52 protein-coding genes and 1 tRNA gene (1 of these 53 cut by a window edge) are annotated in these 57,088 nt (G+C 64.4%); 12 read left to right on the top strand and 41 right to left on the bottom strand.

The genetic code is table 11. The features are described 5' to 3' along the window. The 3 genes from EB835_RS09110 to EB835_RS09100 all read left to right on the top strand — a co-directional run. On the top strand, positions 1-779 hold the 3' portion of the coding sequence (locus EB835_RS09110) for a beta-keto acid cleavage family enzyme (RefSeq protein ID WP_135809155.1). Its footprint begins 133 nt before the window's first position; 779 of the gene's 912 nt are visible here — the last part of the coding sequence; its start codon lies beyond the left edge, outside the window; its stop codon occupies positions 777-779. Next, positions 776-2,251 carry a 3-hydroxyacyl-CoA dehydrogenase NAD-binding domain-containing protein gene (locus tag EB835_RS09105; RefSeq protein WP_135809154.1) on the top strand — a complete coding sequence of 492 codons (1,476 nt, stop codon included), beginning with the start codon at positions 776-778 and terminating at the stop codon, positions 2,249-2,251. The genes EB835_RS09110 and EB835_RS09105 overlap by 4 nt, the downstream gene beginning before the upstream one ends. Positions 2,252-2,422: 171 nt before the next feature. Continuing rightward, complete coding sequence (locus EB835_RS09100) at positions 2,423-2,974, top strand: YdeI/OmpD-associated family protein (RefSeq protein WP_135809153.1); 552 nt, start codon at positions 2,423-2,425, stop codon at positions 2,972-2,974. Between the two features lie 47 nt (positions 2,975-3,021). Here EB835_RS09100 and EB835_RS09095 read toward each other — a convergent pair whose 3' ends face one another. Genes EB835_RS09095 through EB835_RS09080 form a run of 4 tightly spaced genes read right to left on the bottom strand, consistent with a single transcriptional unit; the run spans position 3,022 to position 7,479 of the window. Then, entirely contained in the window at positions 3,022-4,281 is a 1,260-nt protein-coding gene (locus EB835_RS09095; protein WP_240688649.1) for an MFS transporter, read from the bottom strand. Next, entirely contained in the window at positions 4,278-5,630 is a 1,353-nt protein-coding gene (locus EB835_RS09090) for a glycoside hydrolase family 1 protein (RefSeq protein WP_135809152.1), read from the bottom strand. Before EB835_RS09090 ends, EB835_RS09095 begins: the two co-directional genes overlap by 4 nt. Before the next feature lie 39 nt (positions 5,631-5,669). After that, on the bottom strand, positions 5,670-6,272 hold the full coding sequence (locus EB835_RS09085) for a histidine phosphatase family protein (protein WP_135809151.1): 603 nt from the start codon (positions 6,270-6,272) through the stop codon (positions 5,670-5,672). Then, on the bottom strand, positions 6,229-7,479 hold the full coding sequence (locus tag EB835_RS09080; protein ID WP_135809150.1) for a PEP/pyruvate-binding domain-containing protein: 1,251 nt from the start codon (positions 7,477-7,479) through the stop codon (positions 6,229-6,231). The genes EB835_RS09085 and EB835_RS09080 overlap by 44 nt, the downstream gene beginning before the upstream one ends. 59 nt (positions 7,480-7,538) lie before the next feature. Between EB835_RS09080 and EB835_RS09075 the strand changes: the two genes are divergently transcribed. Beyond that, complete coding sequence (locus EB835_RS09075; protein ID WP_135809149.1) at positions 7,539-7,937, top strand: DNA-binding protein; 399 nt, start codon at positions 7,539-7,541, stop codon at positions 7,935-7,937. After that, entirely contained in the window at positions 7,934-8,584 is a 651-nt protein-coding gene (locus tag EB835_RS09070) for a transcriptional regulator (protein WP_135809148.1), read from the top strand. The genes EB835_RS09075 and EB835_RS09070 overlap by 4 nt, the downstream gene beginning before the upstream one ends. A gap of 59 nt (positions 8,585-8,643) precedes the next feature. Here the strand turns inward: EB835_RS09070 and EB835_RS09065 are convergent, their stop codons facing one another. Both EB835_RS09065 and EB835_RS09060 read right to left on the bottom strand, forming a co-directional pair. Beyond that, entirely contained in the window at positions 8,644-8,997 is a 354-nt protein-coding gene (locus EB835_RS09065; protein ID WP_168216680.1) for a DoxX family protein, read from the bottom strand. A 97-nt stretch (positions 8,998-9,094) separates the two neighbouring features. Further along, positions 9,095-9,167: transfer RNA gene (locus EB835_RS09060), tRNA-Ala, on the bottom strand. Positions 9,168-9,331: 164 nt separating this feature from the next. Here EB835_RS09060 and EB835_RS09055 point away from each other — a divergent pair. Both EB835_RS09055 and EB835_RS09050 read left to right on the top strand, forming a co-directional pair. After that, positions 9,332-10,543: an NAD(P)/FAD-dependent oxidoreductase gene (locus EB835_RS09055; RefSeq protein ID WP_135809147.1), complete on the top strand. Its 1,212-nt coding sequence runs from the start codon at positions 9,332-9,334 to the stop codon at positions 10,541-10,543. A 53-nt stretch (positions 10,544-10,596) separates the two neighbouring features. Then, complete coding sequence (locus EB835_RS09050) at positions 10,597-11,319, top strand: alpha-ketoglutarate-dependent dioxygenase AlkB family protein (RefSeq protein ID WP_135809146.1); 723 nt, start codon at positions 10,597-10,599, stop codon at positions 11,317-11,319. Between the two features lie 9 nt (positions 11,320-11,328). Here EB835_RS09050 and EB835_RS09045 read toward each other — a convergent pair whose 3' ends face one another. Genes EB835_RS09045 through EB835_RS09020 form a run of 6 tightly spaced genes read right to left on the bottom strand, consistent with a single transcriptional unit; the run spans position 11,329 to position 17,230 of the window. Next, positions 11,329-11,718 carry a cation:proton antiporter gene (locus tag EB835_RS09045; protein WP_135809145.1) on the bottom strand — a complete coding sequence of 130 codons (390 nt, stop codon included), beginning with the start codon at positions 11,716-11,718 and terminating at the stop codon, positions 11,329-11,331. Next, positions 11,718-11,978, bottom strand: coding sequence for a monovalent cation/H+ antiporter complex subunit F (locus EB835_RS09040; RefSeq protein ID WP_135809144.1), 261 nt, complete (start codon positions 11,976-11,978; stop codon positions 11,718-11,720). Before EB835_RS09040 ends, EB835_RS09045 begins: the two co-directional genes overlap by 1 nt. Next, a complete protein-coding gene (locus EB835_RS09035; protein WP_135809143.1) occupies positions 11,975-12,349 on the bottom strand; it encodes a Na+/H+ antiporter subunit E in 375 nt (124 codons plus the stop codon). The genes EB835_RS09040 and EB835_RS09035 overlap by 4 nt, the downstream gene beginning before the upstream one ends. Continuing rightward, positions 12,349-13,866: a monovalent cation/H+ antiporter subunit D family protein gene (locus tag EB835_RS09030; protein ID WP_135809142.1), complete on the bottom strand. Its 1,518-nt coding sequence runs from the start codon at positions 13,864-13,866 to the stop codon at positions 12,349-12,351. Before EB835_RS09030 ends, EB835_RS09035 begins: the two co-directional genes overlap by 1 nt. Beyond that, positions 13,863-14,195 carry a sodium:proton antiporter gene (locus tag EB835_RS09025; protein ID WP_135809141.1) on the bottom strand — a complete coding sequence of 111 codons (333 nt, stop codon included), beginning with the start codon at positions 14,193-14,195 and terminating at the stop codon, positions 13,863-13,865. Before EB835_RS09025 ends, EB835_RS09030 begins: the two co-directional genes overlap by 4 nt. Next, positions 14,192-17,230 (bottom strand): DUF4040 family protein, encoded by a 3,039-nt coding sequence (locus tag EB835_RS09020; protein WP_135809140.1) that lies wholly within the window; start codon positions 17,228-17,230, stop codon positions 14,192-14,194. Before EB835_RS09020 ends, EB835_RS09025 begins: the two co-directional genes overlap by 4 nt. Before the next feature lie 122 nt (positions 17,231-17,352). Between EB835_RS09020 and EB835_RS09015 the strand changes: the two genes are divergently transcribed. Continuing rightward, the gene (locus tag EB835_RS09015) at positions 17,353-18,492 is read left to right on the top strand and encodes a glycosyltransferase family 4 protein (protein WP_205749902.1); all 1,140 of its coding nucleotides are present in this window, start codon (positions 17,353-17,355) and stop codon (positions 18,490-18,492) included. Position 18,493: 1 nt separating this feature from the next. Here the strand turns inward: EB835_RS09015 and EB835_RS09010 are convergent, their stop codons facing one another. The 12 genes from EB835_RS09010 to EB835_RS08960 form a co-directional block, all read right to left on the bottom strand. Further along, a complete protein-coding gene (locus EB835_RS09010; RefSeq protein ID WP_135809139.1) occupies positions 18,494-19,090 on the bottom strand; it encodes a histidine phosphatase family protein in 597 nt (198 codons plus the stop codon). Continuing rightward, positions 19,087-19,464: a ribosome silencing factor gene (rsfS, locus tag EB835_RS09005; protein WP_240688648.1), complete on the bottom strand. Its 378-nt coding sequence runs from the start codon at positions 19,462-19,464 to the stop codon at positions 19,087-19,089. Before rsfS ends, EB835_RS09010 begins: the two co-directional genes overlap by 4 nt. Before the next feature lie 52 nt (positions 19,465-19,516). Further along, positions 19,517-21,007, bottom strand: a complete 1,491-nt coding sequence (locus EB835_RS09000) for a hypothetical protein (RefSeq protein WP_135809137.1) — start codon at positions 21,005-21,007, stop codon at positions 19,517-19,519. Next, positions 21,000-21,605, bottom strand: coding sequence for a nicotinate-nucleotide adenylyltransferase (gene nadD, locus EB835_RS08995; RefSeq protein WP_135809136.1), 606 nt, complete (start codon positions 21,603-21,605; stop codon positions 21,000-21,002). Before nadD ends, EB835_RS09000 begins: the two co-directional genes overlap by 8 nt. Position 21,606: 1 nt before the next feature. Then, positions 21,607-21,765, bottom strand: coding sequence for a hypothetical protein (locus EB835_RS20270; protein ID WP_166820670.1), 159 nt, complete (start codon positions 21,763-21,765; stop codon positions 21,607-21,609). 175 nt (positions 21,766-21,940) lie between these two features. Beyond that, positions 21,941-23,230, bottom strand: a complete 1,290-nt coding sequence (locus tag EB835_RS08990) for a glutamate-5-semialdehyde dehydrogenase (RefSeq protein WP_135809135.1) — start codon at positions 23,228-23,230, stop codon at positions 21,941-21,943. 3 nt (positions 23,231-23,233) lie between these two features. After that, complete coding sequence (gene proB / locus EB835_RS08985; RefSeq protein ID WP_135809134.1) at positions 23,234-24,400, bottom strand: glutamate 5-kinase; 1,167 nt, start codon at positions 24,398-24,400, stop codon at positions 23,234-23,236. Continuing rightward, the gene (obgE, locus tag EB835_RS08980) at positions 24,397-25,962 is read right to left on the bottom strand and encodes a GTPase ObgE (RefSeq protein ID WP_135809133.1); all 1,566 of its coding nucleotides are present in this window, start codon (positions 25,960-25,962) and stop codon (positions 24,397-24,399) included. Before obgE ends, proB begins: the two co-directional genes overlap by 4 nt. A 101-nt stretch (positions 25,963-26,063) precedes the next feature. Next, positions 26,064-26,315, bottom strand: a complete 252-nt coding sequence (gene rpmA / locus EB835_RS08975; protein ID WP_025776788.1) for a 50S ribosomal protein L27 — start codon at positions 26,313-26,315, stop codon at positions 26,064-26,066. A 13-nt stretch (positions 26,316-26,328) separates the two neighbouring features. After that, complete coding sequence (gene rplU, locus EB835_RS08970; protein ID WP_025776790.1) at positions 26,329-26,637, bottom strand: 50S ribosomal protein L21; 309 nt, start codon at positions 26,635-26,637, stop codon at positions 26,329-26,331. 207 nt (positions 26,638-26,844) lie between these two features. Beyond that, the gene (locus tag EB835_RS08965) at positions 26,845-27,159 is read right to left on the bottom strand and encodes a chorismate mutase (RefSeq protein ID WP_205749901.1); all 315 of its coding nucleotides are present in this window, start codon (positions 27,157-27,159) and stop codon (positions 26,845-26,847) included. Between the two features lie 127 nt (positions 27,160-27,286). Continuing rightward, positions 27,287-28,816: an alanine/glycine:cation symporter family protein gene (locus tag EB835_RS08960; RefSeq protein WP_135809131.1), complete on the bottom strand. Its 1,530-nt coding sequence runs from the start codon at positions 28,814-28,816 to the stop codon at positions 27,287-27,289. A 140-nt stretch (positions 28,817-28,956) separates the two neighbouring features. Here EB835_RS08960 and EB835_RS20615 point away from each other — a divergent pair, with 140 nt between their 5' ends. After that, entirely contained in the window at positions 28,957-30,366 is a 1,410-nt protein-coding gene (locus EB835_RS20615; protein ID WP_240688647.1) for an SPFH domain-containing protein, read from the top strand. 78 nt (positions 30,367-30,444) lie between these two features. Here EB835_RS20615 and EB835_RS08950 read toward each other — a convergent pair whose 3' ends face one another. Further along, a complete protein-coding gene (locus EB835_RS08950) occupies positions 30,445-33,471 on the bottom strand; it encodes an Rne/Rng family ribonuclease (protein ID WP_240688646.1) in 3,027 nt (1,008 codons plus the stop codon). Positions 33,472-33,716: 245 nt separating this feature from the next. On the opposite strand from EB835_RS08950, the gene EB835_RS08945 reads away from it, so the two are divergent. Further along, positions 33,717-34,364: a vitamin K epoxide reductase family protein gene (locus EB835_RS08945; RefSeq protein ID WP_135809130.1), complete on the top strand. Its 648-nt coding sequence runs from the start codon at positions 33,717-33,719 to the stop codon at positions 34,362-34,364. A 416-nt stretch (positions 34,365-34,780) separates the two neighbouring features. Here EB835_RS08945 and ndk read toward each other — a convergent pair whose 3' ends face one another. The 6 genes from ndk to EB835_RS08915 all read right to left on the bottom strand — a co-directional run bounded on the left by ndk (position 34,781) and on the right by EB835_RS08915 (position 42,708). After that, positions 34,781-35,200, bottom strand: a complete 420-nt coding sequence (gene ndk / locus EB835_RS08940; RefSeq protein WP_135809129.1) for a nucleoside-diphosphate kinase — start codon at positions 35,198-35,200, stop codon at positions 34,781-34,783. An 82-nt stretch (positions 35,201-35,282) separates the two neighbouring features. Then, complete coding sequence (locus tag EB835_RS08935; RefSeq protein WP_135809128.1) at positions 35,283-35,648, bottom strand: DUF4233 domain-containing protein; 366 nt, start codon at positions 35,646-35,648, stop codon at positions 35,283-35,285. Next, on the bottom strand, positions 35,645-37,090 hold the full coding sequence (locus tag EB835_RS08930; RefSeq protein WP_135809127.1) for a bifunctional folylpolyglutamate synthase/dihydrofolate synthase: 1,446 nt from the start codon (positions 37,088-37,090) through the stop codon (positions 35,645-35,647). The genes EB835_RS08935 and EB835_RS08930 overlap by 4 nt, the downstream gene beginning before the upstream one ends. Continuing rightward, a complete protein-coding gene (gene ileS, locus EB835_RS08925; protein ID WP_135809126.1) occupies positions 37,087-40,350 on the bottom strand; it encodes an isoleucine--tRNA ligase in 3,264 nt (1,087 codons plus the stop codon). The genes EB835_RS08930 and ileS overlap by 4 nt, the downstream gene beginning before the upstream one ends. A 303-nt stretch (positions 40,351-40,653) precedes the next feature. Continuing rightward, entirely contained in the window at positions 40,654-41,409 is a 756-nt protein-coding gene (locus tag EB835_RS08920; RefSeq protein ID WP_135809125.1) for an SDR family oxidoreductase, read from the bottom strand. Between the two features lie 81 nt (positions 41,410-41,490). Then, positions 41,491-42,708 (bottom strand): acyltransferase, encoded by a 1,218-nt coding sequence (locus EB835_RS08915; protein WP_135809124.1) that lies wholly within the window; start codon positions 42,706-42,708, stop codon positions 41,491-41,493. Between the two features lie 228 nt (positions 42,709-42,936). On the opposite strand from EB835_RS08915, the gene valS reads away from it, so the two are divergent. Both valS and EB835_RS08905 read left to right on the top strand, forming a co-directional pair. Then, positions 42,937-45,582, top strand: a complete 2,646-nt coding sequence (gene valS, locus EB835_RS08910) for a valine--tRNA ligase (RefSeq protein WP_135809123.1) — start codon at positions 42,937-42,939, stop codon at positions 45,580-45,582. A gap of 271 nt (positions 45,583-45,853) precedes the next feature. After that, a complete protein-coding gene (locus EB835_RS08905) occupies positions 45,854-46,546 on the top strand; it encodes an AIM24 family protein (protein WP_135809122.1) in 693 nt (230 codons plus the stop codon). A 543-nt stretch (positions 46,547-47,089) separates the two neighbouring features. Here EB835_RS08905 and EB835_RS08900 read toward each other — a convergent pair. The 10 genes from EB835_RS08900 to EB835_RS08855 form a co-directional block, all read right to left on the bottom strand. Continuing rightward, positions 47,090-48,376, bottom strand: coding sequence for an MFS transporter (locus EB835_RS08900; protein WP_135809121.1), 1,287 nt, complete (start codon positions 48,374-48,376; stop codon positions 47,090-47,092). Between the two features lie 12 nt (positions 48,377-48,388). Further along, the gene (gene clpX / locus EB835_RS08895; protein ID WP_135809120.1) at positions 48,389-49,672 is read right to left on the bottom strand and encodes an ATP-dependent Clp protease ATP-binding subunit ClpX; all 1,284 of its coding nucleotides are present in this window, start codon (positions 49,670-49,672) and stop codon (positions 48,389-48,391) included. A 195-nt stretch (positions 49,673-49,867) separates the two neighbouring features. Further along, on the bottom strand, positions 49,868-50,512 hold the full coding sequence (locus EB835_RS08890; protein ID WP_135809119.1) for an ATP-dependent Clp protease proteolytic subunit: 645 nt from the start codon (positions 50,510-50,512) through the stop codon (positions 49,868-49,870). 23 nt (positions 50,513-50,535) lie between these two features. After that, positions 50,536-51,096, bottom strand: coding sequence for an ATP-dependent Clp protease proteolytic subunit (locus tag EB835_RS08885; RefSeq protein WP_135809224.1), 561 nt, complete (start codon positions 51,094-51,096; stop codon positions 50,536-50,538). A 240-nt stretch (positions 51,097-51,336) separates the two neighbouring features. Continuing rightward, positions 51,337-52,701: a trigger factor gene (gene tig / locus EB835_RS08880; RefSeq protein ID WP_135809118.1), complete on the bottom strand. Its 1,365-nt coding sequence runs from the start codon at positions 52,699-52,701 to the stop codon at positions 51,337-51,339. A 212-nt stretch (positions 52,702-52,913) separates the two neighbouring features. After that, positions 52,914-54,311 carry a glycoside hydrolase family 15 protein gene (locus EB835_RS08875; protein ID WP_135809117.1) on the bottom strand — a complete coding sequence of 466 codons (1,398 nt, stop codon included), beginning with the start codon at positions 54,309-54,311 and terminating at the stop codon, positions 52,914-52,916. Positions 54,312-54,560: 249 nt separating this feature from the next. Continuing rightward, positions 54,561-54,878 carry a hypothetical protein gene (locus tag EB835_RS08870; RefSeq protein ID WP_135809116.1) on the bottom strand — a complete coding sequence of 106 codons (318 nt, stop codon included), beginning with the start codon at positions 54,876-54,878 and terminating at the stop codon, positions 54,561-54,563. 29 nt (positions 54,879-54,907) lie between these two features. Next, a complete protein-coding gene (locus EB835_RS08865; protein ID WP_135809115.1) occupies positions 54,908-55,207 on the bottom strand; it encodes a hypothetical protein in 300 nt (99 codons plus the stop codon). A 25-nt stretch (positions 55,208-55,232) separates the two neighbouring features. Continuing rightward, positions 55,233-56,714, bottom strand: coding sequence for a tyrosine-type recombinase/integrase (locus EB835_RS08860; protein WP_135809114.1), 1,482 nt, complete (start codon positions 56,712-56,714; stop codon positions 55,233-55,235). After that, positions 56,711-56,959, bottom strand: a complete 249-nt coding sequence (locus EB835_RS08855; protein ID WP_135809113.1) for a hypothetical protein — start codon at positions 56,957-56,959, stop codon at positions 56,711-56,713. Before EB835_RS08855 ends, EB835_RS08860 begins: the two co-directional genes overlap by 4 nt. Positions 56,960-57,088 lie beyond the last annotated feature (129 nt).

Raw genomic sequence — 57,088 nt, 5'->3', positions numbered from 1 at the left:
TCGTCCACATCCACGTGCGCGACCCCGAGACCAAACAGGGTTCACGCGAGGTCGCCTACTATCGGGAAGTCGTCCGCCGTATCCGCGCCTCCGACGTCGACCCTGTCATCAACCTCACTGCCGGAATGGGCGGCGACCTCGTCATAGACCCGCAGGACCCGCTGACCACGATGCCGGGCACCGATCTCATCAATGCCCTCGACCGCCTCCCACACGTCGAGGAGCTGCTGCCCGAGATCTGCACGATCGACTGCGGCAGCCTCAACTTCGGGGAAGGTTCGAACCTCTACGTCTCGACACCGGACATGCTCCGCGAAGGGTCGAAGCGGATCCAGACCCTCGGCGTGCGGCCGGAACTCGAGATCTTCGACACCGGCAATCTGTGGTTCGCCAACGTCCTCGTCGAGGAGGGCCTCATCGACGCCCCGCCGCTGTACCAGCTGTGTATGGGTATCCCCTACGGCGCACCCGCCGACCCCGGTCTGCTGTCAGCGATGGTGAATATGCTGCCGACGGGCGCCCAATTCACCTCCTTCGCCATCGGCGCCAACCAGCTGCCGTGGGTCGCTCAGTCCGTACTCGCCGGCGGTCACGCACGCGTCGGACTCGAGGACAACCTCTACCTGTCCAAGGGGGTCAAGGCCACGAACGCCGATCTGACCGCTCGCGCCGTCGACATCATCACCAGTCTCGGTTCGTCGGTGGCCACCCCGGATGAGGCCCGCGAAATCCTGGACCTGCGCGTACAGACCCCGTCCATCACCGGAGGCGATCTGTGACCGAAACCACCGCGCCCGAGTCCTCCGTCTTCCCCGACTTCGCCGCGATCGACACCGTCACCTGCATCGGCGCGGGAACCATCGGAGGCGGATGGGCCGCCTATCTCCTCGCCCAGGGGTATCGGGTGAAGATCTGGGATCCCGCGCCCGACGCCGGGAAGAAGTTCTCCCGCCTGCTCGACGCCGCCTGGCCGGCGTTGGCGGAGCTCGACATGGTCGACGAGGCCGATCGCACCGCTTGGTCTGTGCACACCGACCTCGCCGAGGCAGTCGCGGGCACCGGCTTCGTCCAGGAGTCGGCACCGGAGGACCTGGCACTCAAACGCGGGCTGCTGGCCCAGATCGACGCCGCATGCGAACCGAACGTCGTCATCGGCTCCTCCACCTCCGGCTACAGCATGACCGAGATGGCCACCGAGGCGATCCACCCCGAGAGACTCGTCGTCGGACACCCATTCAATCCTCCCTACCTCATCCCCCTCGTCGAAGTCGTCGGCGGAGCGCAGAGTTCGGCCGCTGCAGTCGACTGGGCAGCCGGGTTCTATTCCCACATCGGCAAGTCCGTGATCCGCATGGATCGGGAGGTCCCCGGCTTCATCGCCAACCGCCTCCAAGAGGCGCAGTGGCGAGAGGCGCTGCACATGGTCGAGCAGGGAGAGGCCACAGTCGAACAGATCGACCGCTCGATCACCGACGGCCCCGGTCTGCGCTGGCCGTTTCAGGGACCGATGCTCACCTTCCACCTCGCCGGAGGCGAAGGCGGGATGGCGCATATGCTCGACCATTTCGGCCCCTCACTGAAGTCACCGTGGACGCGGCTGACGGCACCTGAGCTCAGCCAGTCGCTGCGTGACGACGTCGTGGCCGGATGTGAAGTCGAAGCCGGACCGCGGACGATTCCCGACCTCGTCGCTCATCGTGATGCCGGGATCATCGCCCTGCGCCGACTCACCGCCCAGCTCGCCGAGCCTCGGGACACAGAGTCCGCTTCGGAGGCATCTGTCTCCGTCCGCGCTGCGACCATGGGTGTGACCGGCCGCCTCGATGATTACGTCACCGAGGTGGTTCCGGAGTGGATCGACTACAACGGGCACATGTCCGAGGCCTTCTACGTCCTCGTCTTCGGGTTCGCCACCGATCAGGTGATGGATCAGCTCGGCCTCGATGCCGCCTATCGGGAGTCGGCGAAGGCGTCCCTGTACACCGTCGAATCCCATATCCGCTACCTCGACGAGGCGGCCCTCGGTGACCGACTCGCCGTCGTACCGCATCTCGTGAGTGTCGGTGAGAAGAAGCTGCACCTGGCCTATGAGATGTACGTCGGTGATCGGCTCGTGTCCACAGAGGAGATCATGGCTCTGCACGTCGACCAAGCCGAGGACCGCGTCGTGCCTTTCCTCGCGCCTGTGACCGAGCGGATCACGCAGATCGAGACTAACCGCCCGGACTGGGTCGGTCGCGCGATCGGCTGATCGATGACCCCTCTGCTGCGGACCGGTTCCGTCGGTCCGCAGCAGCCGGACGTCCGTCACCTCATCAGGATTCGAGAAGCCAGAGACGGACGGGGGCGCTATTCTGAAAGTCACTGCTGCATCCGAACTCGCCAGACACTTCGCCTGGCATCGATCATTCGAGGAGCTGCTATGTCCACACCCGAAGCCACGGCCTCAGACGTCACCTTCACTGCTGTCACCGAGGTGCTGAGCGACCGCCCCATTCTGCGGCTGCCGCAGGAGGCCAGCGATCGGCTGCCCTCCCGCGGGCAGGTCGCAGTCACCGGCACCCTCGACGGCATCGAGTTCACCACCGTCATCGAGCCCGATGGTCGACGCGGACATTGGATCAGCCTCGATGAGGACCAATGGAGGAAACTCGGTGCGAGAGAAGATGCCGTGGTCGAAGTCGGCCTGACTCCGACGAAGAACTGGCCGGAGGTGACTGTTCCCGCCGATCTCCGAGAAGCTCTCGACGCGGCCGGTGATCTGAACGATGTGTGGACCGGTCTGACCCCGATGGCCCGATGGGAATGGGTTCGCTGGATCAAGTCGACGAAGAACGCCGATACGCGTGCACGTCGTGTGGAAGTGGCGATCTCGAAACTCGAATCAGGCAAACGTCGTCCCTGCTGCTTCGACCTGTCCTCGTGCACGGATCCCGAGCTGTCCAAGAGCGGCAGACTCCTCGGCCTGTCCTGACCGTCCGCCGAATCTGACCAGGGGCCCGGAGTCCGTCATTCCGGCTCTCAGACACGCGGCGCAGGGTGCACCGACAGTGTGAGTCCTGCGCCGAGCACGGAGACCACTGCGGCCGCAGCGAAGAGGAGCCAGAACCCGCCGACCAGCGCAACGAGCCCGGCTCCCAGGAGCGGACCGACCAGCTGCCCGAGATTTGCTGAGCTGTTGACGAGGCTGAGGTCGCGGGCGTGGTCATCCGGGTCGAGCAGCAGATCAGTGGCCAGTGCAAGGCTGACTGCCATATACGCCCCGTATCCGGCGCCCATCACTGCCGCAGCCACAACTGTGGTGGTGAAGGACGGGCTGATGAGGATGATGACTCCGGAACATGCTTGGACGAGCGCTGCCACGATTGTCCAGAGTCGTCGGCTGCCTCGCCTGTCGGTGATCATGCCGACGACGATCGAGGCACCGACGACGAAGACCGTGTAGATGACGATGAGGAAGAGCAGTCTGTCCTCCGCCTCGGCGGCGGGGATCATTATCCCGTAGAGCAGGAAGAACAGGAGCAGGGACGTGCCGAAGGCATTGCCGACATTGACGATGAACCTGCTGATCAGCAGCCGCGTGAAGCTGGGATCGACGAGCGAGGAGATCCGTGCTCGGGGCAGTTCCCGTCGCGTGTGGAAGGCAAGCACCGCCTCGTGTGGCGGGCGAGGATCCGGCAGCAGGACGGCGGTCACGGTCCCGACGACGAAGATGAAGCCGGCCAGCACCGCATACGATGCCCCGGTGGTCAGCCCGAGCAGCACGATCGCTGCGACGCCGACGACGATGCCGATGGCCTGTGCCGAGCTCGCTGCTGCCGATGCCGCTCCGCGTTGGCCATCGAGCTGATCAGCGATGAGGGCGGTCAGTGCCGCCGAGGCCACGGACACTCCCACCGAGGTGACCACCCAGGCCGCCCCGACGAGCGCGGGACCGTCTGCGCTGCCCGTGAGCAGCAGGCCGATCGCGGCGAGGACCGAGCCGCCGATCGCCCAGGGTCGGCGCCTGCCGAACCGTGAGCGTGTCCGGTCCGAGAATCGGCCGGCCAGCGGGGCGGCGACGATTCCGGCCAGTCCGCCGACAGAGAGCACCAGCCCTGACCACACGACTCCGTCGATCCAGTGACCGCTCTGGGTGTCGAGCTGCAGCGGAAGCAGCAGCTGCACCGGGGTGAGCTGCACCGTCCAGATGGCCAGCCAGGCGAGGGTGAACCACACCATCCACATCGGGGACACGCGCACGTTTGCTGCGGTGCCGCCTCGGCGCAGGTGATCGCTCATGCCTTGGCCGCGGAGATGAGATCCCGATACCAGCGATAGGAGGACTTCGGGGTGCGGGTCCCGGTGTCCATGTCGACGTGGACGAGACCGAAGCGCTGGGTCCAGCCATTAGCCCATTCGAAGTTGTCCAGCAGCGACCACACTGTGTATCCGTCGATGCGCACTCCGGCGGCCTTGGCTTCGAGGACGGCGCCGAGGTGGGAGGACAGGTAGTCGATGCGTTCGGAATCGACGATTTCGGTCGTGGTGGTCGCCGGTTCGGGGAACGATGCCCCGTTCTCACTGATGATGATCGGCGGCAGCTGTGCCCCGTAGCGGTCGTCCATGTCGATGAGGAAGTCGCGCATCGTATCGGGGCGGATCGGCCACATCGGACCGAACCCGGTGGTCGCAGCGCCGGGCGTCGGAATCATCTCGAAGGGCAGATCCCCGTCCGCGGTGCGCACGGTGATCGGGTTGTAGTAGTTGAACCCATAGACCTCGTTCGGGGCGGCGATGAGGTCCAGATCGTCGCCTGCGACCGGCATCTCGACACCGAAGGCGCTGAGGTCGGGATACTCCCCCAGCAGCAGCGGGTCGGTGAAGAGCCGGTTCATGATCACGTCGAGCAGACCGGCCGCGGCGAGGTCGGCATCCGTGTCTGCCGCGGGGAGGATGAGGCTGTGGTTGAGTGTCGGTGCGGCCTGGAGGGCACCGTGTTCGCGCAGCATGGGAGCGACGAGGCCGTGGGCCAGGAGCTGATGGTGGACGGTGGGCAGAGCCTCGAAGAGCAACGTCCGGCCCGGGGCCAACTCCCCCAGCGCGTATCCCTGCAGGGAGGTCGAGGCCGGTTCGTTGATCGTGTACCAGTGCCGGACCCGATCGCCGAGGCGGCCGGCCACGGTCGCCGCATAGTCGGCGAAGTGGTGGGCTGTGTCCCGGGCCAGCCATCCGCCGGCGGCTTCGAGAGCGACCGGAAGATCCCAGTGGTAGAGGGTCGGTTCCGGTGTGATGCCGGCGGTCAGGAGCCCGTCGACGAGGCGGTCGTAGTAGTCGAGGCCGGCAGCATGGACCGTTCCGTTCGTCCCGGCGTCGGGGATGACGCGGGTCCAGGAGATCGAGAATCGGTAACGGTCGACGCTGAGGCCGGACAGCAATGCGATGTCCTCATCGACGCGGTGATAGCTGTCGGGACCCGGTTCGGCGGTGCTGCCGTCGCTGACATTGCCGGGGGTGTCGACGAAGTCATCCCAGATGCTGCGGCCCCGACCGTCGGCGGCGCGAGCTCCTTCGATCTGGAAGGCGGCAGTCGCCGCTGAGTAGTGAAGACCCGACAGTGCCCGGGAGTCGTGCGGAGAAGTCCCGTCCATTGCACGAATATGTCACGGAACGATTCCGGGTGCAATAGGTCAGGGACGCAGCGTCGGAGCGAAGCCTGTCCATTGCAGATCGGGTGGCAGATGGCTCATGTCGTTGAACAGCACAAGGCTCGGCGGCAGTCCCGGACGATATTCGATCACGGTCAGAGCGGCATTGGCGCTGTTGAGTCCGAGCCACCTCGCCTCGGGTGCGTCCAAAGCGTGGCGGACGAGCCAAGCAATCGGATAGGCATGAGTGATCAGCACCTCGTGAAGGTCAGCATCCGTTTCGGATTCCTTCGCAAACCTTGTCGTCAGTCTCTGCGCGAGGGCTCGCCCCGCCTCGGCGGACTCCCTGTCGAAGCCATCGAAGAAGGGTTCCCACGGTTGCGGGGTCTCTTCAGGTTTCGGCACGGAGGGGATATTGTCGATCAGCTCCTCGGCTGCACGCACAGGAGCGGCTCCGGCGAGGAAGATGTTCAGCTGCTCGGCGCTGTCGCCTGCGCGTGGCAGGGGTGAGTGCCAAATCGCCCCGATCGGCAGATGCGCCAAACGCTGCCCCAAGAGACGCGCTTGTTCACGCCCGGTGTCAGTGAGATCTCCGAACGCGTCAGCGTCGCCGTGACGGGCGATGTAGAGGTACCTGGTGGCCATGAGTCCGTCCTGAGTCTCGTCCCTGTTCGCGGTCTGAGGGTGCGTCTCCGGTGACGATGACGGTTCCGACTGATCCGTTCATCGTGATCCGATCACCGCTGGCTATGCGCCTGGTCGCATCGGTGATGCCGAGAACGGCCGGTAGTCCGTATTCTCGCGAGACGATCGCAGCATGGGACAGCGCCCCGCCGGTCTCCGTGATGACGCCGGCTGCGATGCCGAACAGCGGGGTCCAGGCCGGATCGGTAAAGGGGCACACCAGGATCTCGCCACGGCGCACGGAGGTGAAGTCAGACGGACCGTGGACGACCCGTGCCTCGGCGGTGACTGTTCCGTGGGATCCGGGAGTGCCACTCAGGCTGCCTGCCTGTTCGGATGCGGTGTGATGCCTTGCTGCAGGAAGTGCTGCGGTGATCGGGCGAGATTGAAGGATCCAGACCGTGCCGTCGGCGATGGCCCACTCGACGTCCTGCGGCTCTCCGACTACCTCGGCGATCTGTTCTCCGAGTTCAGCCAAGGCGGCTGCCGTGGCATCGTCGAGGGTCCGCGACGCTTGCCTATCGGCGTCGACCGCACTCGTGACGGTTCTCCCCCACTCGTGGTCCAGATCGATTCGCGTCCGTTTGCTTCCGACCGAACAGGCAATCGATCCGTCCGACTTGACCTCATATGCATCAGGGGTGACCTCTCCGGCTACGACGGACAGCCCGAGTCCCCACGAAGCTTCGAACCGGGTCGGTTCTCCGGGCGCTCGCGGAGTGAACAGCACTCCGGACACGTCCGCCTCGATGACCGGCTGAAGGATGACCGCCATCTCTGCTGAACGAGATTTCAGGTGCCCGGTGCGAGATCGATACTCGACTGCTCGCATGGAGTGCGCAGAGGCTCTGCAGGTTGCGATCGCCCGGCAGACCTCGTCTGGTCCCTTCACGCCGATGACGCTTTCGTACTGTCCTGCAGCCGAAGCCGCCACAGTGTCTTCGTCCAGTGCCGAGGACCGGACTGCCACCACCGGATCTCCCGATCCCTCCAGTGCACGCACAACTGATTCGCGCAGCGCGGTCTCTGCCGCTGGACCGGTCGACTGCCCGCTGCCAGAGACGACGAATCCGTCGGGCACAGAGAATCCTGCTCGCAGGAGAGCTCCGAGCGCGGCTGCTTTGGCGCCTGATTCCTTCCGCGTCGCCTCAGCGAGAACGGTCAACATAGCTACACCCATCAATCAACTGTTGACAACAATATGTTGATAGTATGAGGATGTCTGTCATGGATAGCAAACACGACCCCAAGCCGGCTGGAAGCAGAGACCGTCGTCCGCCTTCACCTGAGCAGGACGCTCGCCGCCTTCTCCTCGACAAAGGAGCCGACCAGCTCGAGGCACGCTCGTGGCAGCAATGCCCAGGTGGCTCGCCGACTGCGATCGATCTAACGCAGTACGCTCTCTGGCGTTCGTCCGAACTGACGCAGGATGAGCTGCTCGGCGCCTTGACTCTCCTCCCGAGTGCACGCGCCGAGGTCGAGAGCGTGGAGATCGGCCTGCTGTTCGCCGCCCGCGCCGACGGGCTGACTTGGGCGCAGATCGCCGATGCCATGGGGTTCCGGTCTCCGCAGGCCTGCCAACAATACGTGAGCCGGCTCAGCGCCAAGCAGGAAAGCCGACCGTGACTCGACAATCGCCTCCCGATCTCATGATCCTTCACGCCGTCCGCCTCTTGGGATTCGCCGGCTTCGACGCTGTCGCACAGCGCGCGGCAACGCGGGACTCCGAGGTCATCCGTGTGCTCAGCGCGGCAGAACGCGAGGGCTGGGTGCAGCACGCCGAGTTCGCCGGCCTCGCCGGATGGTCGCTCACGGATGCGGGCAGAATCGAAAACGAACGACTGCTCTCAGCTGAACGTCAGGACGCAGACCCGGGAGGCATCGTGCAGGACGTCTATCGCGAGTTCCTTCCTCTCAACGCTCGCCTTCTGAGCGCAGTCACCGACTGGCAGATCAGACCGACTCAGGCGGACAGGTTTGCCCCCAACGACCATACCGACGCCAACTGGGACACACGCATTCTCGATGAACTCGCCGCTCTCAATCGACTCCTCGGTCCGCAGATTGAGCGCCTCACTGCAGTTCTCTCAAGGTTCGACGGCTATTCGTCCCGATTCGATTCCGCACTGACCAGGGCCACGTCCGGTGAGTCCGATCTGATTGACAAGACCGACCAGGATTCTTGTCACCGAGTCTGGTTCGAACTGCACGAAGATCTGGTCGCAACCCTCGGCGTCGACCGTGGAAGCGAATACATCGCAGAGGCCGATTAGACGGTCCGATGCCCGAGCCACGATCGGCGGGGGTGCGAGTCTGAGGCCTGCGCTGAGTGTCAGGCGTCTGAGGCAGCGCTCACCGACATCCACACAAGAGGGATCTGGAGCGGCAGCCGAGCGATCGCGATGGCCCGGGCTCTGGGCTCGCGCCGATGTTTGACTACGGTGTAGACATTGGCAGGGAAGACCCCGACCATCAGTGCTGCTGAGGCCATACCTCCGAGTCTTCGAGTGGCAGGAACCGCGAGCAGCGCAGCACAGCCGACTTCGGCCACGCCGCTGGCGTAGGTCCAGAATCGCGGATTGCCCAATCGAGGTGGCACGATCGAATCGAACGGCCGGGGCCGAATGAAATGTGTGATCCCGGCGGCGCCGAGGAGTCCGGACATGATGCCTGTCTGAATCTTCATCGCTGGGCCGCCTCTGCCGGTGACATGGATCTATGCCGTCTCACAGACGAGGAACGGTCAGTCAGACCGGCACCGTCCGATGCGGCAAGGACAATTGTGGAGCTTAGGGGAATCGAACCCCTGACCTTTTCATTGCGAACGAAACGCTCTACCAACTGAGCTAAAGCCCCTTCCAGGCGACGAGTTTACGCCTTTACCGGAGCACTGACCAAAACGAGACCCGCAATGACCGATGCGCACTCCCACCTGGGGTCGAACCCGTTCGGGCTCCCTGGTCACCGTTGGTTTCCCCGAGTACAGTCGAGACTGAGTCCCCTCAACGAAAGGACGTGCTATGGCAGAGGAATTCGGAACCGTCGTCATCGGCGCAGGCATCGGCGGCGGCACCGTCGTCGAGTCGCTGCGAGACGCCGGCTACGTCGGTTCGATCGCACTGGTCGGAGCCGATCCCGCCGCTCCCTACTACCGGCCCGACCTGTCGAAGAAGGTCATGCTTGAGGGATCTGATCCCGCCGAATCCGCATTGCGCGGTGAGGACTGGTATTCGGCACACGATGTCACTGCCGTCTTCGGCACCGCGGTCACAAGCATCGATCCGGCGGCACAGATGGTGATTCTCGATGACGATCGACAGCTGCGCTACGGGCAGGCGATCCTCGCCACCGGTTCCACTCCCCGCTCGCTCGATGTGCCCGGCGCACAGCTGGGCAACGTCCACACCCTCCGCGATGCCGGTGATGCTGTGGCGATCCGTTCGCAGTTCGGAGACGGCAAGAAGGTCGCGGTGATCGGCGGCGGCTGGATCGGCCTCGAGGCAGCAGCGGCGGCGAAGACCCAGGGCTGCGATGTCACGGTCATCCTCCACACCGATGCTCCTCCGCTGGCATCCGTGCTCGGTGACGAAATCGGCACCTACTTCGAAGACCTCCATAAGACCAATGGAGTGAACTTCCTCAAACAGGCGGACACGACCTCCTTCACTGGGTCCGACGCCGTCGAATCCCTCGAGACCAGTGCAGGAAGCGTTCCCGCCGATCTCGTCGTCGTCGGCATCGGAGCAGATCCTGCCGTCGATCTCGCCGCCTCGGCGGGACTGACGACGGACAATGGGGTAGTCGTCGACGAGCAGATGCGCACCTCGAACGGCAGCATCCTGGCGATCGGCGATATCGCGAACGCGCAGAACGTCCTCCGGAGCGAACGCCTTCGGGTCGAACATTGGGACAACGCGGTGCGCCAGGCCGAGGTCGCCGCCTCGACGATCACCGGCGGCTCGAAGGTTGAGGACTGGCAGCCGTACTTCTACACCGATCAGTTCGACCTCGGCATGGAGTACGTCGGACTCGGCAGCGCCGACGACGAGGTCGTCATCCGCGGAGACAAGTCCAGCGGTGAGTTCATCGTGTTCTGGCTGCACGGGAGTCGCGTCTCGGCGGCCATGAACGTCAACGTCTGGGACTTCGGGGATGAGCTGCGCGCTCTCATCGGCAGGGAAGTCTCCGCCGAGCGCCTGGCTGATGAGCAGATCGCTGTGGGCGATCTGTGACCGAACGGAAGTGAGAGACCGTCTTCGGGGTCGGCTCTGGCATCCTGGTGGACATGGATTCGCTCTTCGCCGATGAGGCTTTTGACCGCCGCCCGCAGATCGTCGCCCCGGGCGCGGTCTGGGTTCCGGGGTTCCTCTCCCCCGAGGCACAGGTCTGGATCATCGACCGCTACGCAGAATGGCAGTCGGGGCCGGTCCCGCCGCACGCGACGACGATCGCCGGACACCCGATGAGCGTGAGAACGATCGGGCTCGGGTGGCATTGGAGACCGGGCCGCTACGACCGACGAGCCACCGACGTCAACGATCGTCTGGTCCTGCCCTTCCCCGACTGGATGACCCGATTGGGCCGCCAGGTCCTTGAAGCTGCGACGAAGGCAGTCGGCGACGACGCCGAGCACCCACCGAGCACGGCCGTCGACTGGGGATTCGAGCCCGGCGCATACGAGCCTGATGTCGCCCTCGTGAACTATTACGACGAACACGCGAAGATGGGCATGCATCAGGACAAGGACGAGTTCGATCCTGCACCCGTCGTCTCACTCTCCCTCGGCGATACGTGCCTGTTCAGGTTCGGCAACACGCAGAACCGCAATCGCCCCTTCGAGGACCTGAGGCTCGCGTCCGGGGACGCCTTCGTCTTCGGCGGGCCCGCCCGCTTCGCCTATCACGGGGTGAGATCGATCCGACCGGGAACCGCACCCGAACACGGACGGCTTGACCACCTCGGCGGAGGCAGGATCAACATCACAATGCGCACCACCGGGCGAAGCTGATCGTCGCGATCAGGCCTCGGCGACGTCCGGGTCGTCGTCGATGACGCCGTCGGGCGGGTGAGCCAACCGGTTCGGGTCCGTCTTGCGGTGAACAGGCTGTCCGGAGAGCACGGCGGAACGAGCGAGCGTGTTGCTGGCCACCGAGGAGACGATGATCAGGCACAGCACCGCGACGACGGCCATGAGCGTCGACGGCCACGAGAATCCCGCCGAATACAGGTCGAAGACATAGGCTGCGGCCACGATGAGAGGCATGCCCAATCCGGTGGCCGGAGAGAACACGTTGATCCGGGACAGTGCGTCGCGGACTCGGAACATCGCCAGGGCGGAGCCGAGCAGCAGCAGAGACCCCGTGATCCCGAAGATCCCGACGAGTGTCGTGGCGAGTGCTTCGTTCATCAGCGGTGCCCCCTCGTGAGGATGCGCGACAGCGCGATCGTGGCGAGGATCCCCACCATGGAGGACAGGAAGATCACGTCGAGGACGATCGACGAGGATACGGCGATGCCGAGCATCGTGACGATCGCGATGGCCGAGAAGTAGATGAGGTCGGAGACCACGGCGCGTGAACCCTGGTCGCGAGCGGTGAGCACGCGGACGAGGCCGGTGATGATGGCTGCGGCGAGGATGACCGCGCAGATGCTTGCGATGATGATCATGGGCGGTCCCCCTGCGAATCGGCGTGTGGTCCGGGTGCTCGTCCGCGGGTCATGGCGAGCAGACGGGACTCCATGTCGATGAGCCCGTCGAGGGCGGATTTCTCTGACACCTCGAACAGGGCGTGGACGAAGATCACCGGAGGGGTCGTCGACGTGCCGGCGGCGATCGCGGTGACCAGGGTGCCGGGGGTGATGGTGATCGAAGACGCGAAGAGGGTGACTTCGAGGTCGGTGGCGCAGCGCAGCGGGAGTTCGACGATCATCGGCTGGGCGTAGTCGGCACGAAAGAGCCGGGCGACGATCGTCGACGAACCCGTGATGATCGCCCACACGATGAAGCCGACGTAAGAGATGCCGTGGATGAGCCGCATCAAGGTGTCATCACCGCCTGGATGTAGTCGCCGTGATCGAGCAGCCCCTCGGCTGCCCGGTGCGTGAGGTCGAGCAGAGGCTCCGGGAAGCAGAAGAGCGCGACGGAGAGACCGATCATGATCGTGGCGGGCAGCAGCAGACGGGCCGGGATGCGCACGCTGCGCATGATCGGTTCGGCCGGGGCACGTCCGGTCTCTGCAGAGTCCGGACGGTAGGACTGCATCGGCGGTCCCCAGAAGGTGTTGCGCCAGGTGCGCTGGAGAGCCAGCAGGCTGATCAGGGCGCCTGCGACGATGGCTCCGACGAGAACCCATCCGAAACCGTCTCCGGTGTCCGTGGAGGCGATGATGAGTCCGACCTTGCCCCACAGCCCGGAGGCGGGCGGCAGGCCGATGAGAGAGAAGAGCCCGAGGACCATGAGGATGGTCGCCCACCGCTCCCGCGAAGCCAGTCCGGAGAGTCTGCGGAAGGAACCGGTGCCGTAGGTCTGCTCGACGGCGCCCATGATGAGCAGCAGACCCGCCATCGTGATCATATGGTGGATCATGTAGAAGGCGCCGGCGCCGAGAGCCGCCGAAGTCAGCAGGGTGACGCCGATGAGGATGTGCCCGACTCCGGCAGTCATCTGGAATCCGAGGACATTGCGCACTCGCACCTGCCCGAACCCGGAGATCGCACCGATGAGGATGCTCGCCACCGCGACGAAGAGGATGACGATCGCCCACGGGGCGGGTTCACCGTAGACGGTGGTGTAGATGCGGTAGATCGCGTAGAGCCCGACCTTCGAATGCAGACCCGAGAACAGCGACATCATGCCCGCCGAGGTGTTCGGATAGCTGCGCACGAGCCAACCATGGAAGGGTGCGCCGCCGGCCTTGATGAACAGCGAGAGCAGCACCACGCCCAGAGCGATCGCGGCCTGGCCGGTCGGTCGGCCCTCATCAGCGAGGACGGCGAGGTTCACCGTTCCGGTGGCGCCGTAGACGAATCCGACGCCGATGAGCAGCATCGTCGAGGTCAGCAGGTTCACCATCACGTAGAGGCGGCCGATGCCGAACCTGCGCCAGGTGCCGGTGACGGCGATGAGCGCATAGGCGGGCAGCATCATCACTTCGACGAAGACGAAGAAGTTGAACAGATCGCCGGTCAGCAGAGCGCCGTAGACACCGGTGAGCATCATCAGAATGAGCGCGGGAACGAACCGGTACTGGTCCTCACCGGTGGTGACGAGGAAGAGGCTGCTGATGAACGCGACGAGCGAGGTGAGCACCAGCATGAGTGCGGTGAACGTGTCGGAGACGAACACGATCGCCAGGCCCGGGACATAGTCGCCCACCGAGTGTGCGATCACCGGGGTCGTGCCGTGGACGCCGAGGAGGGCGATGCCGCTGCCGCCGACGAACCCGGGAACCGCAAGCAGCAGCAGCCGGTCGAAGGTGCGTGAGGTGATGAGCACGCTCAATGCCGAGGCCAACAGCGGGACGCCGATGAGCAGGAGGAGCAGAGGTGAGATCATGAGTCGCGCTCCTCCCCAGTCTCGGGGTGGCGTTTCTGGTCGTCGTCATGGCCGAGCACGGCCAGCGCCAGCATGAAGATCGTCACCGCCAGGGTGATGACGATGGCAGTGAGGACGAAGGCTTGAGGCAGCGGGTCGGCCGCCTCGGCGAGGTCTCCGCGTCCTGCCAGAGGTTCCCCTCTCCACGCACCGACTCCGGCCGACAGCAGGATGAAGTTCGCGGCATGGGAGATGAGGGTGAGTCCGAAGACTCCCCGGACCATGGACCGCTGCATCATGAGGTAGACGCCGCCGGCGGTCAGCACGCCGATCGTCAGTGCCAGGATCATGCGTCCTCCTCGTCTCCGCCGGCCGGTGGGTCCCCGTGGAGGATATGAGTCGATTTCGCCCGCACCTTCGCCTCTTCGGCCTCTTCCGGACCGAGGCGGCGGCTGCGTTCGGGTCGTTCGCCGCGGATGGCTTCCATCGGGCCGCTCAGCTCTCCGTACAGCAGCTCATCGGCACGTTCGCGGGTGCGCTCGACGTCGCGGCGGATGATTCCGTTGGTGAGGACATCGTCGCCGGCCGGTGTCGCCGCAGAGTCGGAGACGCCGAGGAGGTTGAACGACAGCAGCATGAGGCCGAGCACCGCCAGGTAGACGCCGAGGTCGAAGAGCATCGACGTCGTCCAGTGCTGACCGGCGAATTCGGTGTGCATGGGTTTGAGGAACGAGCCGGCGAACAGGAGTCCGATGATTCCTGTGACCACGGCCGTCGCTACTCCGGAGCCGATGAGGTGCAGGGGCGCACGCGGTGGACCGATCGTCCGGTCCTTCGGTGTGGACAGGTAGGCCAGTCCGATGACGGCGGACCCGACGAGGGCGGCGATGAATCCGCCTCCCGGAGAGTTGTGGCCGCGCCAGAAGATCACCAGAGAGCTCAGCGCCAGCAGCGGGCCGAGGACCTTGAGAGTCAGCTGCAGCGGGATCACGTTCGGCCACGCCTCATGGACGGCACGATATGCGGTGGTGCCCTTGGGGCGGATGGACACCCACGGGGGACGCGGCGGTTCCGGGATGTTCTCAGCCGGCGGGTCGATGAACTTGTCCTTGACCGTCGACATCACCGCGACGATCGCGATGCCGGCCATGCCGAGGACCGTGAGCTCGCCGAGGGTGTCGAGGGCACGGAATTCGACGAGGATGGTGTTGACGATGTTCTCTCCGCCGCTGATCTCCGGGGCCTTGTCGAGGTAGTACTGGCCGAGATCGGAGCGTTCCCGGCGTCCGTTGAGCGCCAGGGTCAATCCGGTCATGGACGCACCGACGATGATCGCCAGAATCAGTCGCGGGGCCTGCTGGCGTTTCGGGTATCGCCAGAACGAGCGGGGCAGCTTCTGGAGCACGAGCATGATGACGATGATCGTCATCGCTTCGACGAGCAGCTGGGTCAGGGTGACGTCCGGGGCACCGAGAGCCAGTATCTGCACAGTGGCCAGAATGCCGATGGACGAGAGCGCCACGACCGTGGTCAGACGCGAATGCGAGGTGCACAGGACGAGCACCGCCACGGCGATGAGGATGAGCAGGATGACGTCCACGGGACGGCTGAGGTCATCCTGCAGCGGAGGCAGGTCGTCGAAGACAACGGGAATCGCAGCAAGAGCGATCACGCTCAGCCCACCCAGGGACAGTGCGAGGTAGGGTCCGGAGTTCATCGGGCGGACGAAGACGGAGAGTCCATGCCCCAGCCTCTTGAGCCCAGTCGTCAGTGAGTCGATGACATCGGAGCCGTCGAAGGGCAGTGTGGCCTTGTGGAAGAAGACGAAGACGCGCGAACGGCGGAGGATGATGAACACGCCGATGGCGATGATCAGGCCGGACGCGAGCAGTTCGATGTTGAATCCGTGCCACAGCGCCAGTTGCACATGTTCGGTGGCTGTCGGCGCAGCTGCCCGCACCACGGCGTCGAGCGGGGTGTCGAAGAGGAAGAGGACGAAGCTCAGCGGGATCGAGGCCAGGATCGGCAGGGCCGCGGCGATGAGCATGACCGGGGAACCGCGGTGGACGTGACGCGGTTCGGGTTCGCGACCGTCGATGAAGCTGCCCCAGACGGTTTTCGCACAGTAGGCGAAGGTGAGCACGGAGGCGCCGACGGCCACGAGCAGGGCCATCCACCCGGCCCAGGTGCCGCCGGGGGCCTGCCTGAGCGCGGTGAACAGCGATTCCTTGGACACGAATCCCAGCAGCGGCGGAATCCCGGCCATGGACCCGCAGCCGATGATCATCACCGCGAATGCCGCCGGTGCGGTGCGCATGAGTCTCGGGATCCGTGCGAGGTCGCGGGTGCCGGCGAGGTGGTCGACGACTCCGACCATCATGAACAGACCGGACTTGAACAGTGCGTGAGCGATGACATGGAGAGCGGCAGCGGCGATCGCGGCTTCGGTGCCGACGCCGATGACCGCGGTGATGAGACCCAGCTGTGACACCGTCGAATACGCCATGAGCTTCTTGACGTCATGCTGGTTGAGTGCGAACCAGCCGCCGAGGCAGGCGGTGAGGAGCCCCGCGGTGATGAGCAGGATGTTCCATGCCGGTGTGGTGTGGAACGTCGGTGAGAACCGCAGCATGAGGAAGATGCCGGCTTTGACCACGGCGGCCGCGTGCAGATACGCGGAGACCGGGGTGGCCGCGGCCATCGCGTCCGGCAGCCACGGGTGGAACGGGAACTGAGCGGACTTAGTCATAGCGGCGATGCCCACGAGCAGCGCCACGAGCGTCGTGATCTTCGGCTGGCCGGACCACACCGGGGAGCCGATCGCGTCGGCGAGGTTCGTCGTCCCTGTCACTGCGATGATCGCTCCGGTGGCCACGAGCAGGCTGAGGCCGCCGATGAAGGTGAAGAACATCGTCCGCAGGGCCGGTGCCTGCCCGGGAGATCCAGAGCGGGCGATGAGGAAGAACGACGCCAGGGAGGTCAGCTCCCAGCAGACGAACAGCACGATCACATCGTTGCTGAGCACAAGGGCGACCATGGAGAACGTGAAGATCACCATCAGCCAGTAGAAGCTCGTGTTCCGTCCTGGGCTGAGGTATCGGGTCGAGAAGACGAAGACGACGGCCCCGATGATCAGGGCGATATAGGTGAACACGACACCGATCCCGTCGGCGCGCAGGGCTAAGTCGACGCCGAAGCTGGGGATCCACGGATAAGACACCTCCGGGTTCCGCCCGGCCATCACCTCGGCGGCGGTGGGGGTGAACAGCGCTGCCACACCCAGGTAGGCGATGGCGAGCGGCCACCCGCTCTCCCGACCGGTCAGACGGGTGAGAACAGGAGTGAGAACGACCAGTGCGGCCAGAGCTATTAGCGTTAGGATCATGAGCGGGCCTCAACGGCCGCGGGCACAGGTGATGATTCCTTCACTCACTGATCCTTCAGCGCAGAGTGCGCATTGTGACAGACACAGACTTTCGAAGATTCAGACTATCGACTCGGAGTACCATGAGCAAAAGCACAACGAGCCTTCAGACCTCGCCTGGGCTGTCAGTCTTCTTCGACGCGCGCTTCACTCGCACGACTCACCACGACGGGATCTCCCGCTACGGTTCGTGTCTGCTCTCAGCTCTGCTGAAGACCGTCGAAGGCACGGAGATCGACGTCACCGTGATCATCAGCGATCAGGCCCAGCTGGCACTTCTGCCCGAATGTTCGTGGGTCGAACTGGGTGACCCCACCTCCCCCACCGAGGTGGCCATCGCCGGGAAGCTCAATGCCCTGGGCGCCGATGTCGTGTTCTCCCCCATGCAGACGATGGGCTCGTTCGGCCGCCGCTACGGACTCATTCTGACCATCCACGACCTCATCTACTACTCCCACCCCAAGCCGCCCGGCGACCTGCCGCTGCCGGTCCGACTGCTGTGGCGGGCCTATCACCTGAGCTTCGTCCCGCAGCGGCTGCTGCTCAACCGGGCTGATGCCGTGGCGGCGGTGTCCGCGACGACGCAGGACCTCATCGCCGCCCATCATCTGACGAATCGTCCGGTGCAGGTGGTGTCCAATGCCGCCGAGGTGGCCGCCGCCTCAGCACGCACCGTGAACCGTCACGATGCGAAGACGCTCATCTATATGGGCGCCTTTCTGCCGTACAAGAATGTGGAATCACTCATCCGCGCCCTCGAATATCTGCCGGGATGGACTCTGCACCTCGCCAGTCGCATCGAGGGCCGGCGGGAGGCCCAGCTGCGTGCCCTCATCCCCGACCGGGCGAAGGTCGTCTTCCATCGGGGAGTCAGCGATGAGGAGTATGCGCGTCTGCTCGAGAAGTCGACGGCCTTGGTCACGGCCTCGCGTGAGGAAGGCTTCGGCCTGCCCGTGATCGAGGCGATGGCTCAGGGCGTGCCCGTCGCCGTTTCGGATATCCCGATCTTTCGGGAGATCGCCGCCGAGGCGGCCGAATACTTCGATCCGGAGGATCCGCGGTCGATCGCGCAGGCGGTCACCCGGCTCACGGATGCCGAGAGGTGGGCGGAACGGTCCGCAGCCGGTCAGGAGCAGTCACAGGTCTTCGATTGGGCGGCCTCGGCCGCCTCGCTCGTCGAACTCATCCGGTCCGTTGCTGCGCATCGACACCCGGAGAGCTGAGTCAGTTCGACAACCTGCCCCAGCTGCGCAGCACCCAGTTGGTGCCGGTGAAGATGAATTCTCCGTGTCCGCAGTTCCCGAGTACGCCGAGGCGTCCCGTCCCGTTCATCTCGACGAGGATCTCGGCGGCTGCGCGCAGCACCGCGCCGTGAGCGACGATCGCGATCGTCTCAACATCGGCAGACTGCACGGTCTCGGTGATGGCGTCAGCGACTCGGCGGCCCGATCGGGAACGGGATTCTCCACCGGGCGGTGCGACATCCGCTCCGGACGCCCATTCGGCGAGTTCTTCCGGCCAGGTCTCGGCCACCTCGGCGCGGGTGGAGCCTTCCCACTGCCCGAAGGCGGCCTCGCGCAGCCGTGAGTCGCGAACGGGATCGACACCGATGAGTGCCGCCAGGCTGTCGGCCGTCTCAGCGGCGCGGGAAAGATCGGAGGAGACGATGAGTCCGGGTCTCAGCTCTGCGAGGACCCGAGCGGCCTGCTCGGCCTGGATTCGGCCCGTGTCGTTGAGGGGGACGTCGGTCTGACCCTGGAAGCGACCGGCGACGTTGAAGTCCGTCTGTCCGTGACGCCAGAACAGAACGGTCTTCGTCATTTGTCGGTGCCGGGTTCGGGCAGCTGCAGATCGATGACGGGAACGTCCTTCCACAGCCGCTCGAGAGCATAGTATTCGCGCTGTTCGGCGGAGAAGACGTGGACGACGATCTCGCCGAAGTCGAGGAGCACCCAGTCACCTCCGCGGCCTTCGCGGCGCAGCGGAGTCCGGTCATGGACGAGCTGAACCTCTTGCTCGATGGCATCGATGATCGCGCCGATCTGGCGTTCGTTGTCGGCAGAGACGATCAGGAACGCGTCGGTGATGTAGAGCGTGGAGCCCACATCGAGGCCGATGATGTCGGTACCGAGCTTCTCGTCCGCGGCTTTGGCAGCGGTTCGAAGCAACTGGGTGGATTCGGCGATCTCGCTCACAAGATCCTTTCGCATGGATGCGGCTGTGGAGGTGGTGGGAACCAGGTAGTGCTCAGAGGAACATGACCAGGGCGATGACGATGAGTGCCAGAGCGAAGAAGGCGGCCACACCGAGGACGATATAGGGCATCTTCGAAGGCTCTTCGCCCATCAGGATCTGTCCGTCCTGCCCGGTCACCGAACTGGCGCGGATTCGCGAGCCGGGAGGGTTCACGGTCTCTTCGTCCTCGTAGTCCGAGTTCGGCAATGACCATGCTTCGGGCACTGCGTCCATCGGTCGGGTCTCCGGGTTCGCGGCCAATGCACGTGCAGCGTCATCGGATCCGGTGTCTCCGACTGATTCGTCTGCCTGGCCGGCTGTCCGGCCGGACTGCGCGTCCTCACCACGACCGGTCTCCGGCGTCTGCTGTGTGCCGGCGTCGCTCGCGTGGGTCTCGTCGACCTCGGGGATCTGCGCCGAGGCGGCAGTGACGACACGGACTCCGGACGTCGAGGGCGGCTGCACGATAGGCATCCGGCGAGACCGCGATGCGGGCTCGTCACCGGCATCGGCATCGTCGGCCTTGTTCGCCGGTCCAGGCTCGTCCGAGGCGACCGTGTCGGCAGCGGGCTGATCGGTGTGGTCTGTGACTGACCCGGCCTGTCCGTCCCCGGCGGAGCTGTCGGGAGAGTCGGTCGTGTCAGCTGTGTCAGCGGGACCGTCCTTCTCGGTCCCGGTGCCGAGCGCCGGAGCATCTCCTTCGAGGGCCGAGTACGGCATCGACAGCGCATCGTAGGGTTCGCTCTCCACCGACGTCGGGCGCGGGGCCGAGGTGTCGGTGACAGGGGCTTCGAAGTCGCGGGCGGCGACCTCGTCGGAAGCTCCCCCGAAACCTGCCGTGTCATAGGATTCGGGTTCGGTCGCGGCGGTATTCGCTTCCGATTCCTTCGGAGCGCTTGACTCGTCCGAGGTGCTTGACTCGTCCGGGGCCTCCGACTCACCTGGAGTGTCTGCTGCGGACTCCGCGTCCACGGAGCCCTGGTCCGCAGCGGCGGATTCTGCACCCGAGACTTCGGGGATCGGACCGGTCAGACGACCTTCGGCAGCAGCCTGGCGTTCGGCCAGCTCGGTCTCATCGGCGACGACCGGCATCGCTCCTGTGGACAGGTCGCCGTGCAAGGAGAGTCCGTGTTCGCGCAGATACCGCTTCTTCTCCGCACGCGATTGGAAGTGCGGCAGTGGAGTGCGTGTCGGATCAAGGCGATCCTCGGCGTGGACCGGAGGCCGCGACTCCTGCGGGTGGTCGGATGCCAGTGCACCGCGTTCGTGGCTGTTCCGCGGCGAAGGATTGGGGTCGATGCGCGAGGCGGCGGTGTCGTCTGTCGCTTCGGCCGCCGGTTTCGCATCGGGCTTCTTCGGCGGCAGCGGGCTGAGGAGTCCGGCACGAGAGTTCGGCGCCTCTGTCGGCTGCTCAGGAACCTCTCGTGCTTCGAACGCCTGTTCCGCCGCGAGCCTCTCGGCTTCGCGCCGTGCTCGACGTGACGTGAACTGCTCCTCAGCCATTCTCACTCCTGTACAACTCGTACTTCGCGATGTACTGCACCACGCCGTCCGGTACGAGATACCAGACGGGTGCTCCATCCATCACCCGTTGTCTGCAATCCGTGGACGATATCGCCAGTGCAGGGATCTGCACGAGACTCAGCCGGTCGACCGGCAGCCCCTCACCGTGGAGTTCGTGCCCGGGCCGGCTGACTCCGACGAAGTGGGCCAGGGAAAACAGCTCATCCACATTCTTCCACGTCAAGATCTGAGCCAAAGCGTCCGCGCCGGTGATGAAGAACAACTCGGTGTCAGGACCGTAGCTGCGGGCGAGGTCGCGCAGCGTGTCGATCGTGTAGGTCGGTCCCGGCCGGTCGACATCGGCTCGGGACACGGTGAACCGCGGATTCGATGCCGTGGCGATGACGGTCATCAGGTACCGGTGCTCGGCGCTGCTGACCTCTTCGACGTCCTTCTGATACGGCCGTCCGGTGGGGACGAAAACCACCTCGTCGAGGTCGAAGGTCGCCTGGACCTCACTTGCCGCGACGAGGTGGCCGTTGTGGACGGGGTCGAAGGTGCCGCCCATGACACCGACTCTGCGTCTGTTCTCTGCCATATCAGTGGCGGTGCGAGATGCCCTTCCACGACCGAGTCACAATGCCCATCGTGATGAAGATCGCCAGGGTGATGAGTCCGTACCAGATCGGATCCATCGGCAGCTCGACGTGGGCTGCGTGCTCCCCACCTTCGGCTGCGGCCATAATGGCTGCGTTCACGTCATTACTCCTTACTCAGTGATCCGACGCTTCAGAGGCGCATCGGCCGTTACCTTCTCAGTTTCTCATGAACGACCCGGGAATCCGGCATCGACATGACTTCTTCCACATTCGATGTCTCCCCTGGTCGGGCAGTTCGTGCCCCGTCCGGAGGAGAATCGGTGCCTGAGCGATGTCAGGAACGGACCTGACCGTTGCCCATCATCACCCACTTCGTGGTCGTCAGCTGTTCGAGCCCCATGGGCCCGCGAGCGTGCAGCTTCTGCGTGGAGATGCCCACCTCTGCACCGAAGCCCAGTTCTCCGCCGTCGGTGAACCGGGTGGAGACGTTGACGCCCACCGCTGCGGCGTCGATGGCGGCGACGAAGGTGTCGGCGTTGTCGAGATCCTTCGTCACGATCACCTCCGTATGACCGGAGCTGTAGGCGCGGATGTGGTCGATGGCCTCTTCGATTCCGGAGACGAGTTTGATCGCGATCTCGAGTCCCAAGTACTCTTTGGCCCAGTCCCGCCGCGATACGCGCTTGATCTTCATCCCCGCCGGTGCATGCGCTGATACGTCGGAGTCCGCGTGGACGATGACACCAGCGCCGTCGAGACGTTCGAGCATCTTAGGCAGCACGCGTTTGGCGGCCTTCTCGTGGACGAGAAGGGTCTCCAGCGAGTTGCACACGCTGGGTCGGTGCGTCTTCGAGTTGAGGACGAGGTCGACCGCGGTCTTCACAGTCGCGGTGGAATCGATGAACATGTGCACATTGCCCACACCGGTTTCGATGACGGGCACGATCGACTCCTGCACGACCATGTTGATCAGCTCGGCCCCACCTCGGGGAATGAGCAGATCGACGTAGTCGCGGGCGTGCATGAGCACGTTCGCCCCATCGCGTCCGTACTGATCGATGCCGTTGATCGAGTCGGCCGGCAGGCCCGTCGATTCGACGGCGCGCCGGAGGATGGAGATGATCTCCTGGTTCGAGTTCTGGGCGGCCGAACCTCCGCGCAGCACCGAGGCGTTGCCTGATTTGAGGGCGAGAACGGCGATGTCGACGGTGACGTTCGGGCGGGCTTCGTAGATTGCGCCGATCACACCCATGGGCACGCGGTTCTGGGAGAGTCGGATGCCGTTGGGCAGGGTGCGACCGACGACGATGTCGCCGACCGGGTCCGCCAGGTCGATGACCTCTTCGACGGAATCTGCGATCGCTGCGATGCGATCGGCGTCGAGCCGCAGACGGTCGATCAGGGCGTCGCTCATTCCGTTCTCGGTGCCGGCGGCGATGTCGGCGCTGTTGGCTTTGACGATGCGATCGGTGTTCGCACGCAGGGCCTCGGCGATGGCGCCGAGCGCTGCGTTCTTCTCCGCGGTCGCGGTCGTCGTCAGCAGGCTCGAAGCGGCCTTGGCACTGCGCACTATGCGGGTGACCCCGCGCACGGTCTTCGGGTGGATCTCGGCTGCTGCTGTCATGGGTTATCTCCCCCCGCTCACGTGTGTGAGAACGAGATCGTTTCGATGGATGACCTCTTTACGGTAGTCATTTCCCAGACGGGTGCCAAGTTCCTCGGTTGTGGACCGGAACATCAGCGGCAGCTCGTCCGAGGAGAAGTTCGTCATTCCGCGAGCGATGACGACACCGGCGAGATTGCGGATCTCGACCGGGTCACCTGCTTCGAAGTCTCCGCTGCAGGCGGTGACGCCGGCAGCCAACAGGGAGGTTCCACGGGAGAGCACAGCGGTCTCGGCTCCCTGGTCGATCGTGACCGATCCGAATGTCCGGGCCAGATGGCGCAGCCACAGCAGGCGTGTGCCCCGACGTTTGTGAGTGACCGCGAAGTATGTGCCCACAGCTTCCCCGGCCAGCGCCGAGGCGACCCGGGGTGCCGAAGTCAGAACGGCCGGAATGCCGGAATCGGCGACCATGATTGCGGCGTCGACTTTCGTGGCCATTCCACCGGTGCCCGTTCCGGCTGTCCCGACGCCGCCGATCGCGAGGTCATCGAGGTCACCGGGTCCGTGGACCCGATCGATCAGCTGCGAGCCCGGCTGATCCGGAGGACCGGAATAGAGTGCGTCGACGTCGGACAGCAGCACGAGGGCATCAGCGTGCGCCAGGTGTGCGACGAGAGCGGCCAGGCGGTCGTTGTCGCCGAAACGGATCTCTTCGGTGGCCACGGCGTCGTTCTCATTGACGATGGGCAGAGTGCCCAGGGCCAGGAGTTTGTCGATGGCCCGCTGAGCGTTCTTGTACTGGGTGCGGCGGATGAGGTCATCGGCGCTCAGCAGCACCTGGCCGGGTACGAGGTCGTAGCGGCCCAGGGCTCGCGTGTAGGCGGCCATGAGCAGGCCCTGTCCGACTCCGGCGGCAGCCTGTTGGCTGGCCAGGTCACGAGGACGCTTCTTCAGCCCCATGGGTTCCAGTCCCGCGGCGATCGCGCCGGACGACACGAGGATCACTTCGTGTCCGGCCGACCGGTGAGCACCGACGACGTCGGTCAGGGCGATGAGTTTGGCTTCGTCGAGGCCGCCGTCGATGGTCGTCAGCGAGGAGGAGCCGACCTTGACGACGATTCGACGGGCCCGAGCGATGTCTTCACGAACAGACGCTGCGGAGGAGTCCGCCTGCACTGCGGCACTCACTCCTCGTCGGCTCCCTCAGCAGACTCCGTCGCTGATGCCGGGTGCTCGCTCTTACGCTGGTGACGTTCGGCCAGGCGTTCCTGTTCGAACTCGGCCCGCGTCGCGGCCTTCGCATCCATCTTCTCGTGATAGGCGGCCTTGCGTTCCCTGCGTGTGGCTCGGGATTCGTCGTCGAGTCGGGCATCGGATCCGCGGGAGCCCAGCAGTTCGGCACCGCCGACGGTCGTGGGATCCCAGTCGAAGACGACTCCGTCGTCTCCGCCGACGACGATCGTGTCACCGGGTTTGGCACCAGCCTTGAACAGGGCCTCTTCGACGCCGAGGTGATCGAGACGGTCGGCGAGGTAACCGACGGCTTCATCGTTGCCGAAATCCGTCTGCTGCACCCAGCGGCGAGGTTTGTCCCCGAGGACGCGGAACAGCGGTCCGTCGGAGCTGTGTTCGGCGCGGACTTCGAAACCTCTGTCGTCGACGGCCTTCGGACGGATGACCACGCGCTGCGGTGTGGCTTCGTGCTCGGCCCGACGTGCACGTTCGGCGAGCACGAGGTCGGCCATGGCGAATGAGAGTTCCCGCAGGCCGGCATGGCTGACGGCTGAGATCTCGAAGACTCGGTAGCCGGCGGCCTCGAGGTCGGGGCGGACGATATCGGCGAGGTCGCGGCCATCGGGAATGTCGACCTTGTTCAGCGCCACGAGCTTCGGTCGCTCGGAGAGCGGGAGCAGTCCGCTGCCGTCGTCGAGGTCGACGGCATACGCGGCGAGTTCGGATTCGATGATCGTCAGGTCGGAGACGGGGTCGCGTCCCGGTTCCCAGGTGGCCATGTCGATGACATGGACGAGACCCGCACAGCGTTCGACGTGGCGAAGGAATTCGAGGCCGAGTCCCCTGCCCTCGGATGCGCCGGGGATGAGTCCGGGAACGTCGGCGACGGTGTAGCGGGTGTCTCCGGCCTGGACGACACCCAGGTTGGGCACGAGTGTCGTGAACGGGTATTCGGCGATCTTGGGCTTCGCAGCCGAGAGTGCAGCGATCAGGCTCGACTTGCCCGCCGACGGATAGCCCACGAGGGCGATATCGGCGATGGTCTTGAGTTCGAGGACGAGGCTGACGGCCTCGCCCGGCTCACCGAGGAGCGCGAATCCGGGCGCCTTGCGCTTCGTCGACGCCAGGGCGGCGTTGCCGAGCCCGCCGCGGCCTCCGGCGGCGGCGGTGAACTCGGTGCCGTCCTCGACGAGGTCGGCGATGAGGTCACCGTTGGTGTTCTTGACCACGGTGCCTTCGGGTACGTCGACGACGAGGTCTTTTCCGTCGGCTCCGTGCCTCAGGTCGCCTTTGCCGATCCCACCGTCGTCGGCGCGCACATGTGGGCGGTGGTGCAGGGGCAGCAGGGTCGTGGTCTGACGGTCGACGCGGAAGATGATGTTTCCGCCGTTGCCGCCGTCTGCGCCGTCGGGTCCGCCGAGGGGTTTGAACTTCTCGCGCCTGATCGAGGCGCATCCGTTCCCACCTGCGCCGGCAGCCAGGTGAACAGTGACACGATCTACGAACTCGGTGGCCATAATGTCCTTATATCAGATGAAGGGTGAGTCATTCGACTCACCCTTCATGCTCCCTTCTTCAGGGAGAAATCATATTGACGACGGATCGGATCCGGAGAGGATCAGGCTCCGACGATATTGACGATCTTGCGACCGTTGCGGGTGCCGAATTCCACAGCGCCGGCAGTCAGAGCGAAGAGGGTATCGTCTCCTCCACGGCCGACGTTGGCTCCGGGATGGAACTTGGTTCCGCGTTGGCGGACGATGATCTCGCCGGCCTTGACTGCCTGGCCGCCGAAGCGCTTCACGCCGAGGTACTGTGGGTTCGAGTCGCGACCGTTGCGGGTCGAGCTGACTCCCTTTTTGCTTGCCATGAGAAGTCTCCTCTTACTTGATGTTCGTGATCTTCAGGCGGGTGAGGTCCTGGCGGTGGCCCTGACGCTTCTTGTACCCGGTCTTGTTCTTGTACTTCTGGATCACAATCTTGGGACCGCGGAGTTCACCGGCGACCTCAGCGCTGACCGAGACCTTCGCCAGAGCGTCGGGATCGGTCGTGACCGTCTCACCGTCGACGAGAAGTACGGCATCGAGTTCGACGCTGTCTCCAGCCTTCGCCTTCATTCGGTTGACTGTGATGATATCGCCGACGCTCACCTTTTCCTGGTGACCTCCGGCGCGGACGATGGCATAGACCATGGTCGAACCCTCTTTCTGTTAAAACACAAACGAACGGCGGTTGTCCCTTGGCTGCCGCAGAACGGATCCTGCAGACATCCCATTGAGAGGAATCACCAGCCGTGGCGCGTCACGCGCACCGACGGTCGATTCTAGTCGAACCCGCACAGCGCAGGCAAACTCATTCCGGACCCGCCGGGGCCCGAACCGCACGCCGTGAGGCATCTCTCATTCGCGGGAGTCGGCGATATGCTCATGCCGACGGATCACCTCGGCGACGATGAAAGCCAGGAACTTCTCTGCGAGGTCCGGGTCGAGCTGTGATTCTTCGGCCAGCACTCGCAGCCGTGCGACCTGTCGGGCCTCTCTTGATTCATCGGCTGGAGGCAGTCCGTGATCGGCCTTGAGCTCACCGACTCGTTCGGTGAGTTTGAACCGCTCCGCCAGGAGATGGATGAGGGAGGCGTCGATGTTGTCGATGCTGCCGCGCAGCTCCGAGAGCCGTCTGAGCGCGTATGTCTTGTCGTCTTTGTTCTGCTCCACATCCACAGTCTAGCGATGACCGGACACGGCAGTGTGCCGCATCCGAACGGAGGCGGCACACTGCCCTCACGTCGAGCGAATCCTCTGTCTCACTCGGCGGCGACCCCAACCTCGGGGAGCCGGCTGCTCAGGCGGTCTGCTCGACCGGAACAGCGTCGACGGTGCTCGGATCGCGCAGCGTTCCGGCCTTGCGGTCGGCAAGGTACTTCTTCATCTCCTTCTTCACCACCGGCATGAGCAGATAGAGGCCGAGGATGTTGATGAAGGCACACATGAACAGTGCGGCGTCGGCGAACTCGACGACCTTGGAGAAGCTGGCGATGCAGCCGACGATGACGAAGAGGCAGACCAGAGTCCGGAAGACCATGATCGTGGCCTTCGAACGTCCGAACAGGTAGCTCCATGCCCGCTCCCCGTAGTACGCCCATGTGATGAGGGTGGAGAAGGCAAAGAGGGCGACTGCGATGGCCAAGAGGATCGGGTACCAGGAGGCGACGGTGGAGAACGCGTCTGAGGCGAGAGCGACACCGCCGATCTCACCCTCACCGAGGTCGTTGCGGTACGAAGCCTGGTTGGCCACGATGATCGTCAGCGCGGTCATGGTGCAGATGATCACCGTGTCGATGAACGGCTCGAGCAGTGCGACGAACCCTTCGGAGATGGGTCGACGGGTCTTGACTGCGGAGTGGGCGATGGCCGCCGAACCGATGCCTGCCTCATTGGAGAAGGCCGAACGCTGGAAGCCGATGATCATGACGCCGACGATGCCGCCGGCCACGCCCTGCGGGTTGAACGCTCCGGCGAAGATCTCTCCGATGGCGTTCGGGATGTTCTCGAAGTTGAGTGCGAGCACGAGGAGGCAGGAGACGACGTAGAAGATGGCCATCCCGGGCACGAGCTTGTCGGTGACCTTCGCGATCGAACGGATTCCGCCGAGGATCACCAGCGCGACGAGTGCTGCGAAGATGATTCCGAACACGAGAGAAGCGAAGGGACCGGCCAGGAAGCCATCGTCTCCGCCGGTGGCCGTGCGAACCTGAGCGAAGGTCTGATTGGCCTGGAACATTCCTCCGCCGACCACACCGAAGATGAGGATCGCGATCGCGAAGAGTCCCGTCAGCGCAGTGGCCACGGGCTTCGAGAAGCGACGGAAGGCGACGGGAAGGTACTTGAATGGGCCGCCGTGGACGACCCCATTCTCGTCGATCTCACGGTATTTCACCCCGAGGGTGCATTCGACGAACTTCGTACACATGCCGAGCAGCCCAGCCACGATCATCCAGAAGGTCGCCCCGGGGCCGCCGAGTGCGATGGCCACGCCGACGCCGGCGATGTTGCCCAGGCCGACGGTTCCCGACAGGGCGGAGGCGAGAGCCTGGAAGTGAGTGACCTCACCCGGGTCGGTCTTCGAGGAGAACTTGCCGCGGATGATCTCGAGCGAGAGCTTCGCTCCGCGGGCCTGGATGAAACCGAAGTAGACAGTGAAGACCGCTGCAGCGAAGATCAGCCAGATGACGACGAAGGGGAACGAGAAGTCCCCGATGGTGATCGGAAAGAAGATGATGTTGCCGAACCACGTCGCAATCGGATCGAACCACGAGTTGATGGCGTCGTCGACTGGAGAGACCGGCTCTGCTGAGATATGAAGATCATTCATAGTGTGCAAACCTACTGAGACCTGCGTCACATTCAAGCGTTCCACGTTGTGAGACCATTTCAGTTATCAAACCGTTACCAAACAAGGCGATCGGGGTGCTTTTGAGATTCGCGTCTCGTTGCCTGGCTTAGACTGGGAGCATGACTCAGAACCCTCAGCAGCCAGGTCAGAGGCCGAATCGATCGCCGAACCCATCCCGTGATCGCGGCCCCGTCCCCAGCGGTGATCCGAGCACGCATATCCAAGCCGGCCACAGCCTGCCCGCGTCCTATCCTGGGGCGGAGGCGGTGACGAACCCCAACGGACACTACGGATCTCAGGGGGCGCAATCCGGATCGATCGGCGGTTCGGAGACGACAGCACCGTATGGTCCGCCCGCCGGAGCACAGGCGAACACCGGCGCCCCTCCGCACCACGGTGAAGGCTCACCACTGCCCCCGGCACCGCAGTCTCGTCATACTGACAGACAGGCCCCCGTTTCAGGTCCGAATTCAGTGCCGAACCCGAACTCCGGGTCCGCACCCGCCGCACCGCAGACACCGAACCAGGGATCCCGACGGCCCGGTGCGCAGAGGCCGAACACCAGTCAGGATCCGTCCGGTTCGGGTCGGCCGAACTCCTCCCCCACACGCATCGTCTCTCCTGACGGGGAACGGGTACGTGAGAAGCCGGCCGGTGGGATCTCGGGCTATTTCGCGATCATCGGTGCCATCGTCCTGCTGCTTGCTGCTGTGCTCATGGGCATCATCGGCTTCGTCATGAGCTTCGCCCAAGTCGCCGTCGGCGTCGTCCTCTTCATCATCGCCGTCCTGTGCTTCATCGCCTCGATGTTCCTGTTCAAGGGGTGCACCTCGGTCGCACCCGGGCATGCTGTCGTCCTCCAGCTCTATGGCAGATACGTCGGCACAGTCCGGCAGTCAGGACTGCGGTTCGTCAATCCCTTCTTCACGAAGGACCAGATCTCGACGCGTATCCGCAATCATGAGACATCGACGCTGAAGGTCAATGACCTCGACGGCAATCCGATCGAGATCGGCGCAGTGGTCGTCTGGCAGGTCCGGGACACTGCGCAGGCCATGTTCGAAGTAGATGACTTCGAAGAGTTCGTCGCAATCCAGGCGGAGACCGCGGTTCGCCACATCGCGAACTCCTATGCGTATGATTCCTCGGACCCGCGCCGCATGTCGCTGCGTGACAACGCCGACGAGATCACCTCGCGGCTCTCCGACGAGGTTGCTGCTCGGGTGATGGCTGCAGGTGTCACGGTCATCGAATCGCGCATCACCCAATTGGCCTATGCTCCGGAGATCGCCCGAGCCATGCTCCAGCGCCAGCAGGCCACTGCAGTCGTGGCTGCGCGTCAGCTCATCGTCGAAGGGGCCGTCGGCATGGTGGAGTCGGCGATCGAAGAGATCGAAGGACGGCAGATCGTCAAGCTCGGTCAGTCCGAACGCAGCGATCTCGTGTCGAACCTCATGATCGTGCTCTGCGGAGACCAGGCGGCACAGCCGACGATCAGCACCACCCGCAATCAGCAGTCCGCAGGCTGAGCTGCGGGGCAGAGTCTGCCGGACGCAACGACGCCCCGCCGACGTCATTCGTCGGCGGGGCGCTGTCGGTCTGGCGCCTCAGTCCTCGCCGATGATGACGAACGAAGCCGGCAGCTGCTCCTGCTTGGACTCGGGAGCCTGCTTCGGTTCGCTCTTCTTCGCCGGAGTGCGCTTGACCGGTGCCGCGGCAGCGACCTTCGTCTCGCTGTCCGAGCCGATCATCAGCGGCAGGTCCTTCGATTCTTCGGCGGCAGGCTTCGTTTCGGTCGTGTCCTTCTGCCCGGTCGCAGGCTTCTGTTCTGCCGACGGGGTCTGCTCGCCGCCGCTCGACTTCTCACCGGATGATCCGGTCTGCGAATCATCGTTCCGATTCGAGCGCGACCGGCGCCGTCCGTTGCGTGAGCGGGAATGGGACTTTCCGCTCTCAGGCTTGCTCGCCGAGTCGTCGGCGTGAGTCTGGGCGTCGGACTTCGCCTCGGTCGATTCGGTATCGTCCTTCTTCAGGGTCGCCTTCGCGATCGCGGCGACGGCTGACCGGGAAGCATCGGAAGACACGGCTTCTTCGGTCGATTCGGGCTCATTGTTCTTGGACTTCGAACCAGAGTCACCCCGAAGCTTGCGGTCGCGGCGATTGTCGTGGTTCGACGACCGGTTCCCTCGGTGAGCCTTCGAGCCGTCTTCCTCCGAGCCCGGAAGCAGCAGCCCCCGCCCGGTGAGGTCCTCTCCGGAGCTGACCAGGGATTCGGCGAGTCCCGTGCCGATGCGTTTGCGTGTCATCTGCACGAGTCCCAGCGAGGTCACCTCGGCGACCTGATGCTTGGTCCGGTCGCGACCGAGGCACTCGACGAGGCGGCGCACCACGAGATCGCGGTTGGACTCGAGCACCATGTCGATGAAGTCGACGACGATGATTCCGCCGATGTCCCGCAGTCGGATCTGGCGGATGACCTCCTCGGCGGCTTCGAGGTTGTTGCGGGTCACCGTCTCCTCGAGGTTGCCTCCGGACCCGGTGAACTTGCCGGTGTTGACGTCGACGACCGTCATCGCCTCTGTGCGGTCGATGACGAGCGAACCGCCTGAGGGCAGATTGACCGTGCGCTGGAGCGCCTTCTGGATCTGCTCTTCGATCCGATAGTGGTCGAAGATGTCCTCGTCCTCGTTGTAGCTGTGGACACGTTCCAGCAGATCTGGGGCCACGGACTCGACGTACTCGTGAATGGTGTTCCACGCACTGTCGCCGTCGATGACCAGCGAGCTGAAGTCTTCGTTGAAGACATCACGGATGATGCGCACGATCATGTCCGGCTCGCTGTAGAGCAGCTGCGGCGCAAGCACCTTCGTCGACTTCGACTTCTTCTCGATCGTCTCCCACCGCTTGGCGAGGCGTTCGACATCCCGCGAGAGGTCGGTATCGGTGGCGCCTTCGGCGGCTGTGCGCACGATGACGCCGTTCGAATCCCCGACGAGCTGCTTGAGCAGCTTCTTCAGACGGGCCCTCTCATTGTCGGGCAGCTTCCGCGAGATTCCGGTCATCGAATTGCCGGGCACGTAGACGAGGAAACGCCCGGGCAGAGAGATCTGACTGGTCAGGCGGGCACCCTTGTGCCCGATCGGATCCTTCGTCACCTGCACGAGCACGGCATCGCCGGGGCTCAGCGCAGTTTCGATGCGGCGCGCCTTGCCATCCATGCCGAGGGCATCCCAATTGACCTCACCGGCATAGAGCACCGCGTTGCGGCCCTTACCGATGTCGATGAATGCCGCCTCCATGCTCGGCAGCACGTTCTGGACCTTGCCCAGGTAGACGTTGCCGATGAGCGAGGACTGCTGACGGTTCTCTTTGAGGTAGTGTTCGACCGCGATCCCGTCTTCGACGACGACGAGTTGTGTCTGGTCGCCGCTCTCCCGCACGAGCATCGTGCGGTCGACGGACTCACGGCGGGCGAGGAATTCGGCCTCGGTGATGACGGGGCGGCGACGTCCGGCTTCGCGGCCTTCCTTACGGCGCTGGCGCTTGGCCTCGAGGCGGGTCGACCCCTTGAGCGAGGTGACTTCGTCGCGGTCGGTGCTGCGGGTGCGGGAGCGACGACGACGGCGACGGCGCGAACCGTTGTCAGAGTCGTCGTCACCATCGTCCGAGTCGGAATCGTCGGAGTCCTTGTGACCCGACTTCGAATTCGAGTCTTCGGCATCCGAATCGGAGGTCTGCTTCGTTCCTCGGCTGTTCGACCGTGCTCCCCGCTTCGACGACTTGGAGTCCTGGCTGTCGGCGGAGTCCGATGAGTCGTCTGCGGAATCCTGCGAGTCATCGGCAGAATCCGAGGAGTCATCGTGGGAGTCATCGCGGGTGCGCGAGCGGCGCCCGCGACCGCCCCGACGTCGACGCGGACCGTTGGAGTTCTCGTCCTCGTCGCTGTCGCTCTGCCCGTTCGGCTGCGAGGACGAAGCGTCGTCATCGGTCTTGTGGGAATCGTCCCAAGAATCGTCGGAGTCGTCGTCCTCGATCGTGACGACCTCAGCGTGTTCGGCCTTCGGCACCTGAAAGATCAGTCCGCCGTCATAGGGCACAGCTGGATTGGTGCGAGGTTCGGCTGCGGCGGCCGCCGGAGCAGGAGCAGCGAAGGGATTGCGTGGGTCGAAGCTCGGCGCCGACTGCGCGGTCGACGAGGCGTCGTCCGAGTCGGTGACGTCATCCGAGTCCTCGTCGTCGGCCTCGTCATCGTTGTCCGACGCTGCGCGGACGAACTCTTCGAAGACCAGTCCCCGATTGGCCACGGCATCGCGTGCGGATTTCGGGCTGCCTCCCCCAGGGGTGGGTTCGTCAGTCCCGTCGCCGTCGTCAACATCGTCGTCGTTGTCATCGGCGTCGCCGATGCGCAGCGATTCGGCTGCCTCGGCGATGTCATCGAGGCGTGCGCGCACAGTGTCATCGACATCCTCGGACGCGGTGCCCTTGGCACCTGCCGACTGCTGCAGATTCGCGAGGTCCGCGAGAATGCCTTCGGTCGGATCTGTCGGCTCTGTGCCGTCGTTCGACGTATCGTTCATCGTATCTCCCAGTCCGAAGACGCCGTCCACACCGTACGGATCTTCGGATCCTTGCATGGTCCTTGGGCGGACCGAAACTTGTGGATGGCACGTTCGGCTCGCGCTCAGCGCGTAGGCCTTCGGTGCTGCCTCATCTTGTTGTCGACCTGCGAGGTCATACCCTCGACTCGGTGGAGGCACTTCTCCTGCTCGGTGTGAGAACAGGTATCCGTCAGACCATTATGTCACACAAGTGCCTCTGTGCTGAGGTTTCGTCAGATCCGGGGTTTGCCGCGCGGGACGCAGCCAGGCATTCTTGAGGGGTGAACACCACACTGAGCCACTCCGATGACCTCGACACCGCTGATGCCACCTCGTCGTGGGTGCTCAGATCCGCCCCGTTCGGAATCTTCCTCATCATCGCCTCCGCCATCGGCTTCCTCGCCTCATTCTCCCTGTCGGCGGAGAAGTACGAGAAGCTGGCGGACCCGGACGTCGTGCTCTCCTGCGATCTCAACCCGTTCTTCTCCTGCGGTTCGGTCATGGAACATGCCGAAGCGGAATTGCTGGGCTTTCCCAATCAGCTCTTGGGCGTGGCCGCCTTCGTCATCCCGCTGCTGCTCGGCGTGCTCATCCTGTCCGGGACCCGTCTGCCCCATTGGGTGATGATCGGACTGAACATCGGGCTGGGCTGCGGTGTGGCGCTGGTGATGTTCCTGTTCTACGTCTCGATCTACAAGATCGGTGTCGGCTGCCCGTGGTGCATCGTGGTGTGGACCGTAACGATTCCGATGTTCATGAGCGTCACCGCTGGCAATGTGCTCACCGGAGCTTTCGGCCGGCGTGCAGCGGACAATGCCGTGCTGAGGGTCCTGGCCAAAGAGAACATCGCCCTGTCCGTACTGTGGATGCTCATCATCTTCGCCTGCATCGTCGTTCAGTTCTGGGCGTTCTTCTCCAACCTGCTCTGAGCCTCAGCCTCTTTGATGGCACAGAGCCTTTCCGCTGCCGCCAGGTCTTCGGGTTGCACAGGGCCGTCCCGGTTGAACAGTGCCTTTCCGCTTCCGCCAAGTCTTCGGGTTGCACAGGGCCGTCCCGGTTGCACAGCGCCTTTGCTCGAATCCTCATTCACGGCTCATCTCTCGAGCCACGTCCCCACCCACAGTGACGCCTCACATTGCATACGCCTCTCAACACATTGCGTACGCTTCTCACCACAATACGTACGCTCACGACCAGATCCGGTTCCTCACATCTGTGCGCAAACAGATGTGAGGAACGTAAAGTGGCGCTGAGCATTCGGATGCAGTGAGGGCGCCCCACCGACCGGTGGAGCGCCCTCACTGATTCGACCGGCGCGGTTCCCTAACCGGTCTTCTCTCGGATCTCAGCCTGCGGCCGGATACCAGATTCCGATCTCGCGTTCGGCTGATTCGGTGGAATCCGAACCGTGGACGAGGTTCTTCTGCACCTTCTCACCCCAGTCGCGGCCGAGGTCGCCGCGGATCGTGCCCGGAGCAGCAGCCGTCGGATCGGTGGCGCCGGCCAGCGACCGGAATCCGGGGATGACGCCCTGCCCGGAAACGATGATCGACACGATCGGTCCTTCGGACATGAAGTCGACGAGCGGCTGGTAGAAGGGCTTGCCTTCGTGTTCGGCATAGTGCGCTGCCAGTTCGGCGGCGGTAGCCGAACGCAGATCCAAGGCGTCGATCGCATAGCCCTTGGCTTCGATGCGGGCAACGATCTGTCCGACGAGTCCGCGAGCGACTCCGTCGGGCTTGATGAGAATGAGCGTACGTTCCATTCCGGTCCTTCCAATATCGTGTGGACGTCGGTCCACAGTCTACCCGGGCGCCGTGGCGGGACCGCCGCGGCGCAGTCGATGTTCAGCTTCGTGCGGCGACCTCGCGGTCGATGCGGGCCGACCAGTAGACGGCCACTGCCCACAGGGCGATGAAGAGCGCTGCGACGAAGAACATCGAGGTGAGCACGAAGCCTGAGGCCAGAAGCAGCACCTGGACGACCCAACCGAGGATCACACCCGGGCGTCTCTGACCGATCCGACGCGGCAGCAGGACGACCGCGACGATCGCGAGCACGGCAACGATCGAGGCTCCGATGAGCAGCTGAGCCAAGGTCAGGGTCTGAGCCGACTTCACCGACAGACCGAAGGTCGTGAGCACCGCGCAGTAGACGACGAGCAGTTCGCAGATGAGGATCGACCCGCACAGGACCGGGTACTTCGATTTCATCGTTCCTCCCCTCTTCCGAGCAGCAGGCGAGCTTCGGCAACGGTGTAGATGGATCCGGTGATGACGATTCCCGGGCTCTTCGCATCGACGCTGTTGGCCAGGTCGATGGCCTTCATCAGTGCCGCGTTGAGGTCGGAGGCGACGAGAACGGAATCCTCGTCGACCCACTCTCGGGCCACCTCGGCGAGGTCGTCGACCGGCAGCGCACGAGAGTTGAGATTCTCGCTGACGACGAACACATCGGCGCTGCGGTGGAGCTCCTCGATGACACCGTCGCTGTCCTTGTCCGCAAGCATCGCCAGCACCATGACGATGTAGTCGAAGTCGAACGCTTCGCCGAGGGTTTCGGCGAGCACACGCGCGGCATCCGGGTTGTGGGCGCCGTCGACGACGACGCTGGGGCCGGTGCGAACGAGTTCGGCACGGCCCGGCGAGGTCACACGGGCCAGCCCCTCGGCGACCGTCTCCTGGTCGAGGGGTTTGTCTTCGGCACCGAGGAAGGCTTCGGCAGCGACGATCGCGACCGCGGCATTATGAGCCTGGTGGATTCCGTGCAGAGGCAGGAACAGATCGGAGTAGACGTCCAATCGGCCCTGGACGGTGATGAGCTGACCGTCGACGGCACGCTGCCGGTCGAGGAGGCGGAAATCGCGTTCCTCCGTGGCCAGCGGAACCTCACGGCGCGCTGCCTCCTCGTCCAGGACGGCCTGGGCGGCCTCGTCTTGGACGGCAGACACGGCGACGGGTGCGGGGGCCGGGCTCGGTTCGACGCTGCGGTCGAGGATTCCGGCCTTGGTCGCAGCGATCTGTTCGATGGTGTCGCCGAGGAACGCCTGATGGTCGAGGCCGATCTTCGTGAACACGCCTACCTGTGCGTCGGCGACGTTCGTCGAATCCCACGCTCCGCCCATGCCGACCTCGGTGACGACGACATCGACAGGGGCATCGGCGAAGACGGCGAAGGCCAGAACGGTCAGTGCCTCGAAATAGGTCAGCTTCGCTCGGCTCTCGGCCTCGAGCTGGGCATCGACGATATCGAGGTACGGGGCGATCTCGTCATAGATGCGCACGAAGGTCTGCGCGGACACCGGCGCCCCGTCCACTGATATCCGTTCGGTCACCGAGTGCAGGTGAGGGCTGGTGAATCGGCCGACGCGGAGCTCATGGGCGGTGATGAGCGAATCGATCATCCGCGCCGTCGAGGTCTTCCCGTTCGTGCCTGTGATCGTGATCGCCGGGGCCGCGGTGTGGATGTCGCCGAGGACCTCGCACGCCCGTCGGGTCGCGTCGAGTCGGAGCTCGACCTGCGTCTCCCCGGCCCGAGCCAGCAGCAGGGCGTAGACCCGGGCGAGCTCGGCCCGCGTCGCTTCGTCGACGACGGGTTCCGTCACGGCCTCATCCGCTGTCTGCGGAGCGTCGGCGGAGTCATCGTTGCCGGTCATGCCCGCTTCACCGCCAGACGGGTGCCGCCGGGCAGCTCCTCGGGGGTGAACACCTCGGCGTCGGCATCAGCCGGTCCGAAGGTCAGCGAGGTCGTCAGGGTCTCACCGGCGATGAGATCGGCGTGGGGTTCGAGTGCGGCGGCCACCTCGGTGTCGGCGTCGATGGTGACCGCGATCCGGTCGGAGATGTCGAGGTCGAGCTGCTTGCGGATGCCTTGTACGGCACGCACGGCGTCGCGGGCCATTCCTTCGGCTTCGAGTTCCGGGGTGACCCGGGTGTCGAGGGCGAGGAATCCGGTTTCGAGGGCGGCGAGCTCCATGCCTTCGGTGCCGGATTCGGCGACTGACTCCAAGGTGAATTCTCCTTCGACGAGTTCGATTCCGCCGCTGACGACGATGCCGTCGCTGACGGACCAGTCGCCGGACTTCGACGCCTTGATGACCTGCTGGACCTGTTTGCCGAGTCGGGGTCCGGCCGCGCGGGCATTGATGACGAGGCTCTGGGACAGGGAGAACCCGGCCGCTTCCGCCTCGGCGGTGTCGAGGACTTCGACCGACCGCACGTTGAGCTCATCGGCGATGATCTCGGTGAAATCGGAGCTCAAGTCCGTGTCGGTGGCGACCGTCAGCTGCGACAGCGGCAGGCGCACACGCAGCTGGTTGGCTTTGCGCACCGAGGAGGCCGTGGAGCAGATGTCGCGAGTGAGATCCATGGCCGCGACGAGGTCGGCGTCTGCGGGGAACGCCTCGGCGTCGGGGTAGTCTGCCAGATGCACGGACCGCTGCCCGGTCAGACCGCGGTAGATCTCTTCGACAGTGAACGGCAGCAGGGGTGCCGCTACTCGGCAGAAGGCTTCGAGGCAGGTGAAGAACACGTCGAAGGATTCGTGCGTTTCTGTGCCGCCGTCCCAGAACCGGCGGCGCGAGCGACGCACGTACCAGTTCGTGAGCATGTCGAGGTGGCTGCGCACGAGTTCGCATGCCGTCCAGATGTCCAGATCGTCCATCGCCTCGGCGAACTCGGTGATGAGGTCATGGGTCTTGGCCAGCAGGTATCGGTCGAGGACTTGGCTGGAGTCGTAGCGGGTCTGCGCATGGTAGCCGGTCTTCTCCCCCGCTGGGCCGTCGGCGGCGTTGGAGTAGGTGGCGAAGAACTGCCAGGTGTTCCACAGCGGAAGCACGACCTGGCGGACTCCGTCGCGGATGCCCTGTTCGGTGACGACGAGGTTGCCGCCGCGCAGGATGGACGAGGCCATGAGGAACCACCGCATGGCGTCTGAGCCGTCGCGGTTGAAGACTTCGTTGACGTCGGGGTAGTTGCGCAGGGACTTCGACATCTTCTGTCCGTCGGAGCCTAGGACGATGCCGTGGGAGATGCAGTTCGTGAATGCGGGACGGTCGAAGATCGCGGTGGCCAGCACGTGCAGCAGGTAGAACCAGCCGCGGGTCTGTCCCACGTATTCGACGATGAAGTCGGCCGGGAAGTGGTTGTCGAACCATTCGGAGTTCTCGAACGGGTAGTGCACCTGCGAGTAGCTCATCGACCCGGAGTCGAACCACACGTCGAAGATCTCCGGGATGCGCTGCATCACCGACTTGCCGGTGGGGTCGTCCGGGTTCGGGCGAGTGAGGTCGTCGACCCAGGGGCGGTGCAGATCGACGTCACCGGAGTCGTTGAGCGGCAGACGCCCGAAGTCCGCTTCGATCTCGGCCAGGGAACCGTAGACATCGGTGCGCGGGTAGGCCGGGTCGGATGAGATCCACACGGGGATCGGCGAGCCCCAGAAGCGGTTGCGGGAGATCGACCAGTCGCGGGCATTCTCGAGCCATCTGCCGAACTGTCCGTGCTTGACGTTGTCGGGCACCCAGTTGATCTGCTCGTTGAGTTCGACCATGCGGTCCTTGAACTCGGTGACGCGGACAAACCACGAAGACACGGCACGGTAGATCAGCGGGTTGCGGCACCGCCAGCAGTGTGGGTAGGAGTGTTCATACGATTCGTGGCGGACGAGCAGTGCGCTGCGGCCTTCCAGCGGGCCCGTGTGGTTGCGCAGGTCCTTGATGATGGCCTTGTTCGCGTCGAAGACCTGCTGGCCGGCGTAGTCGGGCACGGTCGAGTCGAACCGTCCCGCGTCGTCGACCGGACGGGCTGCGATGATTCCGTAGGAGTCGGTGAGCTCCTTGTCCTCTTCACCGAAGGCCGGTGACTGGTGGACGATGCCGGTGCCGTCGTCGACGGTGACGAAGTCCGCGGAGAGGATGGTGTGCATGCGCTCACCGAATTCGTCCTGGCGACCTTCGACATAGGGGAACGGTGGTTCGTAGGCGGCACCGACCAGTTCGCTGCCGGGGAAGGTCCGCAGCACTTCGGGGTTCTCGCCGAGCTCACGGGCATAGGCGCCGAGGCGGGCCTCGGCGAGGATGAGGGTCTTGCCCTGCAGCTCCTCGGCACCATCGGCACCGGCAACCACAGCGACCAGCGGGATCTCCGGGTTGACGGCTACGGCCTGGTTCGACGGAACCGTCCAGGGGGTCGTGGTCCAGATAAGGACCCACTCATCGGAGTCCCTGAGCTTGTACCCGATCGTCACTGCCGGGTCCTGGCGGGTTTTGTACACGTCGTCGTCCATGCGCAGCTCATGGTTCGACAGCGGCGTCTCGTCCTTCCAGCAGTAGGGAAGGACGCGGTAGCCTTCGTAGACCAGTCCCTTGTCCCAGAGCTGTTTGAACGCCCAGATGACGCTTTCCATGTACTCGACGTTGAGCGTCTTGTAGTCGTTGTCGAAGTCGACCCACCGACCCTGACGGGTGACGTACTCCTCCCATTCCTGCGTATAGCGCAGAACCGAGGAGCGGCAGGCGTCGTTGAAGGCCGCGAGACCCATGCGGCCGATCTCGGACTTGTCGGTGATGCCCAGCTGACGCTCGGCTTCGAGCTCGGCAGGCAGGCCGTGGGTGTCCCAGCCGAACCGGCGGTCGACCTTCTTGCCCCGCATCGTCTGGAAGCGCGGGACGACGTCTTTGACGTAGCCGGTGAGCAGGTGGCCGTAGTGCGGCAGGCCGTTGGCGAAGGGAGGACCATCATAGAAGACGAACTCGTTCTCACCGTTCTCGCCTGCGTCACGCTGAGCGATCGAAGCCTTGAAGGTGTCGTCTTCCTGCCAGTAGCGCAGCACAGCGTCTTCGATGGCAGGGAAGTTCGGAGAATTGGAGAGGCCGAACGTCGAGGTCGAAACCTTGGGATAGAGAGGCTGGGTCATGAGCGTCCTTCTGGGTCACTGCGGTCACTGTCACGAGGACGACAGTCTGCCGCGGTACCACCTCGCTTATCCGCATTCCGGCCGGTTCGGGTCGGTATGCGGATCGCTCATTTGCTCAGACGATGACGGATCCACCCGTCCGGGTCTACTGAGAACTCAGCGCCTGAGGCGCCGGCTCCGTTCTTCCGGATGCTCCCCGGTGATGGCCGGATCGATGCATGACAATCGTATACCGTCGACTCCGCCCGAGACCACCCGGCAGGGCACAGTTGGAGCCCATCGCCGAGGCGGCCCCGGACAGACTCACAGTCCCCGGTTGCGGGCGACCTTGTGCTGGGCGGCTTGGGCGATGGGGCGGATGACCATGAGGTCGACGTTGAAATGGTGGGGCCGGGTGAGCGTGTACACGACCGCATCGGCGACGTCTTCGGCGGTCAGCGGCTTCTCGACGCCTGCGTAGACCTTCGCTGCTTTCTCTTCGTCTTCGCCGACGCGTTTGTAGGTGAACTCATCGGTGGCGACCATTCCGGGGGCGATCTCGATGACGCGGACGGGTTCACCGGCGAGCTCGAGTCGCAGCGTCGCCGCCATGGAGTGGGTGCCGTGCTTGGCGGCGACATAGCCGCCGCCGCCTTCATAGGCCTGGTGACCCGCGGTCGAGGACATCACGACGATGTCTCCGCGGCCGGAGTCGATGAGCGCCGGGAGCAGAGCTTTGACCACGCGCAGGACACCGAGGACATTGATATCGAACATATCGCGCCATCCGTCGACCGACGCCTCGGCGACGGTGTCGGTGCCGAAAGCGGCACCGGCATTGGCCACGAGCGAATGGACGGCTCCCCCGGCCAGCACCTCCTCCGCCATGGATGCCACGGCGGCGTCATCGGTGAGGTCAGCGACGATGTAGTCTGCTCCGGTCTCCTCGGCGAGGGCCTTGAGTCTGTCCTCACGGCGGGCCACGGCCACGACGTCCCAGCCCTGTTCACGCAGCTGCCTGACCGTGGCGGCACCGATTCCGGAACTCGCACCGGTGACTACTGCTCTGAGAGTTTCCATCTGTGTTCTCCTCTGTCGGGGTTGTCGGGGTTGTCGGGATTGCGCATCGGGAATGGGTCGCGGGGACTTCCCGTCCAGAGCTCAGTCTACGGAGTTCGGTTCTCGACCGGGGGCGGTGTCTTCGGGGCCGAGACCGATGTCGATCGGTCGGCTCCGGCCCTGATCGGGCCGGACGGTTCCGGGTTCGATCGGGGTCGTCGGCGTGCTCGGACGGGCATTGCTCGGTCGAAAATGCGGATGGCGGGGTCCGCCTTCACCGAAGACGGCGCGGAAGCCGGGGATCTTCACCGCCAGCCAGGTGATGACGGCGCAGACGATTGCGTAAGCGATCGGCATAATGACGGCGTGGAGGAGGACACCGGGGACGGTGGTCGGCAGGCCCATGGAATTGCGCACCGGGTAGAGCAGCAGCGGGTGGAGGAGGAACACACTGAAGGAATACGGGTAGAAGCGGTGCAGGAGTCCGAACCCGGCCCGCATATGGAAGTGGAGGAGCAGGTAGGCGGACATGGAGGCGATGACGACTCCCGGGGCGAGGTATTCGTAGGGGAACAGCCACGGTTTCTCGCCGGGCCCCAGACCCGCCCATACGGCAGTTCCAGCGATTGCGACGATGAGGCTCGCCCAAGCCAGGACGGCGCCCCTGACCGAGAGGACGATATCGCGCAGCACCCAACCCAGGATGTAGAAACCGGCCATCGGCAGGAACCGAGTGGCGATATTGGCTTCGCCGACGTCGAAGATCATCGACACCCATTGGTCGACCATGCCGATGCCGAGGAAGATCAAGCCGGTCCCCCACTGCAGCCGACGCGAACCGTGAAGGCTGAGGAGACGGAAGAAGGGCGTGAGCAGGGTCAGTCCGGCGAGGACGTAGAGAAAGTAGAGCTGGACGAACGGGGATCCGGTGAGGATCGCGATGCCCGGATTCCAGGTTTCATCATCCGGCTGCAGGTAGCAGCGGCGGAACAGAACGTAGACGACGGTCCAGAACACCAAGGGAATGCCGATGCGCCAGACCCGCTTGGACAGGAACTTCCGAGGCTTGCTGCCGCGGTCGGGGTCAAGAGCCAGCGCGCCGGAGATCATGATGAACACGGGCACCGACCACCGGCAGGCGGAGTCGATGGCGTTGGCCAGCCACCAGTCGGGACCCATACCGGCGAAGTTCTCTTCGACGACGGTGCCCAGGGAATGGATGGCGACGACAGCGATGATCGCGATCGTCCGTGCCGGATTCATCCACGCGGTCGACGTGGGCGGCGGATTCTCTGTCGGAATTCTGTCCAAGGGCGCCATGTATCCATATTCTCATTGGCCGCGGCGAGAGGGTCTCACTGTGTCTCCAGAATGTCACCCGGTCCACTACGTCGACCGGAACTTCAACCGCGTCGACCAGAACTTCCACCGCGTCGACCGGACCGGACCGAGGCACGAGTGCTGCTTTCGCTCTGCGGTGAGGTTTCTCCCGGCAGCAGGCGCGAACCGGTTTGGCCGAATGCGAACCGGGTGAGAAAATCAGCAACTATGAACACACCTGCCTTTTCGGACTCGACGCACGAGTCAGTGAACCTCCCCGATAAGCCGGCCCTCGAAGGCCTGCGGGACAAATGGGACGCCGCGTGGAGCGAGCAGAACGTCTATGCCTTTGACGTCGACACCGACCGTGAGCAGGTCTACTCGATCGACACTCCTCCGCCGACGGCCTCGGGTTCGCTGCACGTGGGGCATGTGTTCTCGTATACGCAGACCGATATCATCGCCCGCTACCAGCGGATGACCGGCAAGAACGTGTTCTACCCTCTCGGCTGGGACGACAACGGCCTGCCGACCGAACGCCGAGTGCAGAACTACTACGGAGTCACCTGCGACCCCAGCAAGCACTACGATCCGGACTTCCAGCCACCGGAGAAGGCACCGAAGAATTCGCGTGACTTCGTCAAGGTCTCCCGCCAGAACTTCATCGAACTGTGCGAGACGCTCTCGGCTGAGGACGAGAAGGTGTTCGAGGACCTCTTCCGCTCCACCGGCCTGTCCGTGGATTGGAAGTACACGTACCGCACGATCGATGACGATTCGCGGGCCGTCAGCCAGCGGGCGTTCCTCACCGATCTCGACAATGGCCACGCCTACTCTCAGGACGCCCCGACCATGTGGGACGTGACCTTCGGCACCGCGGTTGCTCAGGCCGAGCTCGAGGACCGTGAGCGCGAAGGCGCCTATCACAAGGTGAAGTTCTTCCCCGAGGGCGCTGACGGACTGGCCGACACCTCGGCCGAGCCGATCGTCATCCTCACCTCCCGACCGGAGCTCATCCCCGCTGTCGTGGCGCTCGTCGCCCACCCGGATGATGAACGCTACGCCTCCCTGTTCGGCACGAACGTCGTCTCTCCCCTCTTCGGCGTCAGCGTCGAGGTCCGCGCCCATGAGCTTGCGAAATCCGATAAGGGCACGGGCATCGCCATGGTCTGCACCTTCGGCGACCTCACCGACGTGACATGGTGGCGCGAGCTCGATCTGCCGACCCGCGCGGTGATCAACCGCGGCGGCCGCCTCAACCTCGAGGTGCCGGAGTGGATCGCTGACTCGCCGAGGGCCGATGCTGTCGCCAACTACGAGGCGCTGGCCGGCAAGACCACGTTCTCTGCGCGCAAGGACATTGCGCAGATGCTCACCGACTCAGGTGACCTCATCGGTGAGATCGAGCCGATCACCCATCCCGTCCCGTTCTACGAGAAGGGCGACAAGCCGCTGGAGGTCGTCACCAGCCGCCAGTGGTACATCCGCAATGGCGGTCGCTCCGCCGAGCTGCGCGATGCGCTCATCGCACGCGGCCGTGAGATCGAATGGCATCCGTCATTCATGCGCTCCCGTTACGAGAACTGGGTGGAGAACCTGCACGGAGATTGGCTGGTCTCCCGGCAGCGCTTCTTCGGTGTCCCGATTCCGCTGTGGTATCGCCTCGACGCTGATGGTCAGCCCGATTACGAGAATCCGATCGTTCCCGAGTCGCTTCCCTGCGATCCCATCGCCGAGGCTCCTGCCGGTTTCTCAGAGGACCAGCGAGATACGCCCGGCGGGTTCACTGCCGACCCGGACGTGCTCGACACGTGGGCGACGTCGTCGCTGACTCCACAGCTGCTCGGCGGCTGGTCGCGGGACGAGGAGTTCTTCGACAAGGTCTTCCCGTTCGACCTGCGTCCACAGGGACACGACATCATCCGCACTTGGCTGTTCTCCACCGTCGTCAGAGCGAATTCGCTCAATGATGCGGCGCCGTGGAAGCATGCAGGCCTCTCCGGCTGGATCCTCGACCCGGATCGGAAGAAGATGTCGAAGTCGAAGGGCAACGTCGTCGTACCCTCAGACATCCTCAGCGAGGCGAAGCCGGGATTCGGCCCCGACGCTGTCCGCTACTGGGCTGCCAGTGCGAAACTCGGTGCCGACACCGCTTATGACGTCACGCAGATGCAGATCGGACGCCGTCTGGCCATGAAGCTGCTCAATGCCTCGAAGTTCGCTCTGGCTCAGGGCGTGCACTCCGGTCTCATCGGTCAGCTCGACTCCGTGACACACGATCTCGACCGGGCGCTGTTGGCGAAGCTGGCCGACGTCGTCGAACAGGCCGGAACACATATGGCCGCCTATGACTACGCTCATGCTCTGCGGGTGTCAGAGAGCTTCTTCTGGGAGTTCACCGACGATTACGTCGAGCTCGTCAAGGATCGCTCCTATGGTGCCGCGGGCACCGACGACCAGGTGTCTGCCCACGTCACCCTGGCCACGGCCCTCGACGTCCTGTTGCGTCTCTTCGCACCGTTCACACCGTTCGTCACCGAAGAGGTCTGGTCGTGGTGGCGTACGGGTTCGGTCCACCGTGCCGCGTGGCCGGCCGATGAGGGGCTGAACCACCAGGGTTCGTCCGTCGATCCCGAACTGCTGGCTTCTGTGGCTGCGGCGCTGACCGAGATCCGCCGTACGAAGACCGAAGCCAAGGTCTCGCAGAAGACGGAGGTCGCCTCGGTGACCATTCAGGCCCCGGCAGCCGTCGTCTCGGCGATCAAGGCCGCCGAAGGAGACATCAGGGCCGCAGGTCGCATCAGATCCTTGGTGACCGAGGAAACCGGTGAGGAGCTCACCATCGCCGACATCGGCTTCGTCGAACAGGACTGATCTGAGACCGAACTGGTTCTCCGGGATCGCCTGAGAACAGGGCGGTCCCGGCCGAGCCCCACAGCGCACCCTTCTTCACCTGATCTGAGGGGGGACAGCGGTGGGGCTCTTGCCATGTTCTTTGGTGCCTTTCGTGTGTTCCGTCGGGCCCGTCGCGTGTTCCGGAACGGACACACGAATCGGCCGGGTTCCGCGCTCTCTGCCCCGTAATATGGTTGTCGACAACCGAAGAAGTACTGACGTCCTTCCTGATCGAAAGGCCCCCAGGACCGTGAGAAGCGAACTCTTTTCCAAGCGCAATGCCGAGATCCAGAACCAGGAGCGGTGGACTCTCCAATCGAACAAGATGCTGCGTTCGGTGGTCACGCCGAACGCTCCCATGATCGCGACCAAGGGGGCGATGGTCGCCTACCAGGGAGATGTCCACTTCACCCACCAGGGTGCGAAGTCAGTCGGTCAGTTCATGAAGAAGGCCGCCACCGGCGAGGGCGGCAATGTGATGCGCGTCGAGGGGCACGGAGAAGTGTTCTTCGCCCGGGAAGCCTCGAACATCTTCATGATGGCTCTCGAGGGACCGCAGGACGCGCTGACCGTCAACACCGCGAATCTTCTTGCCTTCGATGATGCTCTCAGCTGGGAGATCAGACGCATCAAGGGCGGTGTCGGTGCGATGGTCAGCGGCTCTGGACTGTTCAACCTCGAGCTGGCCGGACAGGGCACCGCCGCAATCTGCTGCAAGGGTGAGCCAATGGTCCTCGACTGTTCACAGCAGCCGACCTTCGTCGACCCGCAGGCCGCAGTGTGCTGGTCATCTGCGCTGGCCCCGCAGATCAAGACCGATGTCAGCGTCGGCACGTTCTTCGGTCGCGGCTCCGGCGAGTCCGTGCAGCTGGCGTTCCACGGCCCCGGTTTCGTCGTCGTCCAGCCTGCGGAGAATGCCGTCTACTCGGCTGCCACGAGCTGACAGCACACCGCTGGCGCACCCCCCATCCTGCTGATCCGAGGCGAGTCGGGGTGCCTTTGTCGCTGTTTTCACGTCCCGCAACCGTGCCTCTCCTGCCCCTCGCTCATCCTCACCGACGTGTCCCCTGCCCACAGCTGCCTCTCGAATCCCCTCTTTCACGCATCCCTCACCCATCCTCGCAATCCGCCCCACAGCAACGAGGTGTTGTGCGCGGGGCAGTGCGGGATGCAGAACTGCCAGTGCGTTGAGTCATTTGCACGATGGTGCGCCAGCAACGGCGAAGGGTGCTGAGCTCCCGGCCGTCGGCTCGTTCCATCACACACCGGTCCGAGCACACCACACCGCAGCAGCGACATGTTTCGGCAGGAACGGTGAGGGGTAAGGAAGGATCGGGCCGTTTTGCTGCTTGCAGGGTGGCGCGAGGGCGACAGGGTGTGATGCCACGAAGCGGATGTCCCCTCGCCCGGGCGCGGTGCCGTGGGTGTCGTCACGCCCTAGCGCGGTGCCGTATGTGTCGCCTGGCCGGGGCGCGGTGCCGGCGGTTCAGGTTGTGGGGACGGTGTGCTCGTGGCCGCCGCGTTCGACCCGGTACTTCCGGAAAGTCGGAAAGATCGCGGCGCAGGCGAGCACGAGAGCGATGACTGCGATTCCTCCACCTGCCGAGGCGACCGTGGTGTCGGTGACGGCCGCGACCGAGCCGTGCAGAACGTCCGCAATGCGAGGTCCGCCGGCCACGACGACGATGAACACGCCCTGCATTCGACCGCGCATCGCATCGGTGGCGGCTTCTTGGAGCATCGTCTGCCGAAAGGCTCCGGAGATGATGTCGGCACCTCCGCCCAGGGCCAACGCGCTCAATGCGACGACAAGCGCGGTCAGCCAGAAGCCGGTCGCGAGTTCGAGAGACAGACCGAAGATCGTCATGGCAGCGCCCCAGACAACGATCGCGACGATGACGGCGAGACCCTGGCGCTGCACCCGTGAGACCCAACCGGAGAAGATTCCGGCCAGGGCACTGCCACCAGCCAGAGCGGCGAAGAGCAGTGAGAATACAATGCCGCCCTCGGGCGGTCCGTCGAATGTCTCAGCGGCGATCTGCGGGAAGAGCGCCCGCGGCATTCCGAAGACCATCGCGATGATGTCGACCAGCAGCGAGACCATGACGACGGTGTTCGTCGTCAGATACCGGAATCCATCGATGATGCCTTTGAGCCCCGACCGTGTATCGGACTGCTTCTGCGGCAGCAGCGAGGGAAGCCGAACCACCGCGTAGAGTGTGGCGAGCAGGAACACGGCATCGATGACGTAGAGCAGCTGGTACCCGAACAGCGGGATCAGCGCCCCTCCGAGGACTGGTCCGATGACGGCGCCCAGGGTCATGACGGTCATATTCAACGAATTGGCCGCGGGCAGCAGTTCCAGCGGGATGATCGACGGTATCAATGCGCCCTTCGCAGGCTGATTGAGGCCGAAGAACGCCTGCTGCATGGAGAACACCGACAGCAGCAGCCAGACATTGTCAGAGTTCAGCACCGCGAGGAGTGCGAGTAGTGCACTGGTGACGATCAGACCGAGAGTCGAGATCACGAGCAGCCTGCGCCGATCGATGACATCCGCCAGCGACCCGCCCCACAGCCCGAAGACGATGAGCGGGACCAAACCGAAAGCACCGGCGAGCCCGACATAGCCGGATGACCCGGTGATATGGAAGATCTGCGCGGGAATCGCCACAACCGTCATCTGCGCACCGATGACTGTGACGATATTGGCCACCCACAGCCGCCGGAACGACGCGTAGCGCAGTGGGCGTGTGTCAGCCAGTAGTCTCATGAGTGAAGAGACTCAGGCAGATTTCTTGTTCGTCCTGTTCCGTGACTTCGGGACGAGGGTCGGGGCGACGTTCGATTCGACGACGTCCTTGGTCACGACCACCTCGGCGATGTCCTCGCGCGAGGGCACATCGAACATGACCGGCTGCAGAACCTCTTCCATGATCGAGCGCAGACCGCGAGCACCTGTTCCGCGCAGAAGCGCGAGATCGGCGATGGCTTCGAGCGCCTCGGTCTCGAACGTCAGGGAGACGTTGTCGAACTCGAACATCCGCTCGTACTGCTTCACCAGTGCGTTCTTCGGTTCGGTGAGGATCGACATGAGCGCGGCCCGGTCGAGGTTCGACACGGTCGCCAGCACCGGCAGACGGCCGATGAACTCGGGAATGAGACCGAACTTGAGCAGATCTTCCGGCAGGATGTCTGCGTACAGGTCCTCTTCGTCGTTCTTCGACTGCAACAGGGCGCCGAAGCCGATGCCGTGCTTGCCCTTGCGGCCGGCGACGATCTCTTCCATCCCGGCGAATGCGCCGGCGACGATGAAGAGCACATTCGTCGTGTCGATCTGCAGGAAGTCCTGGTGCGGGTGCTTGCGTCCGCCTTGCGGAGGCACCGAGGCCTGAGTGCCTTCGAGGATCTTCAGCAGTGCCTGCTGGACGCCCTCACCGGAGACATCTCGGGTGATCGACGGGTTCTCCGATTTGCGAGCGATCTTATCGATCTCGTCGATGTAGATGATTCCGTGCTCGGCACGCTGGATATCGAAGTCCGCGGCCTGGATGAGCTTGAGCAGGATGTTCTCGACGTCTTCACCGACGTAGCCGGCTTCGGTCAGCGCGGTGGCATCGGCGACGGCGAAGGGCACGTTCAGCCGCTTGGCCAGCGATTGGGCGAGATAGGTCTTTCCCGAGCCGGTGGGTCCGACGAGCAGGATGTTCGACTTTGCGATTTCGACGCCGGAATCGTCGCTGCCGAGGGTCTTCTCGTCACCAGACTGCAGGGACCGGATGCGCTTGTAGTGGTTGTAGACGGCTACCGACAGTGCTTTCTTCGCCGGTTCCTGACCGACGACGTACTCCTGGAGGAAGTCGAAGATCTCACGAGGTTTGGGCAGCTCGAGTTCGGCCTGCTCCGGACTGGATTCGCTGAGTTCCTCTTCGATGATCTCATTGCACAATCCGATGCATTCATCGCAGATGTAAACACCAGGTCCGGCGATGAGTTTCCGAACCTGCTTCTGAGACTTCCCACAGAAGTTGCATTTGAGCAGGTCTGCTCCGTCCGCACTGCGAGCCACTGTCACAACCTTTCGCCAGGACGCTTGGCCCTAACTCTACCGCTCGTGTTTCATGTACCTCAATAGCTTCCCACACGTGGCTGACACAAGCCCCAGCTACGCCTCGGTGTGTCGGAGGAAGGAACCGAGAACGGGTCCGCACGATTGCGATCGCACGAACCCGTTCTCAGCGGTTCCCGGCCCTCCGGGCGGTGATCAGTTCGCGTTCTTGCGCGAAGTGAGCACCTGGTCGACGAGGCCGTAGTCCTTGGCCTGCTCGGCCGTGAGGAAGAGGTCGCGTTCGATGTCGTTCGAGACCTGTGAGGCCTCCTTGTTCGAGTGCTTGGCCAGAGTGCCCTCGAGCCATTCGCGCATCCGCAGCACCTCAGCAGCCTGGATCTCGAGGTCTGAAGCCTGACCCTGGCCCTGGCCCTGCATCGCGGGCTGATGGATGAGCACACGTGCATTCGGCAGAGCCAGACGCTTGCCGGGGGTTCCGGCGGCCAGCAGCACGGCGGCGGCGGAGGCGGCCTGGCCGAGGCAGACGGTCTGGATCTCAGGCTTGACGTACTGCATCGTGTCGTAGATGGCGGTCATCGCGGTGAATGAGCCGCCGGGCGAGTTGATGTAGAGGGTGATGTCGCGGTCGGGGTCCTGCGATTCGAGGACCAGCAGCTGAGCCATGACATCATCGGCGCTCGTGTCATCGACCTGTGCGCCGAGGAATACCACGCGATCGTCGAAGAGCTTGGTGTAGGGATCCTGGCGCTTGAAGCCGTACGGAGTCCGTTCTTCGAACTGCGGCATGACGTACCGCGCCTCGGGCATGTATCCGGCGGTCGAACCGGCATTGAAGTTCATCGAGTTCATTCCTTGACTCCCACTCAGTTGTCGTTGACGTCGGACGCGCGGGTGACCATCTTGTCGATGAAGCCGTATTCGAGCGCTTCTTCAGCAGTGAACCAGTGGTCACGGTCGTTGTCCTGGAGGATCTGCTCGAGCGATTTGCCCGTCTGCTGAGCGGTCAGTTCCGCCATCTGCTTCTTCATGTGCAGGATCAGCTCGGCCTGGATCTTGATGTCAGTGGCCGTGCCGCCGATTCCACCCAGCGGCTGGTGCATGAGGATGCGGGCGTGCGGGGTGGCGTAGCGCTTGCCGGGGGTGCCCGAGGACAGCAGGAACTGTCCCATCGAGGCGGCCATGCCCATGGCCACGGTCGAGACATCAGGCTTGATGTACTGCATCGTGTCGTAGATGGCCATTCCGGCGGTGACGGAGCCGCCGGGCGAGTTGATGTAGAGCGAGATGTCCGCTTCGGGATCCTCGGCGGCCAGCAGCATCATCTGCGCGCAGATGGCGTTGGCGTTGTCGTCACGCACCTCGGAACCGAGCCAGATGATGCGCTCTTTGAGAAGACGATTGAAGATGTGGTCGTCCAGACCCATTCCCCCACCGGCGTCGAGGCCGACGGGAGCTGTCGTGTCGTATGCGCTCACGTTTCACTCCTGTGTTCTGTGGATGGCTTGCTATGGACTCTAACCGCTCTCCCCCGGGTTTTAGTCCGCGGCGAGGCCTGTGTTCGCCCTCAGCGTGATCGGGACCTGCAGATATGCAGAGACGGTGGGTGCGGATCGTAATCCGTACCCACCGTCTCATCAGGATTCCACCGCCGAGGCGGCGCTCCCTCACTTCTCTTCGGCAGCCTCTGCGGGTGCTTCGTCGGCGGCTTCCGCGCTCTGCGCGTCGCCGTCGGCGTCAGCGTCCTCGTCGTCACCGGCGGAGGTGAAGGCCTCCATGTCGACGACGTTTCCGGCGGTGTCCTTGACCGTGGCACCGGCGAGGACGGCGGCCAGGGCCTTGCGCCGCGAGACCTCGCCGACCAGGGCGTTGACCTGGCCGGAGCTGTCGAGCATCTGGGCGAACTCGTTGGGGTTCATTCCGTACTGCTGCGAAGCGGAGATCAGGTACTCGATGAGTTCGGGCTGGCTGACCTCGACGTTCTCTGCCTCGGACACGGCATCGAGGATGAACTGGGTGCGCAGGTTGTGCTCGGTCTCCTCGGTGACCTCCTTGCGGTGTTCGTCATCGTCCGAACGGTTCTCGGACTCGAGGTGACGCTCGACCTCGTCGTTGACGATCTTGGCCGGGACCGGCACGTCGAGGGTCTCGATGAGGTGCTCGAGGACCTTGTCGCGTGCCTGCACGCCCTGCTCGGTCTCCTTGGCCTTGCCGGCCTGGGCGCGGAGATCCTCACGCAGCTCGTCGATCGTGTCGAATTCGCTGGCCAGCTGGGCGAAGTCGTCATCGGCCTCGGGCAGTTCACGCTCTTTGACGGCGCTCAGGGTGATCTTCACGGTGCCCTGCTCGCCGGCGTGCTCTCCGCCTGCGAAGGTGGTCTCGAAGGTGGTGGTCTCACCGGCGGAGAGTCCGTCGAGGGCCTCGTCCATGCCTTCGAGCATCGTTCCGGCGCCGACCTGGTAGGAGATGTCGGAGGCGGTGTCGATCTCTTCATCGCCGATGGTGGCGACGAGGTCGAGAGTGACGAAGTCGTCGGTGGCCGCGGGGCGGTCAACGGCGACCAGGGTTCCGAAGCGGGTGCGCAGCTGCTCGAGTTCGGCATCCACATCGGCGTCGGTGACCTCGATGGGGTCGACCTCGATGTTGATCGTGTCGTAGGCAGGCAGTTCGACTTCGGGACGCACGTCGACCTCGACAGTGAAGCCCAGATCGCCGTCTTCGGTTCCGTCGAGTCCGGGAACCTCGGAGATCTCGACCTCGGGCTGGCCCATCGGCTTGAGTTCGTGCTCTTCGACCGCGTTGCGGTAGAAGTCGTCAAGTCCGTTGTTTATGGCCTCCTGGATCACAGCAGGACGGCCGATACGCTGATCGATGATGCGCGTGGGGACTTTGCCCTTACGGAAACCGGGGACGGTGACCTGGCCACCGATGGTCTTGTATGCCTCGTCGACGCTCGGTTTGAGTTCGGCGTATGGGACTTCCACGCTGATCTTGACCCGGGTGGGGTCGAGTTGCTCGACGGAGCTCTTCACAGTGTGACCTTTCAAATTCGACAGTCATGCATTTTCGGTCATCTCCGACCTGATCATCCGGGTTCGTGACCGCAGACGGCCATCTCACAGCCTGATCGGTCATCTCGTGACCTTAGAGGGAGCGAAAGTCCACGAATAGTTCGCGCACGTCCGCAAGACGCAATCACCTATGTTACGCGAAACCCCGCCCGTTACGCGAAACCGGGGTGATTTCAGGAATCCGCTCCATCTCGGCGTCCGTAGAGCTCGTCGAGGGTGATGATGACGTTGGCCGCCGTCCACGACAGCGGTGCCACCGAGACCGGAGTTCCCTCGGCACTGACCTTCTCCGGCAGCGAACCCGCGCTGGTGCGGTGGTCAGTGAGCCAGTCGAGGACCGACTCCGCACGGCCGCTGAGTCCGAGGCGGGCGAAGCCGAGGCCCATGAGCGAGGTCGACGGCGTCCAGCTGGAGCGGTCGATGATCCACCCGTGACCGGGCTTGATGCCTCCTGCCGGCTGTTCGAGCCGGTCCCACACGTCTGCGAGGGTCTCGGGTTCGACTGCGCAGATCCCCTCCACCGTGTCGGCCACGAGTCCGGCGGCGGGCAGATAGGCGATCGCCGAATCACATCCGCCCGAGGTCGGGTATCGCTGCATCCCGTTGGCGCCGAAGGTCCGAGCAAAGGTCGTCCGATAGTCGTCGACGGCACGACTGAGCGATTCGGCTCCCCCGCCGAGGCGGCTCCACAGATCCCCGTCCGCCTTCGTCAGCACGGAGAGTGAGTTCATCCCGACCAGAGTCGGCCCGGCGAGGCCGAGAGTGACCTGCGACTCTCCGACCTCCCAGTAGTCCGGGCCGACAGGAGGCAGGCTGCGACCGTGGGCGGTGAGGTCGAAGAGACGTCGGCTGGTCCGTCGCAGCAGATCATCGAGTTCGCCGAGGACGATCGGCGCGACCGCCGTCTTGGAGACGGCATGCACTTCGGCAATGGCCCAGAGCACCAGGCCGAGCGAGTCGAACTGCGACTCGCGGTCATCCGGCGCCATTCCAGATTCCGGGTCGACCCGGGCCGCGAACGAACCGTCGACCGCCTGCACGGCCTGCAGATGCCGCAGATGCATCCACGCCGTCTCCTGCATGCCGACTCTGGCCAAGGCCACTGCGGCGAAAGCCGTATCCCGTGGCCAGGTATAGCGCCAGGGGCCGAACCACCCGGCGACCGTGGCGGGCAGTTCATCGCTGAGCACCCACAAGTCAAGAAGAGCTGAGACTGCGAGTTCTCGGCGGTGCGCAGGCAGAGCTCCCAGCCACGGTTCGCAGCGGTCGAGGAAGTCCTGCTGCCTCGCTGCCGGGCCGGGATCGGCGAGGTCCGGCATTACTCGTGACTGGGCGGGCAGGTTCCGTGCGGACTCCTCATCGAGGGCTTCTCGCACGCCCGAGCGGGTGTAGGCGGCCGTGACCGAGCGGACCGGGTCCGGTCGTCCCGCCTCGGCGAGAGCTGAGGTGACGACTGCACCGACACCGATCGCACCGAATCCGATGACGGTGCCGGTCAGCAGTGCTCTCCGACTGGGCCACGCTGAGGTCTGCGCAACTCGGAGGCGTCTGAGCCGCCCTTCGCTTCTCATGAGGAGGATCATACCTATCCGGGCATAAAGAAACCGGCCTGATCGAGTGATCAGACCGGCTCGCGGAGGGGATGACGGGAATCGAACCCGCACCATCAGTTTGGAAGATTCCTGTTGCCCTCTGTGTCGCCCCAGGTCAGGCCGGGTCCTGTGTTTGTATTCGGACCAAACGTGACCTTATATGACCTAACTATACACACTGAGTTCTAGAGGGTTCGGTCATGTTAGGTCACGCCGTGTCGGCTGCGGTCACGAATCGGTGTCAGGCAACGATGACGAGTCCGCTGGGCGCGGTGGTTCGGTGTCGAGGGCAGCAGCCAAGCGGATGGATTCGGGATCCAGTGGCGAGGAACCGGGCACGCTGTGGCGGGGGCGAGCGTCGAGGTCGGCCCGGTGGCGGCGGGCGAGTTCGTCGCGGACGGTGCGGGTCTCTCTGGCGCGGCGGTGGTATCCGGCGGGGAAGTCGGCGGCGGTGAGTCGTTGCAGGTGCGCGAGCAGTGCGGTGGTCGTGGCGGTGCGCAGCACCTGCGCGGAGAGTCCTCGGGGGTGAGGCCTGCGGTGTGTCATGGTTCGTGTTCTCTTCGTGGTGGTTGTGGTCAGTGCGGCAAGTTGCGATTGAACCGGCGACGGCGTTTGCGTCCGCGCCGGGACCGGTGTTCAGGCGGTTGGTAGTGGTCGGGGTGGAAGCGTTCGGCCCTCTGGGCGCGTTCAATCTCGGTGGTGCGGTAGCGGCGGCGGACTTCGGTGGCGGTGGCGCGGTACTCGGTAGCCAGTGCGGTGTAGTCGTCGCCGGTGATGTAGTCGAGTCGGCGGGCGAGATAGTCCCTGTGGGATTCGAGCCGGTCGAGCGGGACTCGACGCAGCTCAAGTCTCCAGGGAACGTGGTTGCTGGACATGTGACTTCCTTTCGTGGTGGTGGGGTTAGCTGATCGCGGCGAGGTGGCCGCGTCGAGTGCCGAATGCCAGCGGAGCCGATGCCCGGCGACGATGAGCACGAGCAGTGTCCGTGTCGGCTCGGTCATTCGGCAGCGGTTTGGCAGCAGCCGCCGGGGTGCTCGGCCCGGTCGGGGTCGGGTCCGTCGGACTCGGATTCGGGGTCCCGGTCGTGTTCGTGAGTTGGTCGAGCCGGTCGGCTAATGCGCGGTCGCGGTCGTTTCCCGCGTGCTGATAGATCGCAGCCGCCCGGGCCGTGGAGTGACCAATCCGGGCTTGCAGCTCAGCCTGAGTCGCCCCGGCTTGCGCAGCCAGCGTCGCCCCGGTGTGGCGCAGGTGATGCCAGGCGATATCGGGCCGGTCAATGGCCAGTCGTGCCCGACGCATCACCCTGGACCGGGTAGACGCGGTGACGGGGTTGCCGTGGCCGGTGGTGAACATCAGCGCATCGGGGTCGGTGCCGGTGTGTTGGTCGAGGTGGTCGGCCAGGACCGGCAGGATCGAACGCGGCAGGTTCACGGTGCGTCGACCAGCGGCGGACTTCGGCGGACCATAAGCGACGGATTCGCCCGGGACTTCGACCAGGGTGCGGGTCACGGTGACAGTCGCGGTGTGCAGGTCGAGGTCGCCCCTACGCAGGGCGAATGCTTCGCCGGGGCGCAGTCCCGACCAGGCGGCGATGAGCACGGCGGCACGGTAGCGGTCGGGCATCGCATCGGCCAAGGCCACCACTTCGGGCGCGGTCAGGGGTCGGCGTTCGGGGTGCGGTGCTGTGCCCGCCCCTTTGACGTGGACCGGGTTCGCGGTGATCAGACCATCGCGCACGGCTTGCATGAGCACGGTCCGCAGCAGACGGTAGGCACCGGCGGCAGCGGTCCGACCCGGGTACTCCCCCGCCGTGGTCGGCACCGTCGGGGCCGGTGAACCGGCGGCAGTCCATGCGTCGAGCACATCGGTCGGCAACTTGCCGGTCGGGGCCACGTCGAATCCGTGGCTCATCGCCCAGGCCCGGGCCGGATGCGGGCCGCGTCGGGACGTGCCCGACTGATCGAGGGCAGCAGCGCGGGTGCCGTCGAGCAGCGCGACATACCAGGTGCGGACGAATCCCGGGGTCAGGGCTTGGATGGTCACCGTCGAGATATCGACCGGAGTCGTCGTCCCGACCGGGCACAGAATCCACGAATCGGCGGTACGCCGGTACAGGTCGAGGGTGCGCGGGCGCAGCGTCGCCTGAGCGTGGTCGAGGTAGTCGGCCAGATACTGACCGACGGTGATTGCCGACGGCTTCGCGATGACGGGGTTGTTGCCCAGCACTTCGGCATGGACCCGCACGCGCACGGCTTCGGCCTCTTGCCGGGTGGCGAACGTGCCCGGCACTTTATGGCGGGTGCCGTCGGGAGCGGTGTAGCGGACCCGGAACCGCCCCGACGGAAGACGATCAATCGCCCCGAACACTGCCCGCGCCGTCACAACCCACCCCCACAGATGTCGGTGTCATCTTCGCGGGTGATGATCAGTGTGAGGAATGCCAGTGTGTCGGTGTCGGGCAGGTATCCGGCATCGAGAGCGTCGGTGACGGTTTCGAGCGCGTAGAGGGTGTTGTCGGTGGCTTCGGGATACTGAGCGGTCAGGCAGGGGCCGTCGCCGGGGACGTAGGTGAATGATCGTCCGGTGTAGAGGTTGGTGACGTTGAACGCTGTGTGCGCGGTGGACATGGGGGTTATAGGCCGAAATGTGTGTACAGGATAGCCCGTTTGCCCAGTAGTCAGTAGGGCAAGACCGGGTTGAACATGCTCTGCAACCATGTTCAGTGCCCAATCCCAGAAATCACCCCGTCTGTGGTG

Origin of the sequence: Brevibacterium sp. S22, from assembly GCF_004745485.1 — a bacterium.
Lineage (GTDB): Bacteria > Actinomycetota > Actinomycetes > Actinomycetales > Brevibacteriaceae > Brevibacterium.
This window is presented reverse-complemented; position numbering and strand designations above follow the sequence as displayed.

What these genes read in the sequence shown, in the direction of transcription:
- EB835_RS09100 (WP_135809153.1), top strand. Translation starts at nt 2,423, where the DNA reads ATGTCCACACCCGAAGCCACGGCCTCAGACGTCACCTTCACTGCTGTC.
- EB835_RS09095 (WP_240688649.1), bottom strand. Translation starts at nt 4,281, where the DNA reads ATGAGCGATCACCTGCGCCGAGGCGGCACCGCAGCAAACGTGCGCGTG.
- EB835_RS09090 (WP_135809152.1), bottom strand. Translation starts at nt 5,630, where the DNA reads ATGGACGGGACTTCTCCGCACGACTCCCGGGCACTGTCGGGTCTTCAC.
- EB835_RS09085 (WP_135809151.1), bottom strand. Translation starts at nt 6,272, where the DNA reads ATGGCCACCAGGTACCTCTACATCGCCCGTCACGGCGACGCTGACGCG.
- EB835_RS09080 (WP_135809150.1), bottom strand. Translation starts at nt 7,479, where the DNA reads ATGTTGACCGTTCTCGCTGAGGCGACGCGGAAGGAATCAGGCGCCAAA.
- EB835_RS09075 (WP_135809149.1), top strand. Translation starts at nt 7,539, where the DNA reads ATGGATAGCAAACACGACCCCAAGCCGGCTGGAAGCAGAGACCGTCGT.
- EB835_RS09065 (WP_168216680.1), bottom strand. Translation starts at nt 8,997, where the DNA reads ATGAAGATTCAGACAGGCATCATGTCCGGACTCCTCGGCGCCGCCGGG.
- EB835_RS09055 (WP_135809147.1), top strand. Translation starts at nt 9,332, where the DNA reads ATGGCAGAGGAATTCGGAACCGTCGTCATCGGCGCAGGCATCGGCGGC.
- EB835_RS09050 (WP_135809146.1), top strand. Translation starts at nt 10,597, where the DNA reads ATGGATTCGCTCTTCGCCGATGAGGCTTTTGACCGCCGCCCGCAGATC.
- EB835_RS09045 (WP_135809145.1), bottom strand. Translation starts at nt 11,718, where the DNA reads ATGAACGAAGCACTCGCCACGACACTCGTCGGGATCTTCGGGATCACG.
- EB835_RS09040 (WP_135809144.1), bottom strand. Translation starts at nt 11,978, where the DNA reads ATGATCATCATCGCAAGCATCTGCGCGGTCATCCTCGCCGCAGCCATC.
- EB835_RS09035 (WP_135809143.1), bottom strand. Translation starts at nt 12,349, where the DNA reads ATGCGGCTCATCCACGGCATCTCTTACGTCGGCTTCATCGTGTGGGCG.
- EB835_RS09030 (WP_135809142.1), bottom strand. Translation starts at nt 13,866, where the DNA reads ATGATCTCACCTCTGCTCCTCCTGCTCATCGGCGTCCCGCTGTTGGCC.
- EB835_RS09025 (WP_135809141.1), bottom strand. Translation starts at nt 14,195, where the DNA reads ATGATCCTGGCACTGACGATCGGCGTGCTGACCGCCGGCGGCGTCTAC.
- EB835_RS09020 (WP_135809140.1), bottom strand. Translation starts at nt 17,230, where the DNA reads ATGATCCTAACGCTAATAGCTCTGGCCGCACTGGTCGTTCTCACTCCT.
- EB835_RS09015 (WP_205749902.1), top strand. Translation starts at nt 17,353, where the DNA reads ATGAGCAAAAGCACAACGAGCCTTCAGACCTCGCCTGGGCTGTCAGTC.
- EB835_RS09010 (WP_135809139.1), bottom strand. Translation starts at nt 19,090, where the DNA reads ATGACGAAGACCGTTCTGTTCTGGCGTCACGGACAGACGGACTTCAAC.
- EB835_RS09000 (WP_135809137.1), bottom strand. Translation starts at nt 21,007, where the DNA reads ATGGCTGAGGAGCAGTTCACGTCACGTCGAGCACGGCGCGAAGCCGAG.
- nadD (WP_135809136.1), bottom strand. Translation starts at nt 21,605, where the DNA reads ATGGCAGAGAACAGACGCAGAGTCGGTGTCATGGGCGGCACCTTCGAC.
- EB835_RS08990 (WP_135809135.1), bottom strand. Translation starts at nt 23,230, where the DNA reads ATGACAGCAGCAGCCGAGATCCACCCGAAGACCGTGCGCGGGGTCACC.
- obgE (WP_135809133.1), bottom strand. Translation starts at nt 25,962, where the DNA reads ATGGCCACCGAGTTCGTAGATCGTGTCACTGTTCACCTGGCTGCCGGC.
- rpmA (WP_025776788.1), bottom strand. Translation starts at nt 26,315, where the DNA reads ATGGCAAGCAAAAAGGGAGTCAGCTCGACCCGCAACGGTCGCGACTCG.
- rplU (WP_025776790.1), bottom strand. Translation starts at nt 26,637, where the DNA reads ATGGTCTATGCCATCGTCCGCGCCGGAGGTCACCAGGAAAAGGTGAGC.
- EB835_RS08960 (WP_135809131.1), bottom strand. Translation starts at nt 28,816, where the DNA reads ATGAATGATCTTCATATCTCAGCAGAGCCGGTCTCTCCAGTCGACGAC.
- EB835_RS20615 (WP_240688647.1), top strand. Translation starts at nt 28,957, where the DNA reads ATGACTCAGAACCCTCAGCAGCCAGGTCAGAGGCCGAATCGATCGCCG.
- EB835_RS08950 (WP_240688646.1), bottom strand. Translation starts at nt 33,471, where the DNA reads ATGCAAGGATCCGAAGATCCGTACGGTGTGGACGGCGTCTTCGGACTG.
- ndk (WP_135809129.1), bottom strand. Translation starts at nt 35,200, where the DNA reads ATGGAACGTACGCTCATTCTCATCAAGCCCGACGGAGTCGCTCGCGGA.
- EB835_RS08935 (WP_135809128.1), bottom strand. Translation starts at nt 35,648, where the DNA reads ATGAAATCGAAGTACCCGGTCCTGTGCGGGTCGATCCTCATCTGCGAA.
- EB835_RS08930 (WP_135809127.1), bottom strand. Translation starts at nt 37,090, where the DNA reads ATGACCGGCAACGATGACTCCGCCGACGCTCCGCAGACAGCGGATGAG.
- ileS (WP_135809126.1), bottom strand. Translation starts at nt 40,350, where the DNA reads ATGACCCAGCCTCTCTATCCCAAGGTTTCGACCTCGACGTTCGGCCTC.
- EB835_RS08920 (WP_135809125.1), bottom strand. Translation starts at nt 41,409, where the DNA reads ATGGAAACTCTCAGAGCAGTAGTCACCGGTGCGAGTTCCGGAATCGGT.
- EB835_RS08915 (WP_135809124.1), bottom strand. Translation starts at nt 42,708, where the DNA reads ATGGCGCCCTTGGACAGAATTCCGACAGAGAATCCGCCGCCCACGTCG.
- valS (WP_135809123.1), top strand. Translation starts at nt 42,937, where the DNA reads ATGAACACACCTGCCTTTTCGGACTCGACGCACGAGTCAGTGAACCTC.
- EB835_RS08900 (WP_135809121.1), bottom strand. Translation starts at nt 48,376, where the DNA reads ATGAGACTACTGGCTGACACACGCCCACTGCGCTACGCGTCGTTCCGG.
- EB835_RS08890 (WP_135809119.1), bottom strand. Translation starts at nt 50,512, where the DNA reads ATGAACTTCAATGCCGGTTCGACCGCCGGATACATGCCCGAGGCGCGG.
- EB835_RS08885 (WP_135809224.1), bottom strand. Translation starts at nt 51,096, where the DNA reads ATGGGTCTGGACGACCACATCTTCAATCGTCTTCTCAAAGAGCGCATC.
- EB835_RS08875 (WP_135809117.1), bottom strand. Translation starts at nt 54,311, where the DNA reads ATGAGAAGCGAAGGGCGGCTCAGACGCCTCCGAGTTGCGCAGACCTCA.
- EB835_RS08870 (WP_135809116.1), bottom strand. Translation starts at nt 54,878, where the DNA reads ATGACACACCGCAGGCCTCACCCCCGAGGACTCTCCGCGCAGGTGCTG.
- EB835_RS08865 (WP_135809115.1), bottom strand. Translation starts at nt 55,207, where the DNA reads ATGTCCAGCAACCACGTTCCCTGGAGACTTGAGCTGCGTCGAGTCCCG.
- EB835_RS08855 (WP_135809113.1), bottom strand. Translation starts at nt 56,959, where the DNA reads ATGTCCACCGCGCACACAGCGTTCAACGTCACCAACCTCTACACCGGA.